Consider the following 56,555-nt stretch of genomic DNA (forward strand, 5'->3'; position numbering starts at 1 on the left):
CCCCCGCAAGGGTGGGGAGCTAAAAACACCGTGTTCTTGGGCAACTCGTAGAGCAAGTTTAGGAACTGTCCGAACCATTGATGACGAGGATTCAATTTAATCTCGTAGAGCACTCTTCCACCCGCCTTGAACTCGGTCTAAACTGTCTGCCATGACCGACAATTCAGCCACGCGGCAAGACCAGCAGGCCGAGCAACGCCAGATGTTGCGGGCTTTTGGGCAAACGCCCGCCGATGTGCAGGCCCGCCTAGAGCGCGAACTCGACGCCTTTGAACGGGCAGTGGCCGCCGTGCAACCGCACTGGCACACCACGTTGCCGCAGCGGGCGTGGACGGCGGCGCAGGAAAGCGATCACATTATTCGGGTGAACGCAGGAACGGCCCGAATTGCGGCCCTGCTGCTGTCCGACAAGCCGCTGCGCCCCACCGACCAGACCCCCGGCGTGATGGTAGACGGCAAACGCAAGGCTCCTGCCGGACTGGAACCCGGCCCTGACCAAGCTTGGGACGCCCTGAGCGGCGCACACGCCCAGACCCGCGCTGCTTTGCTTCAGGCCGCCGCCCACGCCCCCGAAACCTCTGACCGCACCTACTTTCACCCGTACATGGGCGAACTGACGGCGCTGGAATGGCTGAAAATGGCCACCCTGCACATGCGCCACCATCGCAAGCAACTGGAACGCCTGGCGCAAGGCTGAGGCTGCATTTTTCCCCTACAAACGGGCTGAGTGCGTGAGCAACGGGGGGTTCGTCTGCCAACTCCGGTTGAGCCGCATGGAAACCCCCCAGTCTGCTTCGCAGTCAGCCCCTCTTAAAGGGGAGCGCAACAGCTGTTTGGTCCTCCCCTCTAAAGGGGGGCGTTGCAAAGCAACGGGGGGTTCACCTACAAACTCAGCCTAAACTCACCCCCCAACCACTTCCGCCCCCAGCGCGGGCAAATAGCCTTCGACTTCTGCCATCAGGTCGCGGGCGGTGAGGTCTAGACGCACGGGCGTCACGCTGATAAACCCGGCCTGAACTGCGCCGTAATCGGTGGTCAGGTCGGCGGCGTCGGCGGCGCGGCTGGTTCCGGCTACCCAGTGGTACTCGCGGCCTTCGGGGTCGGCGCGGGTCACGATGCTGTCTTCCCAGCGGTGATCGCCTACCCGCGTCACGCGCACGCCCTCGAAGGCGCGGGCCGGGAAATTCACGTTCAGTAGTGTGCGGGGCGGCAGGCCGCGTGCCAACACTTCGCGGGCAATGCGGGCGGCGTAGGCGGCGCTGGCCCCAAAATCGTACTCGCCCTGCGGTGTGGCCTGCTGGCTAAACGCTATGGCAGGCAGGCCGAGTCCCATCGCTTCTATGGCCGCCGCCACCGTGCCGGAATGGGTCAGGTCGTCGCCTAAGTTGGGGCCGAGGTTGATCCCGCTGACCACCAGATCGAACCTGCCGCGCAGATGCACGCCCAACACCACGCAGTCGGCGGGGGTGCCGTCTACGCGGTAGGCCGGGATTTCTCCAAAGCCCGCCGAAGCCGTGTGCTTGAACCGTAGCGGGCGGCGAATGGTGATGCCGTGCCCCACCGCCGACTGCTCCACATCGGGGGCCACCACCGTGACATCACCGATTTCAGCCATTGCTAATGCCAACGCCTTGATGCCCGGAGAAAAAATACCGTCGTCGTTGGCGACCAGAATAGAGTTGCGTGCGGAAGTCATGGCAGGCAGTCTAGCCGCCGGGGGTGGTGGGGGAGTCAGTGTTGGCAGAGTCGGCGGCGTGGTCAGGGCAGGCGGACGCAGAGGCAGGCAACGTTTGGCTTGACTGCATCCATCGAGACGGTCAATACCATCTACTGACAAGCACAATTCCCGCCCCTAAAAGATGAGAAATTCTCGACATTTATAAATGTGGTTTCCGTTGGTGCTTAATGAATGTCGGCCCAGACTGCGTTTTAGCGTTTATTTTACGCCGGGCCAGTTAAACTCCCTCTATTCGAGTGCTGGACAGTCGTGCTCTGGAGGAGTTATGAACCGATGGTGGTGCTGCTGGCGGCCCCCGCTGATGCTGTTGACCCTTGCCCTTGCCGCCTGTGGGCAACTGCCCAGTTCCGGTTCAGAAACCTCCGGTTTAGAAGCATCCGACTCGGAGGCAGAAGCCAGAACAGAGGCCAACGCCGATGCAGATCAAGGCAACTGGATTTCAACCTCCCGACTCTCGCCCCAAACCCTGATGCCCGACGGCCTAAATTCGCTGACCTATGAGCGGGCGCTGACCGCCAGCAACGGCTGGGGGCCGATAGAACCAGACCGCAGCAACGGCCAGCAAGCGGGCGGCGACGGCAAACCGCTGACCCTCAACGGCGCGGTGTACCCCAAAGGCTACGGCGTGCATGCGCCCAGCGAACTGAAATACAGCCTCGCAGGCAGCGACAATGCCAAATGCGTGCGCTTCAAGGCCCAAATCGGCCTAGACGATGAAGTGGGGACGCAGGGCAGCGCGGTGTTTCAGGTGTGGGGCGACACGGGCAAGCTGTACGACAGCGGCCTGATGACCGGGGCCAGCGCCACCCAGCAGGTCAGCGTGGACGTGCGCCGGCAAGCCTCTGTGCGCCTCGTGGTCACCGATGGCGGCAACGGCAAAAGCTTTGATCACGCCGACTGGGTCAATCCGGCGCTGGTGTGCGTGCCCGACATCAGCGTCAGTGTGCCCAGCGAGACCCGGATGTATCAGGACACGCACGGCAGCTTGCCCCTGACCATCACCAACAAGAGCAGGGCGTTTCGGGGCGACGTGACCTACAGCGTGAAGGCTTACTACGACACTGCCAACTATTTTCAGTTGGTCAGCACAGGTACACGCCTGACCGGAGCTGCCCAGCAAGTCCACGCGCTGCGAGTGTTTATGGGCCGCCGCTACACCGACGACACCTTTCCCGCCGATCTGGTGGTGCAGTACGCCGGAGAAGAAGTGGCCCGCACCCCGCTGAATCTGGGCACGCTGGAGCAGCAGGCCGTGATGCAGTTTCCGGACGCGCTGCCTGATTTGCAGGTGGGCAAACCGGTGGTGATCAGCGTGCCCGTATCGGTGCTGCCGGGAGGAGAAACCACAGGCCTTCATATTTCGGTGCGCCCCAATGTGGGGCAGGCCCCCGATTGGCTAGACGCCAGTGTGGTGGGCAGCGGCAACATCCCCAAAGAAGGCGGCGTGTTGCAGATCAAACTGACGGCCACCCGTGCCGCTTTCCCCGACGAACCGACAGAAGCCGAGGCCCAGTTGCGCCTTTACGAAGACAACTTTGACTACGCCTACCCGGTGCAAATCGGCATTTTGCCTGTGCGGTTGGCTCCGCCGGAGGTGTGGGTGAAGGCGGGCCACTAGCGCCAGTACTACCAAAGCGCCCGCCCTCAGCCGATATGAGGGCGGGCGTCTGCTGGAGGAGTTGTCAGCTAGAGCGCGATATTTCGGAGTTGCCTGCGGGCTGATCGTTGCCCTCCTGCACATGCTCCTCTATGTATTCATCCGAGGCGTGTGCGCCCGGCTCGCTTCTGGCTCCGCGCCCTGCACGTGCCCCCATCTGCTGCGCTTCCTCGCTGCTGAGGCTTTCGGCGTCTGCGTTCATGTCGCCCGTATTGCCATTGCTCGTGTTGGCTTGATCGTCGCTGTCATTGCTGCGGTCAGTCATGGTTTCGTCCTTTCGGTGCTGAGGGAATGCCCGCTTTGGCCGTTCCAAGGGGCGCATCCCACTTTGGCTGAGGCCTGAAGCATACGCGCCGGGTGATGGCCCGCTCCCACTGGTTACGAAACACTCAAGTCCGGCTCCGTGTTTTCTGAAGGCTGGCGCGTGCTTCAGCCGGAATGTAAGAAGTTCGGCAGAGGACGGCGTGGGGTGTCAAGTCCTTCACACCCACAGGCGCACCCAGTTCATGAACGCCCGTCAGATGCGCTTAATGAGCGCCGAGACGTTGTTTCTCACGCCTGTGCCGTTAAAGTGGGTGAATCCATGAAGAAGCCTGCCATCTTCCTCTCATTTGCCCTAGCATGCGGTGGAGCGGCGGCCCAAGGGGTGAGGCCTGCCGATCCCTTTTTGCGGCAGGCTCCGGCCCAAGCCTCCCCCACGTTGCGCGGCGTCACTCCCTCGCCCCCAGCCGCCCCCAGCCGCACAGCCGCCCCCAGCGGCAGCCTGAACCTGACCGGGGTGCAAAACGCCACCTTCGGCAATCCGCGCACCAGCAATAACGGCTCTCAGACCCGCGTGGTGTTCGATTTGGCTCCTGGCGTCAGCTATACGCTGCTGCCCACTTTTACTGGCCTCAGAATAGATGTGCAGGGCGCACGGGTGTTGCCAGCCGTCACGGCGGCTCTGGGCGGCAGCGTCAGCGAATACCGGGCAGGCGGCGGACAGGCCACCCTGATCACGCCGTTTCCGCTGTCGTTTACCGATGGATGGCGGGCCAGCGAAGCGACGTTGGCGACAGGGGGCCGCGTGCTGATTCTCGAATTCGGCGCGGTGGTGTCGGGTGGGGCCAGCGAAAGCCTGCGGGCGTTTGTGCGGAACTCTGCGCCCCCCGCGACAGCCTCTACTGCCGAGGCCACCGCTGTCCTGAATACTCCTTTGGGTCTGAAAGCGGCGGCAGGCAGCGCCGCACCAGTGAGCGCCGCGCCTGTGCCCGCTCCGGTCATGTCCGGTGCTCCCAGCCGCACCACGCAGACGCCTAGTCCTGCCCAATCCAGTAGCACCCAAGCCAGCGCCGCCAACCCTGACCAACTGCCCCCCGGCGACAGCGTGTTGCCCGGCAAACAGTACCCGCCCGCCCCCGCGCTGCCCGATGCCAACGCCGCCCGCCCCAGCGCACTGACAGGCCGCGTCCCGGGGCCAGCACAGTTCGGCGCACTCCTCACTACCCCCCGCATCGGCAAAAACCCCGGCCTGACCCGCATCGTGCTGGATTTGCCGCCCGGCAGCACCTACCTGATTCAGCCCACCGCGTTGGGCCTGCGCATAGCCCTGACCGGCCTCAGCGTGATGCCCCAAAATGCCCAAAACGTCAGTCCAGAAGTGCGGACGTGGCGGTTTGAACCCACCGACGCGGGCGTGGAAATCACGTTGGTTACGGCCACGCCTACCACCGCCCGCAGTGGGTGGCGGGCGCAGTTGTTGGCTCCTACGCCCGGCAGCGACCGCGCAAGGCTGGCTATCGATCTCTCGCCCGCGCTGGCTAACCTGACGCCTCTGGCCCCCAATGAGCGCCTGATCGCCACCGTGCCGCCTGTTCCGGCCACGCGTGGCACAGCAATGTTGGCCCTCAGTGCCAATTTTGTTCAGCCGCGAGTGGTACTCGATCCCGGTCATGGTGGGCGCGATCCGGGGGCCGTGGGCAGCGTTACCGAAAAAGAAGTGACGCTGGATGTGGCCTTGCGCGTGCGCGATCTGTTGCGGGCAGCGGGCGTAGACGTCGTGCTGACCCGTGACCGTGACCGTGAACTGAATTCCGTGAAGAACGTGGATTTGCAGATGCGTGCCCAGATGGGAACCCCCGGCACGCAACTGTTTGTCAGCATCCACGTGAACGCGATGGAAGCGCCCGTTGCCCTGCGCGGCTACGGCGTAGAGACGTGGTGGAATCCCAACCACCCGATGTCCAGTAGCCTTGCCACCATCTTGCAGGAGCAGATCGTAGAAACCACCGGGGCGTTCTCGCGTGGCCTGAAATCCAACCAATCCTTGTCTGTCCTCAGAAACAGCCGGATTCCCGCCGCTCTCGTCGAAATCGGCTATGCCAGCCACCCGGTAGACGGCCTGAATTTGCAAGACGCCAACTACCTAGACCGCGTAGCTGTAGGCATCGCGCAGGGCATCCGCGAGGCGCTGACTTCGGGCGTCACGGCGGGCAATGCGGTGGGTGGCGGGGGCAAATAGCGTCAGAGGGATTTAATCGGCGTTGGCTATGGCGTTGTCTAAGGGTCGAGGGTCTAAGGTGCTGGGGCGGTGGTGTTTTCGGGGAAAGTAGAGCCTGAAAATGACCCGCCCCCCGCTTTTCTTAGTCCCTTGACTCTTAGACGCTTTTACTTGCCGAAGCTAGGAACCCGGTTCCCGTAGATTGCATGTGCGTCGCACTTCTCTCGCAAAATGCACACCGGACATTTAGGCGCTGTCCAGTGACAGACTTTTTGCCCGTGCCGCAGCAGATTCACATGCAGTTCGTACAGGTGCGGCGCGTCGGGCGGCAGGAGGGCCAACAGCGCACGGTGGGCCGCCTGCTCGCCCATTCGCGGAATTGCGCCCACGCGGGTGGTGACGCGGTGAACGTGGGTATCTACCGGAAACACAGGCCGCGCAAAGTTGAACAACAGCACCAACGACCCTGTTTTTACGCCCACTCCGGGCAAGTTGGTCAGCCATTTCAGGGCGTCGGGCACCGGCAATTCGGCCAAGAAGTCTAGGTCGTAGCCGCCGCGCTCGGCCTTGATGGCACTCAGGGTGGCCTGAATACGCGGCGCTTTGCTTTCCGGGTAGTTGCTGCGGCGAATGGCGTGGGCCACCGCTTCTACTGGGGCTGCAATAATCTCGTCCCAGTCACCTAGCAAGCACAGTTCGCCATACGCAGCTTCCTCGTCGGCATGCGTGGTGCGCTGAGACAAGATCGTGCTGATCAGTTCGTGCATAGGCGCACGCCGGGGAGTTAGGGGGCGCTCGCCATACTCGGCCCGCAGCAGATCAGCCATCCACACCAAAAGTTCAGCCCGCTCTGGGGCGGGTTGGGCGGCGTTCAGGGCGTCGGCGGGTGCGGGCGTCTGGGGAAACAGGGAGCCGTCGGTCATGCGGAGGCGCTTAGCCTTTGGTGGTATTCAGGCCCGGTTGCACGCCCGTGTCTGCGCCGCCGCCCTCTACCTCATCCCTGCCACCCTCAGCGGGTTCTTTTTTGGCCGCTGGGTCGGCGTTCGGCGCTTTCCCTTTTTCTTCCGGCGAAATCTCTTTGCTCTGGCCCTCGGCAGGAGAGGTGTTGGCGGGATCGTAACCGGGATTGAGTTGGTCGTGGTCGGTCATGGCCTCAGCCTGCGCGGGCTGATGCAGCTTTGGGCAAGTGGCGTGTAAAGGAGTGTTTAGACCCTGTTACTCGGCACAGAGCGGGTGTCTAGCTGAGCCTTGAGCTTTTCATTACTTACTAGTTTACAAAACAGGTCAACAGGTTTAGACTCTGGGGCCGCGCGCGTGAACTGGCCGTTCAGTTGCCGCGCCTCCATCCCAACTCTCCAGCCACATTCCCCCGGAGGAAGTCCTGATGAACCGTACCCTGATCTTATCTGCTTTGGCCCTGAGCCTTGCCACCACCGCCGCTGCCCAGCGTCCCACTACCCTCACGCCCGGCGTACTGAAAATCGGCATGGAAGGCACCTACGCGCCGTTTACGTTTAAGGATGAAAAGGGCCAACTGGTGGGCTTCGACGTCGATATTGCCAAAGCTGTGGCCGCCCGCCTCGGCCTGAAGCCTGAGTTTGTGCTGACCGAGTGGAGCGGCATTCTGGCCGGACTGCAAGCCCGCAAATACGACGTGATCGTGAATCAGGTGGGCATTACCGCCGAGCGCCAAAAAGCCATCGGGTTCAGCAACGCTTATGCCTACAGCAGCCCGCAGATCATCGTCCGCAAGAACGCCACCACCGCCTTCAAAAACTTGGCTGACCTGAAGGGCAAGCGCGTAGGCGTGGGCCTCGGCAGCAACTTCGAGCAGCAGTTGCGGGGCGCGGGCGGCATCAATGTCGTCACGTACCCCGGCGCTCCCGAGTACCTCAGCGACCTGATTTCGGGCCGAATCGACGCCGCCTTCAATGACCGTTTGTTGGTAGGCTACCTGATTAAAAAGGACGGCCTTCCGGTCAAGGGTGCGGGCGTGATCGGCGCGGCGGAACCCGTTGGAATTGCCTTCCGCAAAGACAACACCAGCCTCAAAACAGCTATTGACCGCGCACTCCTGCAAATCAAGGCCAACGGCACGTATGCCAAGATCAGCCGCCAGTGGTTTGGTCAGGATGTCAGCAAGCCCTGAAGTTGGGAAGTAGAACGTGGGCTGTGGAAAGTAGGAGAGGCGTGGTGGACGCTCACTTCACGATCTGAACAAGGCTGGACGCTTTTAGAACTCTTCTCCCAGTTTGCCCCTTCACCGGGCAAACTTTTTTCTCGGCTCCAGTGGCCCAGACTGCGAGATACTGACCTTATGACGGTGACGATATGGACATAACCTTGATCCTGAACAGCGCCGTGCAGTCGCTGCCTGTGCTGGCGCAGGGGGCCGGAATTACGCTGGGATTTGCGCTGGCCGCGATGGTGCTGGGGCTGCCGTTGGGTTTCGCCGTCGCGTTGGCCCGCCTGTCCCGCTTTACGGCACTGCGCTGGATCACGGGCATTTACGTGTCGTTTATTCGCGGTACGCCGCTGCTGGTGCAAATTTTTGTCATTTATTACGGCCTGCCCAGCTTTGGCGTCACGCTAAATCCGGTGGTGGGCGGCGTGCTGGCCCTCACGCTTAACGCGGGCGCGTACCTCTCGGAGACCATTCGCGGGGCGATTCAGAGTGTGCCGCGTGGTCAGCGCGAGGCGGCCACCAGCTTGGGCCTGAACGGGGCACAAACCATGCGCCTGATCGTGCTGCCGCAGGCCTTACGGGTGGCTGCACCTAGCCTTGGCAACAGCCTGATCGGGCTGGTCAAAGATACGTCTCTGGTCAGCGTCATTACGGTGGTAGAACTGCTCAGAAGCGCCCAACTCGTCATTGCCCGTACCTTCGAACCGTTTGGCCCTTACCTGATGGCGGCCCTGCTGTACTGGATCATGAGCCTGTTGCTGGAAGGCGTGCAGCGCGGCGTGGAACGGCGGTTGTCGCGGGGCGTGGCTTAAGTTTACTTGGAAGGTGAACCCCCCCCGTTCTTCGCAACGCCCCCCTTAGAGGTGGGGACAAAAGCCTTTGCGCTCCCCTTGAGGGGGGCTGGCTGTGAAGCAGACTGGGGGGTTTGCCCTACCGCCCGCCTACCGTATCCAGTCCCTCTTCCATCAATTCCCCCTCAAGCGGCAACCCATTGAACTCCAGAGTAAACGCTGTCACATCCAACGCTTCCCGCTTGGTTACGGGGGCAAGTGGCCGTGCAAACCGCCAATCAGTGCATAGATGGCACGCGGCGGAAGTGACCGGTAGGTGGCCCGGAAACTCGCCCCGGCTAAGGCTTCGGCGCTGCCTCCCTCCAACTTATCGCCGTGACATATGGCGCAGGCGAGGCGGTACAGCACGGCTCCGCGCCCGATTTGGGAAGTGACAGCTTGGGCCGTAGCTTGAGCAGCGGTGGGGGAGAGGATGACAGTTGTTTCTTGTGCTGCGGCTTGTGGCAAGGTTGCTCCCCACAGGAAGGCCAGAACAGGCAGACTGAAGGCAAGCAGTGAAGGACAGTGAAACACAGGCGGGCGAAACATCGGGCGTCAATCTAGCGCCGCGTCTACCCGCCAACCGTGTTCAAGACATTCTCAAGGTGTGCTGCAGCTTGCAACCGCTTACAACCTTAAGCGTTGTATACATCGTCGCCGTGTCCGTGTAGGCTGGACGGGTGCTGTCATTGCAAAAGGCCGCGAGCATCTTGGGGGCGTTTAGTGCCGAGCAACCGGAGTGGGGCGTGCGCGCGTTGGCGCTTCACCTGACGTTGCCCCGCGCCACCGCCCATGCCTACCTTGCGGGCCTCACCGACGCCGGATTTTTGCGCCGCACGCCCGCCGGAAAGTACCGGTTGTCTTGGCATCTGGCCGAAATGGGCGGGCAACTGACCGCCGCGCTGCCGTGGTTTCCCGATGCTCGCAGCCTGATTACCCGCTTGGCTCTGGAGGTTCGGGCAGTGGCTTTTCTGTGCATCTTGGAGGGCGAAGAAGTGGTGTGCGCCATCCGCGAACGCCACCCCGACGCCGATATAGACCTGCCGCTGGACATTTATTTGCCTGCCACCGCCACTGCCAGCGGCAAGATTTTGTATGCCCACGCCGATATTTCCCCGCGCACCTTTAGCGCCTGCACCGACAGCAGCATCACCACGCCCGATGAGTGGCGAACCGAAGTAGCCCGCGTGCGCCGCCGGGGCTACGCCTATTCCATAGAAGAATGGATTCCGAATCAGTGTACGTTGGGCGTGCCGTACCACTACGCGGAGGGCGTGGTGGCGGCCATCGGCGTGCAAATGAGCGCCGAACGCTACTTGCAGGGCGAACGCAGCATTCGGGAGCGGGTGCTGAGCATCGTGCATGAGGCCGAGGCACTGGGTTAAGCGGATTGAGGTAAGCAGGCCGGGGTAAGACTTGCGTTTCATTCACACTCTTACGCTGATGGCGGAGGCTTTCCCTTATGCCCAAGATTCGAGCCGCGTTTCTCCTGACTTTGGTGTTGATTTCCGGCGTTGCTGCCGCCGCGCCGCCGCTGGCCCTCTCCACGCAAAACGGCGTCACGACCCTCAGTGGGAAAGCTGTGGGCTGGAAACTAGGCGCACGCAGCCTCGCTTTTTCTAACTTTTCTACCCCCGCCAGCGAACTGACACGCGGCAAAATTGATGATGGGGGTACGTTCCAAATTGCGCTGCCTTCTGCGGCCCAACTGAAACCGCTGACCCGAAACGTGGGCGATATGTACGATGTGGTGGGCTGCGACGATCAGCCGTCCGACTTCGACATCGGGAGACGTGACGCCGATCTGTACTGGCTGCCGCGACTTTCGGTGCTGAAAGCCCAGCCCAGCCCCAAAGCGCCCGCTCCCAAACTGCCCTACGAGAGCGGCGACGTGTACAACCTGACCACCACAGGCAAAGACGAACTGCGGCTGCTGTATTCCACCGACTACACCACCATTCGCGTGGACATCTCCTGCACTGCATGGGGCGATGACAAAAGCGTGTACTACAACCTAAATGTAGCCCCCGGTTGGAACATGGTGCTTGACCGGGTAGGCTCCGAAACGTTCATTGAGGACGCGCCGGAGAGCTTGGAAACGCGCTGGTTGTATGGGGTTCGGTAGGAAGGTCTAAGGGTAGAAGGGTTTAGGGTCTAAGGAAGGGCAATCGCTGGCGCTCAGTTCCCCCTCCCGCTGCTGTGCAGCGCCCTCCCCCGCAAGGGGGGAGGGAAAAAGCAGGGACATATATTTCCGCCCAATTCCGTGTGAGGCCGTCGTGCGTGCAACGCGCGGGCCAATTCCAGTTCCAAGACGACTGGCGATTCCGCTTCAAATGGACGGAGTAAGCGAGTCTGGACGCGACAAGATCAATCCTGCCTAGTGCAACGACTACTCCCCTGACCCCTGTGGGGTCAGGGGAGAACGTGGGAGCAGACCAAGACGCTCAGCCAAACACAACTGCACCACGCCGAAGCCTCGCACCCAAAAAGAAAAAACCCCACAGGGGGCCTTTTCAATCTAACTTGGAATCAATTCAGGGCGTCTTCAGGGCGTATCCGATCCCGCGCACCGTGCGAATGATGCCGTAGCCGTCGAGGTCTCGCAGTTTGGCCCGCATGTTCGCCATATGTACGTCTACCACGTTGGAATTGCTGGGCAGTTCGCCGTTCCACACTTCGCGCTCTATTTCTTGGCGGGAATACACACGCCCCGGCTGACGCGCCAAAAAGGTCAGCAGGTCAAACTCTTTGGGCGAGAGCCGGACTTCGTGGCCGTTGTAGTGACACAGCCGCTTTTGTGGGTGAATTTCCAACGACCCGATTTGAATGACTTCGCCGTGTTGCTGATGCCGCAACTGCACTTTCACGCGGGCCACGAGTTCTTCGGGATGAAAAGGCTTGGTCATGTAATCGTCCGCGCCCGCTTCCAGCAAGTTTACTTTACGGTCTACCGCGTCCATTGCCGTGAGGATAATGATCGGCACAGAACTGGTTTTGCGGAGGCGGCGGGCGATCTCTGCGCCGTCGAAGTCGGGCAGGCCCAAGTCCAAAATCACCAAGTCTGGGGCGTTTTCGCGGGCGCTGGTGAGGCCGGTGACGCCGTCTGGGGCGGTCAGCACACGGTAGCCTGCTTGCTCCAGTTCGTACTGGACGACGCGGGTGATGTCGGGGTTGTCTTCTATAAGCAAAATGCGTTGATCCATGAGGTTCGCGTGTCTCCCCGTTGTGGTGCGTGATTAGATTGGAGCCGATGTGTCTGAATCCAGTTCTTTCCGGCTGACTAACGTTCTCGCCATCGTAGGGGCGCAGATAGACCGTGCGGGGCAGGACACGGTTTATAGACTCTTAACAGCGTGCAAGTTCAGCTCTCTGCTTCGCCCGGAACCACGATGCTGTCTACCTGAACGCTGTACCGCAGCAGCAAGGTTTTGAGGCGCTGCATGGCGTTGACCGCCAGTTCCCGGTCTGTGGGCAAAAAAGCCAGCGTCAGGCGGGCGCTGCGGCTTGGGCGGGGTTCTTCGGCCTGTACTTGCAGCGGGCGGCGAAAGGCCGGGTCGTGCATGACATCTCGCAGAATCCGGGTAAAGGTCAGTTCGTCCACGCCCGCCAGCGCAAAGGCGATGCCCAGCCGCTGCTGTTCAGGGCGCTCGTTGGGAAGATCGGCAGAGGTCATGCTACACAGCCTAAAGCGCGAAGGATACCCGCAGCAGCGGGAGTTTTTTAATCTGCAGGTGAGGGCGGCAAGGCACGCTGCAACTCCTGACCCAGCGGCGCGGCAAACAGCCCGGCCACCTGCTCAGACGGCACAGCGCGGGCGTACAAATACCTCTGTGCATGATCGCAGCCCAGCCGCTTCAGCACGTCGGCCTGCCACCCCTGCTCTACACCCTCGGCCACCACATTCAAATTCAGGTGGTGCGCCAGCGTCACAATCGTTTCGATGATGCGCTCGGCTTCGGGGCCGTTCCGCAGGCCCATCACAAACGAGCGGTCTACCTTGACGGCGTGAATGGGCAAGCGGTGCAGGTAGCTGAGGCTGCTGTAGCCGGTGCCGAAATCGTCGACCCACACGCGCACGCCGTGTGTGCTGAGCTGCATCAGGTGGGTGTGCGCCGCCGAACCGGGCGTGCCGTCCATCAGCAGCGATTCGGTCACTTCGAGGGTCAGGGCGTGGGGCGGCAGGCCGTTGTCTTCGAGGGCCGCCTTGACCTGCACCACAAAATCGGGCGTCAGCAGTTGCACCGCGCTCACGTTCACGGCCACATGGGTGTCTATGCCCTGACTGCGCCACACGGCCAGTTGCGCGGTGGCCTCGCGCAGCACCCAAGTGCCCAGCGTGCCGATAAGTCCAGCGTCTTCGGCAATAGGAATAAATACGCTGGGCGGCACTGGCCCGCGTACCGGGTGTGTCCAGCGCAACAGGGCTTCCAGTCCTTCTACGCGCCCCGTACTCAGGCTCACGAGGGGCTGATAGGCCAGTGTCAGGCCGCCTGTGCGCAGCGTTTCGCGCAGGTCGTTTTCAATTTGCACGCGGTCTATCAGTGCGTCTTCTAGGTCAGGCGTAAAGAAGGCCACCCGCCCCGGCCCCTGCGCTTTGGCCTGCACCATCGCCAAATCGGCCAAGCGCAGCAGTTGTTCGGGGTCGTGGCCGTCGCGGGGGGCCAGCGCCACGCCAATACTGGCGGTGGGCTGGAAGGCATGCCCGAATACTTCAAATGGGGTTTCTAGCGTGGTCACGAGGCGCTGGGCAATCTGCGCCACTTCCGCTTCGGTGCCCGCACGCGGCAGCACGATCACAAATTCGTCTCCGCCCAAGCGGGCCGCCTGATCGTTCGGGCCGCACGCCCGCCCAATTCTGGCCGCCACTTGCCGCAACAATTCGTCTCCGGCGGCGTGGCCCAACGTGTCGTTCAGGCGCTTAAACCGGTCTAAATCTAGGTACAGCACCGCGACGGGTGTGCCGCGTTCCAGCGCGTCGGGAACGGTGCGGGCCAGCGTTCTCAGCAGGCCCCGGTGGTTGGGCAGACCGGTCAGTTCATCGTTGTAGGCATGAAAAGACAGTTGCCCGCGCAGCCGCTCCTGCTCGGCGGCTACGCCCAACAGTTCGGCCATCCACGCGGCTTCGCTGGCAATATTGTCGGGCAGCACATGGGGGTAGGTCAGGCGCAGTTGCCCGTAGCGGTCTCCGGCGCGGCCCCGTACCGACACGGCCCATATGGTTGGCCCCCGTCAGGGTGGGTGCCCCGAAGCTCTGCAATTCGGCCAACGCTCCGGGCGATTTGCGCTCCAGTGCGCCCTGAATCACGCGCATCACGTCGTCTACGTTGCCGTTTTCGGCAATCAGTCTCAGCGCCTCGCCCTGCGCCCGCATGATGTCGTGGTCGCCAGTCACGCGGTCTAGCGTGAGATTCAGGGCGCGGGCCACCAGATGCAGTTCGTCTTCACCTCTCCCCAAATGCAGGCGGGCCGCCGTATCCGGTTCGGTTTCTATACGCTGCACAAATCGCCGCAAACGGGTGAGCCGTGTAAATACCTGCAAATCCAGCAAGCGCATAGCCAGCAGAATGCACGCCACCACCAACAGCATCACCGTAAAACTGGCTGTCCTGACTGCACTGACGCCCTGATCGTGCAGCGTGCGCGGCTGCGAGACCCACACCTCTAGGTTGCGCCCGCTCTGCCCTGTGACGAAGGTGCGGACGCTCTGAACGACGTTCTTCCCCTGAGTGCTGTTCTGATCGGTACTGCTGTTCTGCACACCGCCTGCTTCTTCTGAGTCTTGATTCAGTTCGTCCGGCCCGCTCACTTCCGCCTGTCCGGGCAACAGCGCCGCCTGTTATGGGGCCGCCTTGACCTGTGTGACAAACGGTGAAGGAGACAGCCTCCCGGCGTCTATAACACGCATCAGCAGCAGTTCGGTGCCGCTGGGCTGGGAGGCGCGGGCCAGCATCCAGACCTTGCCCCCCTGAACTGCAAAGCGTTGGCGCGGGGCCAGCGTGCCGGGTTGCCAGTCGGCGGGCCGCAGCCCAGAAGCGATCAGGGCAGTGGTGATGCGCCCGTTGCTCAGGAGGGCGATGGCCTGCACGTCTCCGGCACTCAGCAGGTCTGCGCCCACCAGCAGCGGGTCGGGCAGTTCGGCCCACGAGCGGGTGCGGGCGCTCAGTTGTCCCTGCTGGTCTTGCAGCCAGTTCACCACTGCACCGGCTTGTTGGTGCGTCATGCGGCGTTCTTGGCGGTCTAAGGGCCACACGATCAGCAATACCAGCAGCCCTACAGCAAACAGCACCGCCGAGAGTCCCAACCCTAGGAATGACCACACCACCCGTGTTCTCAGGGGCGTGGAAGAAAGGCGGCTGACCAGTGCCAAATTGGGCGGTGACGAATCGGTCAGCGCCGAATTTAGCCGCACTGTGGCCCGCCTCCCCTAAGGGCGGGGCTGGGGAAAGAGCAAGCGGGCCTCCACATCTGGATCAGGCGGCGAGGCGGGTTCGCAGAAGATAGCGGATCAGGCTGCTGGTACTGGGGTCGCGCAGAAGGCAGGCGATGACGTGTGGGCCGTGCCGAGCCAACAGCAACGTGCGGTGCTGATATTCCAGTTGCGCCGTGTGCAGGGGGCCGCCGTGCAGTACGTCCCCAAAAGACTGCGTGGCTTCTAGCGCAGCAATCAGGGGCAGCCCCAGTTGCGGCGGCAGGGTTTCCCCTTGCTGGGCCACACTCTGGCCGCTGGCGTCTAGCAGCGTCACGCCCAACACGCCGGGCTTGGCCATCAGGTCGGTCAGCAGGAGGCGCTGCTCCTGTCCGGGTTCAGCGTATCTGGGCAGGGCCGCCAACGGATGATTTGGCAGTAGGGGCGCAAGAGCTTCTCTGAGCGCCTCCGAACTGACCGGAGCAATGAGGGCCAAGCTGCCGCCGAATGCAGGACTGCTTGCAGCCGAAACCGCGTCGCTTAAAACTGTGTCCCCCAAAACCGTGCTGCCTGCAACCGCGCCCAAAGTGAGCAGCGGCGGCGCGTGTCCGGCGGGCAATCCACCCAACAGATCCTCGGCGGTCTGGAGGCCTGAGATCGGGAAATTGACGAGGGCGGCGGCGTGCGGCGTGGCGTGCAGGGCGGTGCGGGCCGCCCGCAAGGTGGCGGTCACCCGCACCGATAAGCCCAACCCCTCCAGCATCCTCTCCAGCGAGGCGCGGTTGCCTACGCTGGCGCTCAGCAGCAGCACGGGTGCGCCGTGCAGAGCTAGGTCACTCGGAGCCGGAGCAGCAGTTGGCAAGGCGTCGCGGAGGTCAGGCGTCGCCTGTTGTTCTGACACAGTCTGCACCTGCTCACTGTGCACCTGTTCACTGCGCATACTCTCTGCCTCTATGACTTTACGGGGTGCTTCCAAAAGGGCTGCTTCTCCTTGATCTGCTCTGGGAATTACTTTAGGGTGATACGGTTATCTAGAATTCAAGCCGGTATTTGTGGAGGTCTGATTGCCCTTTTCCGGTGTGGCCCTGCTGCCTACACTGTTGAGAGGAATTGACTTGTTTTAAGGCGGCGCTTTACAAAGACGACGCTGTTCTGAGTGGTAGAGGTCTGGTGTGGTACGAACTCTGGCAAAGTGACTGCCCCATTCTATCTGACACCCTAGGCAGTATATCCTATGGCCCGAACGGATCTCTGAACGCAGTCAATCCCTCTGCGCCTTACATCAGCCTTACAGCCGAGATTGCTCTGCCTGCGCCCGAACGATGCCCCCAATTGGCTGCATAGGGTGTGGTAACGCGGCTGGGAACAGCTTTGCCACATGGTCAGGGCAAAATGGGGGGCTGGTCACTGCCTCCCGCCCAGAGCGCGGGGGTATGCTAGGGGGCGTTATGACACTGTCGCAGACCATCATGTCGGGCGGGAACGCAGCCTTTATAGAAGGGCTGTACGAGGCGTATTTGGCCGACCCGCAGAGTGTGGACGCCGAGTGGCGCGTTTACTTTGACCAATTGCGGGACGGGGCCACCGAAACGGCCCATTCGCCCGTACAACGTGCGTTTTATGAACTTGGCACTCAGCGGCGTGGCAACGCAGCAGCGGCGGCCCTTGCCACGCCGCAGGGCGTCAGCGGCGCGGCGCAGGCGGCGGGCGCACTGATTACGGCCTTCCGCGTGTACGGCCACATCAGCGCCCACACCAATCCCCTGAAGATGCGCGGCCTGCCGGTGGTGCCGGAACTGACCCCCGAATACTACGGCCTCAGCGCCGCCGACCTGAACGAAACGGTACGCGACGGCGCGTTCGATGCGCCTCTCAAGCAGGTCATTACCCAACTGCACGAAACGTATTGCGGCTCTATCGGCTTCGAATTCAACTACTTGCCCTCCAACGAGCGGGCGTGGTTTCAGGAGCGTGTGGAGGCCGGACGTGGGCGCGGCACCTACAGCGCCGAGGAACGCCGCCGCCTGATGGTCAAGCTGAACGCCGCCGAAGGGCTGGAGTTGTACCTCAAAAACCGCTACCCCGGCGTGAAGCGGTTCGGGCTAGAGGGCGGTGAGAGCTTTATCCCGCTCGTCGACCGGATTATTCAGCAGGCGGGCAAGCACGGCGTCAAAGAAACCGTGTTGGGCATGGCCCACCGGGGCCGCCTCAATATGTTGGTCAACATTTTCGGCAAGAAGCCCCAGTCGCTCTTTGACGAATTTGACGGCAAAAAGAAGATCAGCGACAACCCGGACGTGGCAGGCGACGTGAAATACCACATGGGCTATTCCAGCGATGTGCGGACGCCCGGCGGCCCGATGCACCTCGCGCTGGCCTTCAATCCGTCGCACCTAGAGATCGTGTCGCCTGTGGTTCACGGCAGCGTCCGTGCCCGCCAAGACCGCCGGGGCGACGCCGAGCGCAAAACGGTCTTGCCCATCACCATCCACGGCGACGCCGCTGTAAGCGGGCAAGGCGTGGTCATGGAAACGCTGAACCTGTCGCGGTTGCGCGGCTTCAGCACAGGCGGCGCAGTCCGGATCGTCATCAACAACCAAGTCGGCTTTACCATCTCCGACCCACGCGATACCCGCAGCAGCCGCTACTGCACCGACGTGGCGAAAATTGCCAACGCGCCCGTGCTGCACGTGAACGGCGACGATCCCGAAGCGGTAGCCTACTGCGGTGATTTGGCGCTGGAATACCGTCAGACCTTCGGCAAAGACGTGTTTATCGACCTGATCTGCTTCCGGCGCAACGGGCACAACGAGGGCGACGAGCCGCGTATGACCCAGCCGATCATGTACCGCGAAATCGATACGCACCCCGGCACCCGCGCCCTGTACGCCAAAAAATTGGAAGAAGCGGGCGTGCTGACGACAGGCGAGGGCGACGCGCTGGTGAGCCACTTCCGTGATCTGCTGGATGCGGGCAACGAAGTCGTTGAGGAAATGGAAAACTTGGAGCAGAGCAAGTTGGCCGTGGACTGGAGCGAGTACCTGCACACCAACTGGAAAGACGAAGTGTCTACCGCCGTGCCGCAGGCCAAACTGACCGAACTCGGCCTCGGCCTGAACGAAGTACCGGAAGGCTTCGTGGTTCACCGCACCGTGCAGCGCGTCCTGAACACCCGCAAGGCCATGTCTCGCGGCGAGCAACCGCTGGACTGGGGCATGGGCGAAATGCTGGCCTACGCCAGTTTGCTGGATGAAGGCTACGGCGTGCGCCTCGTGGGTCAGGATTCGGGGCGCGGCACCTTTGTTCACCGTCACGCTGTGCTGCACGACCAAAACGCCGCCGACCCGATGCTGGAAGAATACTTGGGGTTGGCCCACTTGGGCGAGCATCAGGGCCGCGTGGAAGTTATCGACTCCACCCTCTCCGAAGAGGCGGTGATGGCGTTCGAGTACGGCTACAGCACCTCTGAACCCAAAGCCCTGATTGCGTGGGAAGGCCAGTTTGGGGACTTTGCCAACGGCGCTCAGGCCGTTATTGACCAATTCCTCAGCGCGGGCGAAAGCAAGTGGCAGCGCCTGAGTGGACTCACCTTGCTGCTGCCGCACGGTTACGAAGGCGCAGGCCCGGAACACAGCAGCGCCCGCTTGGAGCGGTATTTGCAGTTGTGCGCCCAGAAGAACATGCAAGTGGTGGTGCCTAGCAGCGCCGCCCAGATGTTCCATTTGCTGCGCCGTCAGGTCTTGCGCCCGTACCGCAAACCCCTGATCGTGATGACGCCCAAAAGCCTGCTGCGAAATAAACAGGCCATGAATCCCCTGAGCGACTTCACCGATGGCCGGTTCTGCGAAGTCATTGGTGACGACACCGTAGAGAAGGCCCGCCGTGTGGTCATCAGCAGCGGCAAACTGCACTGGGAACTGGTGGAGGCCCGCAACGCCGACGCCGAAGGCTACGCAGGCACGGCGCTGATTCGCCTAGAGCAGCTCTACCCCTTTCCCGCCGCTGCCCTGAGTGCCGAACTGAGCAAGCACCCCGGCGCACAGGTCGTCTGGGCGCAGGAAGAACCCGAAAATCAGGGCGCGTGGCTGATGATCTGGGAAGACCTAGAGGCCAACCTCGCCCCCGGCCAAGTGCTGCTGCACGCCAGCCGCGCCCGCAGCGCCAGCACCGCCGCTGGATACGCCAGTGTGCATGCCCTAGAGCAGGCCGCTGTGATCGCCGCCGCATTGGGCGAGAAAATCAGCCGCGACGTAGTGAACGACCAGCGCGAATTGGCGCAGGAAGCCAAGGCGCAAGGCTGAGGCTCAGCACAACACACTCACAACGAAAGGGGCGCTTCGGCGTCCTTTTTCGGTTTGGATTGTTGTGGGCTTTTGCCGCCGCAAGCACAAAAATAGACGGAAGACATATCCGGTCTTCCGCCTCGGTTGTACCGCCCAATTGCACAGGCCCACACGTTTAAGCTCTGGGTTCATTTCTTATCAGCTGCGCGCTTCCACTGCGCCACCGCTCCAAGTTGGAGGAGCGGAACGGATTCGAACCATTGACCTCGGCTGGCTTCGACCCAAAGCGTGCGATTGAACCTTGAGCGGAGAATACTCAGTCTGGAGCAAGAATCTGAGTTTGTGTCTTGGGGCAGGGCCGCCTCTGCCATTGGGCTACCTCGCCGCACTCCGGAACCTGTAGCCCGAAAAAACTCTGGTGGCGAGGGCAGGAATCGAACCTGCACTGGAACCTTGACCCCGTTTAATCTGAAGCTGAGCCTCAGTGTGGTACTCCGCTAGATAGAGTAGGCGTGTGGGGCGGGTGGGGCAATGCGCCGGGTGGCTTAGGCAAGGTGGGCGGGGAATTGGAAGAGGGCGGGGCCGGAAGTGAACGTGACTTCCGGCCCCGCTTCGTCTTTTTGTCCTCCCCTTCAAGGGGGGGGCGTTGCGCTAGCAACGGGGGGGTTCACCTTCCACCTTAGTCAACGCTCTCTCAGCTTTCCAGCAAGTACGCAAACACCTGCTCGCCCACTTTGCGGTCAGTCACTTCTACGCCGTTGGCTTCCTCGCGGGCAAATTTCACGGCCTGCTGCAATTTCTGTAAGCGGGTCAAGAGGTCGTTGACGCGCATGGCGGGCAATGCGCCCGAAAACTTGAGGGTGCGCCAGTAGCCCACCGTCACGTCTTCGTAGTACACCTCCACCTGCGCGGGGTGCTTATCTGTGGCCTCGGCCTTCACGTGGTTGCGCGGAATCTTTTTGGTGCGTACCGTCTGCACGGGGTCGGTGGCGTAAGTGTCGGTGCTGGGGTCGAAAGTCCAGCTTTCGCTGGCGTCCAATACGGGCAGTTTGCGAATAAAAGTGTGCAAGTCGGTCAGTTGTTTTTCCAAAAACAGCAGATAAGTCACGGGCACCTGCCGCAGCAACACGCGCTCGCCTACCACCACGTCGGCTTTGGCTTCGTTGTTGGCCCAGTCTTTGGTGGCGGTCACGTCAAACAGGTTGCCCATAATCTGGGCCGTCTGCCGAATAATTTCCTCGGCTTTGGCCTGCACGCGGGTCGATTCGGGCGGCAGCGTCTCGCCTTCTTCGTCTTTGGGGCGGTAAGTGCGCGAGATGCCCGACAGCAGCGCAGGCTTTTGCAGCGCGTGGTGCGCCTCGGTCAATTCCTGAAAGGCGCGGCTTTTGACGCTCTTTTCGACGGCAATAATCTGGTTCAATTTAGGCATGATGGATTCTCCTCGTTGGGTGTTCCTGACTGCCTGAGGGGGAGCCGGGAAAGTAAGGTCAATCTAGGCCGCCACCTTGTACGCCGCACAGCGCAAAGTGGCCTAAGCCAGTGGCGCAGATGTTCACACAATCAGACCCCGAGATTCCCGCCCCAGCCGCCGCTTTTGCCATTGCGTGCATTGTGTGCCCTGCCGTTCCCGCCTCAGAGACGCCCTGTGAGGGGTATAAAGGGTGAGATTATGGCAGACATCAAGGTTCCTGTTTTTAGTGAGTCGGTCAGTGAAGGTACGCTGCTGACGTGGCACAAGAAACCCGGCGACGCCCTGAGGCGCGGCGAGGTCATCGCGGAGATCGAAACCGACAAGGTGGTGCTGGAAGTCACCGCCCAGCAAGACGGCGTGCTGCAAAGCGTGCTGAAAAATGAGGGCGATACCGTACTCAGCGAGGAAGTGCTGGGTACGGTGGGCGAGGCAGGCAGCGCTCCGGCAGCAACTCCGGCCCCCGCCGCAGATCAGGCGGCTGGCCCGGTAGCCAACGAAACCAGCGCGGGCGGCACGGCCAGTCAGCCCGACAGCCAGAGCAGCATGCCCGAGCGTCGCGAAGATCTCTCGCCCGCCGTGCGGAAGGTTGTCGTCGAAAATAACCTGAACCCGGCCCAAATTCCCGCTACTGGCCCCAAAGGCAATATCACCAAGGCTGACGCTGTAGGCGCGATTGGCACTGCCAACGTTGCTCCCGCTGCTGCTGCAAGCGCCCCCGCTGCATCTGCGCCTACGCCCGCCCCTGCCGCCCCCATTCCCAGCGGCCCCCGCACCGAACAGCGCGTGCCCATGACCCGCATCCGCCAGCGCATTTCCGAGCGCCTGAAGGAAGTGCAGAACACGGCAGCGATCCTGACCACGTTCAACGAAGTGAACATGCAGCCCGCGATGGACTTGCGGAAAAAGTATCAGGATCAGTTTGTGGCCAAGCACGGCACCAAGCTGGGCTTTATGAGCCTGTTCGTGCGGGCCGCCACCGAAGCCCTGAAAGCCTTCCCGGTGGTCAATGCCAGCGTGGACGGCAAAGACATCATCTATCACGGCTTTTATGACATCGGCATCGCGGTGGCCTCCGAGCGCGGTCTGGTTGTGCCGATCCTGCGCGACACCGACACCATGAGCCTCGCCGGAATTGAAAAGGAAATCGCGGGCTACGCCCAAAAAGCCAAGAACGGGAAGCTGACCATGGACGATATGAGCGGCGGCACCTTTTCCATCACCAACGGCGGCACCTTCGGCTCCATGATGAGTACGCCCATCATCAACTCGCCCCAAAGCGCCATTTTGGGCATGCACAACATCATCGAGCGGCCTATCGCCCAGAACGGTCAAGTGGTCATCGCGCCCATGATGTACCTCGCGCTCAGCTACGATCACCGCATCATCGACGGCAAGGAAGCCGTGCAGTTTTTGGTCATGATCAAAAATCTGCTTGAAGACCCGGCCCGGATGCTGCTGGAACTCTAATCTCAAGATTGAAACAGGCGCTCTGGCTTCGGCTGGGGCGCTTTTTTTGGTGTTCTGGGGAGGTTAAATTGAATCCTTGCCATAGGCAGGTTCGCCGCTGGGTGGCCCCCTCACCCCGCTGCTTCGCAGCGCCCCTCTCCCACAGGTGGAGAGGGCAACAGCAGATCTTCGGGACTCACTTTATTCCGTGTCAGACGTGCGAATTCCCTTTCCTTAAGTTGACTGATTCCCGCCTGATGGGTGTACCCCTTCCGATCATGGGTTGATCATGAGGCCCAGTGTGTAATGCTTGCACTGAACCGCGCATCCACAACTTTACAAGTGTCACGGTGTCAGATGGAGGGGTTTACATGAAAGGGAATACGAACCGTCCGGTCTATTCATTCGCCCAGCACACCCGCCTGACCGCTAGAACAACGCTGTTGGCCGCCCTCACGGTGGCGCTGGCCTGCACCGCTTCGGCCCAAAACAACACCGTGAACACGTTGCAACTGAACCGCCTGCAACTGCAACCCATCACCATTCAGAATCAGCAATTGTCGCGGCTGCAACTCGATCCCGCCTTGTTTCAAAAGACTTTGCAGGCTCCCAACGTGTTCCAGTTCAATCTGGACGAGTTGCCCGCCCGGATTCAGGCCCGCGACGCCAACATTCGCAGCAGCCTCGCGCTGACCAACCAGTTGGCAAACGTGGCCGACTTGCGCTCCGATATTGCCCGGATGACCCTCAAACTGCCCGCCGGACTGACCGTGCCCGCCATCGTGAATCTGCGCGACGGCCAGCAACAGGAAGTCATGTTGTTTGGCCGCGATACAGTGGCCCGCAGCGTGGCCGACGCCGAAGCCAAAGCCGCCGTGAACCGCTCCGAGATTCTGCGTTCGTTTGGGCTGGACGAGGGGACGCTGAGCCAGACTGCTGCGCCCGGAACTGCCGCTGTGCTGACGAATCCCGCTACGGCGCGTGTGGCTGTTACCAGCGGGGCCGCTACCCGGATCACTGCCACCACACAGCTCCAGACGACGCAGCTTCAAACCGCACAGATTCAAACTGCTCAAACCCAGATTCAGCGCCTCAACCCGGCTGGCCTGTCCTCGGCGCAACTGAAAGTCGCCACCAGCATCACCGACTTGCTGAAATTCGACAACCTCGTGCAGCCCAGCCAGCCACCCTCTCAGCCGGGGGGCGAACTCGGAGACGGCTTCACCAAAACCCCTACCGATGGCGCGTGCCGTTTTACGCCCACCAACGCGCTGTTTGGGCAGATGCGCGGCGGCAATCTGGGTTCTATCACCACCATCAAGAATCAGGGACGGCGCGGCACCTGCATGGCCTTCGGGTTCGTGAGTGCACTGGAAAGCCAGATCGCGCGGCGCATCAAGACCCGCTTTAATCTGTCGGAGCAGTACGCCTACTACTGGCTGCGCGGCGACGATGGCGTGCTGGGCGACGGCGCGGGCTGGGGCGACTACGACGACGCCGTGAATCGTAGCCGCATGATTCCCACCGAAATTCGCTGGAAGTACAACCCCAGCTACAGCCGCCAAACGCTGCCGGGGGGCGACAAACCCATCACGCAGTTCAAGAACTCCTGTACCAATTACGCCGATCAGGCGTGCAGCGACACCACCGCGCAGGCGCAACTGGTCTGTCAGGGCAGCACCAACAACTGTGCATGGAAGCCCGAATGGGAAATTCAGGAAAACGCCGCCTTCAATTTCCGGCCCACCAAAGGCAACGAAGTCTGGCACTCGCTGGGCACGCTGCCCTTTAATTCCACGCAAGTCACCCGCGAATACCGCCGCCTGATGATGAAAAAGATGCTGGATAGGGGAGACCAACTCGTTCTGGGCTTCGGCGTAGACGCGGCCTTCGACTCCATCGGCGCGGCGGGCACGCCCAACATGAACCTGATCGGCCAAAACTACCGGGGCGGCCACGCGGTTCACTTGGTGGGCTACGTGAACACGGGCAGCGTGACCATCAATAACGTCAAGCTCGCCAATTTCATCAACCTCGGCAACATGACCTTTCCCACCGGCGTCTGGATCATCAAGAACTCTTGGGGCTGCGGCTTCGGCGACGGCGGCTACGCCTACCTGCCCGATTCGTTCCTAGACCAAGAAACCAACGGCGTGTACAACCTGCCCAACAACGCCGTGACTTCGGATATGAGCAGCTTCTAGTTTCAGCAAGGGTTTTGCTCGGCAGCCGGAAACGTATGGGAAGCGTTTCCGGCTGGCTTTGTTGGGGGTGGGAGGGCGGTTTAAAGGTCTAGGGTCTAAGGAAGGTCAAGGGCAACCCGGTGCTCCCGAATTGCTATGCCTGCCCGCCCAATTCTCGCACCACCGTCGCCGCGTGCGTGACCCGCACATGGGCGAGGGTGTTTTCGAGCCTCAGCAGGCCGCCCGCCTCGTGAATCAGCAGTTCTTGGCTGCCGAGTTGCACGGTGTAGCTGGCATCGCGGCCCCGAAATTCGCGGGAAAGAATCCGCACTTCTACGCCTTCCGTGTCGCTGCAAAAGGCCAGATGTTCGGCCCGGATGCTGAGCAGCACGGAGCCGGAAGCGGTCTGCATCAGTGGCAGCACGCCCAGCGCGGTACGGGCACTTGTTCCCGAGGCCATACCCGACACGAGGTTGCTGCGCCCCAAAAAGTTGGCGACGAACGCAGTCCGGGGGGCCGCGTACACGTCCTGCGGCGTACCGATTTGCTCTATTTGGCCGGCGCGCATCAGCACAAGGCGGTCACTGAAGGCCAGCGCCTCTTCCTGATCGTGCGTGACCAGAATGGCGGTGGTATTGCTCTGGCGCAAAATGGCCCGGACTTCTTGGCGGGTAGAGTGACGCAGTTGGGCGTCCAGATTGGAAAAGGGCTCATCCAGCAACAGCAGGGCGGGGCGGGGAGCCAGTGCACGGGCCAAGGCTACCCGCTGTTGCTGCCCGCCGCTCAGTTGATGCGGCATCCGCGAGGCGAACACGGTGAGGCCCACCAAAGCCAGCGTCTCCTGAGCGCGGGACAGGCGTTGGGTGCGTGGCAAGTGGCGCAGGCCGAACAGCACGTTGCCCAACACGTTCAGGTGAGGAAACAGCGCGTAATCCTGGAACACGAGGCCCACGCCCCGGCGCTCGGGCGGCACGAACGGCGTGGTCATAGAGCGGCCCAGAATTTGAATGCTGCCGCTGTCGGGCTGCTCCAGTCCGGCGATCAGGCGCAGGGTGGTGGTTTTGCCGCAGCCGCTTGGCCCCAGCAGCGTCAGCAGTTCTCCGGCCCGCACCTCCAGCGACAAGCCGCCCACCACCGGGGGCAGTCCCGGCGCGTATCGTTTGGTCAGATCGGTGAGGGTGAGGGGGCCGTGCTGCGCGGCGGGCATGGGCCGAACGGGTTCCAGGGTGGCAGTCATAGCGGGGTTCCTTGCGTGGTGTCAGTTTGAGGGGCAGGGGCAACTTGAGGCAGGCGGCGCGGCGAAGTCTGTTCGCCCTGCGGCTCTGCCTTGCCTGTTTCTGCCCTGCCTGTTTCGCGGCGCAAAATGAGCAAGGTCAGCAGCGCCCCACTGAGCGCCAACGCCAGCGCGTAGGGAGCGGCGGCGGCGTACTGGGCCTCTTCGGTGTACGTCCAGACATTGCGGGCCAACGTATCGAACCCGGTGGGCGAGAGCAGCAGCGTCAGCGGCAATTCCTTGAGGACACTCAGGAACACGAAGGCCGCGCTGACCCACAGCCCCGGACGAATCAGCGGCAGCGTGACCCGCGTCAGCGCCCGCAGCGGCGACAGCCCCAGCACCCGCGCCGCTTCCTCCAGCCGGGGGGTGGCTTTGGTCAGGCTGGTGCGAATCGGGCCGACCGCCTCGGCCACAAAATGCAGCGTGTAGGCCGCAATGAGGAGCGGAAGGGTTTGGTACAGGCTGGGCGTGACCTGCAACGAAAAGAACACGAGGGCCAGCGCAAACGCCAGCGGCGGCGTGGCATACCCCAAATACGCGGCCCGCTCGGTCAGGCGTGCCCAGCGGCTGTGCTGCCCATAGCGGCTGCCGATGTAGGCCAGCGGAAAGGCCAGCAGCGTGGTGGTCACGGCGGCCAACGCTGCGGCTCCCAGCGCGGTCTGGGCGGCCACCCATAAGTCGGCCAAAGCTGCGGGATTAAAGTCGCGGGTGAGCCAAAACAGCACCGTGCCCAGCGGCACCACCAACGCCGCGCCCGCCAGTGTCAGCGCAAACGCCCACGCCGGAACAACCGCCCAGCCCAGCCGCACCGTACCGGGTTGCCGGGCCCCGCCCGGAGACACCCGCGACAAGGACACGCCGCGCATCAGGCGGGCTTCCAGCCACAGCACGAAGGCGGTAAGCAGCAGCAGCAGCAGCGCCAGCCACGCCGAATACACGCGGTCATAGGCGGCGGTGTACTGCTGATAAATGGCCGCGCTGAACGTGGGATAGCGCATCAGGCTGACCACGCTGAAGTCGCCCAGCACGTGCAGCCCGGTCAGGAGTGCCCCCGACAGCCACGCGGGGCGCAGGTGCGGCACGGTCACGGCCCAAAAAGTTTGCCACGGCGTGCGCCCCAGCAGCCGCGCCGCTTCTTCCAGCGCCGGGTCTTGTGCCCGCAGCGCCGCATGCAGGTTCAAAAACAGGTACGGAAAGGTAAACAGCGTCAGCACGCCCAGTACCCCCCAAAATCCGCTCGGCCCCGGCCAGTTGATGCCGGTCAGGGCCTGAATCGTGCCGCCGAATCCGCTGGCAGCAATCAGAGCGTATGCACCCACGTACCCCGGAATTGCCAGCGGCAGCACACCCAGCAGCAACAGCAAGCGCCGGGGCCGAAAATCAGTGCGGGTGGCGAGGAAGGCCAATGGCAAGGCGACGGCTGTAGTGCAGGCCAGCACCGCCGCCGTAAGGCCCAATGTATTGCCCGCCAGTTCCAGATTGCGCGTGCGGAACACGATTTCGCGCAGTTCGCTTGCCTCTGCCCCAAACGCCCGCAGCACCAAGTAGGCCAGCGGCAACAATACGCCCAGCACCGTAAATACGGCGGGCAGCAGCAGCAACAAGGGCGGGCGGCGGGAAGTCACAGGGATTTAAGCTATCAGAGCGGGTTAGTCGGGAATGGGGGCGGGATGTCCCGCTGAACCGGGGAATACGGAGGGCGGCCCTGTCCTTAAAAGAAGACAGAGCCGCGCGTAATTTATTGATCCCTACTTGGCTCAGCAACGTTCAAGAGGAACGCGAAAGCACTTGTCCTCCCCTTGAGGGGGGGCGTTGCGGCAGCAACGGGGGGGTTGAGCCAGCGAGCATTGAAGGTGTCGCCAATCTAGGCACGAATCAATAAAGGATGGGGTGGCAGTCTTTCCTACAAACCACCACCCACAACCTTTACAGCAGTCCGGCGTCGCGCAACAGTTTTTGCGCCTTCTCGATGTTCTTGGGCAGCACGGTAGGATCAATCCGGGGGCTGCGCTTGATGATGTCGGCGTAGGGCAGCATGGTGGTGGGCTGCAAAATGTTGCCGATCACGGGGTATTCGAAGTTCACGCTCAGGAAGAAGGTCTGGGCATCTTTGGCCACCAGTGCTTGAAGCAGGCGCACGGCGGCCCGCTGGTTCTTGCTGGTCTTCAGGATGGCCGCGCCCGTCGCGTTGCCGAGGTTACCGATATCACCGTTCTTGAAGAAGTAGGTTTCGATGGGGTAGCTCAGGCGGTTGACGCGCTGGATGTAGTAGTGGTTGGTGAGGGCCACGTCGATTTCTCCGGCCCGCATCGCTTCCAGCATGCCCACGTTGCTGGTTTTGTAGTCTTTGGGTTGCAGCGCCTTCATGCCCTCGATCCACGTTTTGGTCGTCGCTTCGCCGTATTTGGAAATCATGGCCGCCAAAAAGTCCTGAAAGCTGGGGTAGCTGACCGTCCAGCCGATGCGTCCCTTGAGGCTGGTCATCTTGGGCAAGTCCAGCACACTGTCGGGGAGGTCGGCGGGCTTGATTTTAGCCGTGTTGTAGGCCAGTGTCCGGAAGCGGACGGTGGTGGGCAGCCAAGTGCGCGTGTCGGGCAAGTAGTCGTCCGATACGTTGCGGGTCAGCGCCGTGCCCAGTTTCACAAACTTTCCGTCTTCGGCCAACTCGCCCAGTGCGCCCACCGAGTTGCCCCAGTACACGTCGGCGGGGCTGCGTGCGCCCTCTTCCCGAATGGCGGCTACCAGTTGCGCGTCGGTGCCGTAGCGCACATTCACCTTGATGCCTGTCTGCTTCTCAAACTGCTGCACGACTGGGTCGACAAAGGTTTTGGCGCGGCCCGAGTACACGGTCAGGCTGGTGTTGGTCTGGGCAACGCTGGTTCCGGCCAGCAGCAGGGCGGTGGTGGCAATCAGGGCAAGCTTCATGGCCTAATCCTAAGTAAAACAGTCGGATTAATAAGGGATGAATGTCCCGAACAGGGAATGTGGGATTTGGGGACGGCAAATCTGGTGTGGCTTCTCTCTTTCCTATATGCCCATTTACCGCTTTTCCAACGCCAGCCCTACTAGTCGCGTCACCAATTCGCTGTAGCTGATGCCCCCTGCCTCGAACAATTTGGGATACATGGACGTGGTGGTAAATCCGGGCATGGTGTTCACTTCGTTCAGCAACAACTCGCCCGTTTCCTCCACATAGAAGAAGTCCACACGGGCCAATCCTGCACAGTCCAGCGCCCGGAATGCAGTCAGGGCGATCTCACGCACCCGCTCCGATACAGCCCCCGGCAGCGGTGCAGGAATGTGCATGGTGGCGCGGCCCTCGGTGTATTTGGTGTCGTAGTCGTAAAAATCGGCGTCGAATTGCAGTTCTCCCACTGGGCTAGCAATCGGCGTATCGTTGCCCAAAATGCCCACTTCTACCTCACGCGGCTTGTGGGTGGTCATGGCTTCCAAAATCACGCGGCGGTCTAGGCCAAAGGCCAAATCCAGCGCCGCAGCCAGCTCTCCCGCACTGCTCACTTTGCTGATGCCCACGCTGGAGCCGAGATTGGCGGGCTTGACGAACAGGGGAAAGCCGAGATTGGAGGCCCGCACCCGCACCGCGTCAGGCGTGCTGCGCCATTCGTGCCGCAGGGCCAGTGCCCACGCTACTTGCGGCACTCCCGCCGAGGCCAGCACCTGTTTGGTCATCACTTTGTCCATGCTCACCGCCGACCCCAGTACGCCGCTGCCCACAAACGGAATTCCGGCCAGAGTCAGCAACCCCTGAATCGTGCCGTCTTCGCCCATCGGGCCGTGCAGCAGCGGAAATACGGCGTCGTAGCCTTCGGCACTGGCGGCGCGGTGCAAGACCAGATCGCCGCCGTGAGCGCTGACGCCCGATTCGAGGGCGCGGGCCGTGTCGGTGGGAGGCAGCCAGCGCCCCTGCTTGCTGATCACCACAGGCGTCACGTCGAATTGATCGCGGGGCAGCGCGGCCAGTACGCTTTTCGCACTCATCAAGCTCACTTCATGTTCCCCGGATTGACCGCCTGCCAGCAGCAAAATGCGCTTTTTCACGGGTCGCAGTATGACACGGCGCGTTCCCGATGAGTGGATGGCGGCAGATGTGCAACTTACACACGGCACTCCCCGAAAAAAGCTGTGCGGCACGCCAAGATTTACTTTTCCTTCAGATGAAACATCCTGTAAGACCTCACACATCCGCCACTTGGCCTACGCTATGATGCCGCACGACATACCCCCACACCGGTGTTTGGAACAGATCGTTTGACCGCTCCTACTGGAGTTGTTCTGTACCAACCCACTGCCTTTCAGGAGGCCCAATGAAGAAACTAGCAATCCTTAGCACCCTGCTCATTGCCAGCACCGCTTTCGCCGCTGCCCCCAAGGACACCTTCGTGTACCAGAGCAGCTCCGACATCCCCACCCTCGATCCCGGCGTCACCTACGACACGGCTTCCGGTGCCATCGTCGAAAACCTCTACGAAACCTTGCTGACCTACAAAGGGGCCAGCCTGACCCAACTGGAGCCTTTGCTGTCTACCAAGTGGACGATCAGCAACGGCGGCAAAACCTACGCCTTCGACCTCCGCAAGAACGTGAAGTTCCATAGCGGCAACGCGATGGTCTGCGCCGATGCCGAGTACTCCTTCGAGCGCAACTTGGTCACCAACAGCGCCGAGTCCGGCAACTGGTTCATCAGCGAGTCGCTGCTGGGCACGCAGGCCAACGCCAACGACGACAAGACCATCACTTGGGCACGCATCGACAAGGCCGTGGAGTGCAACAGCGCCGGACAACTGGTGTTCACGTTGCCCAACGTCGATCCTGCCTTCCTTGCCAAGCTGGCCTACACGGGCCAGAGCATCGTGGACAGCAAGCAGGCCGTGAAGCTGGGCGAGTGGAGCGGCAAGGAAGCCGACTGGAAGACTTGGGTCGGCAAAGACCTGACCGACAGCGCCCTGAACAAAGCCCCGAGCGGCACCGGCGCGTACAAGTTCGTGCGCCGCGACGCCAACACCTTCCTTGCTGTGGCCTTCGACGGCTACTGGGGCAAGAAGCCTGCCATCAAGAACATCATCATCCAGAAGGTGCCTGAGCTTGCGGCCCGTCAGCAGGCCTTCCTGCGCGGCGACGCCGACCTGATCGACGGCGCTGGACGTGCCGTGGACGAAGTGCAGCTGAAAGGCAAGTCCGGCGTGGTGTGGGTCGACGACCTGCCCAACACGGCTGCGGGCGCTTTGTTCCTGAACCAGAAAATCGGTGATCCCAAGTTGCTGGGCAGCGGCAAGCTGGACGGCAAGGGCATTCCTGCCAACTTCTTCAGCGACGTGAACGTGCGCCGCGCCTTCAGCTACGCTTTCAACTACCAGCAGTACATTACCGACGTGCAGAAGGGCAAGGGCAAACAGCGCACCATGTTGCTTCCCGACACCTTCCCCGGCTACAACGCCAAAGTGAAGACCTACAAGTACGACGCGGCGCAGGCCAAAGCGTACTTCCAGAAGGCCTTCGGCGGACAGGTCTGGAAGAACGGCTTCACCCTGACGGCCAACTACCGCGCTTCCAGCGTGCCCGGACAGACCCAGATGGAAATCCTGAAGCGCAACGTCGAAGCCCTGAACCCCAAGTTCAAGATCAACATTCAGGAAAAGCAGTGGAGCGAAATGCTGGCCGACTCCAAGAGCGGCAAGGAAGCCCTGATCTCGCTGGCATGGGCACCTGACTACGCCGATCCTGATAACTTCATGTACACCTTCTACGCCAGCGACGGCTTTTACAGCCCCCGCGTGAACTGGAACAACGCCCAAGCCGACAAGTGGCTGAAGGCTGCCCGCCAGACCGTGAACCCCGCCGAGCGCAACCGCCTCTACAGCCTCGTCGGCAACCTCGCCTACGAGCAGGCTCCCTTCGTCCTGATTCCTGCGGGCGTGAACTACAGCTTCTTCCGCGATAACCTCGTGGGCGCAAGCAAGGCCAACTACAACCCGATGGTCTCGTTCCTGCTGGGCACTGCTTGGAAGGACTTGAGCAAGAAATAACCCTCTGAGGTGAGGGCGGGGCGGCCCCAGTGCGTGGGCCGCCCTGCCTCTTTTGTTTCGGAGTGGGCTATCCCTGCACCTAACTCCTGTGCCTGCTTTGGGGAACTCACATCCGCTTTGGGGCGCTGAGGAGTAAAGATTCTCAGATCAGGCCACGTTTGTCTCTGAGGCTGTATCGGCCTGTGCTTGGCGAGTTGTTGTAGATTCGCTGTCGATTTGCGCGACTTGGCCTGCGTGACCGGTTCCGGCTGTGTGGCCGAACTGTCCGCTCCATCTTTCCTCCACCTTCCTTCCACCCTATCTTCCCTCCATACAGAGGCCCCCGCTATGCTGAAGCTTCCATGTTGACTTTCATCATCCGCCGTCTCCTTCAGGTTCCAGTGGTCATGCTGGTGCTGTCTATCCTGATCGTGGGCCTGACCCAACTGCTGACCCCACAGCAGCGGGCCGCCCCCTATATCCGCAGTGACCAACAATCGGCCCGCTTAGAACAGATCATCCGGGAACGCGGCCTAGACCAACCCTTCCCGATTCAGTACGCCAAGTGGCTCGGCAAGACCCTTCAGGGTGATTTGGGTTATTCCACGGCCAGCAGTAAAGACGTGATTCCCACCATTCAGGAGCGCCTACCCAACACCATCGAACTGACCCTCGTGACCGCGCTGCCCATCTTGCTGATCGGGATTTGGCTGGGCACACTCAGCGCCCTGAACAAAGATAAAGCCATCGACCAGATTTTGCGGGTGCTGACTATCGTGGGCTACAGCCTGCCTACATTTGTGCTGGGCATCGTACTTCTGGCGGTGTTTTACGGTTATCTGGGCTGGCTGCCGGGCGCAGGACAACTCAATATCATCAACGAAATCAGCAAGGGCGACCTCACGCGCTACACCGGGCTACTGAGCCTAGACGCCGCCCTCAATGGCCGCTGGGATGTGGCGTGGGACGTGTTGCAGCATATGTTCCTGCCCGCTCTGACGCTTACTATCGTCAGCGTGACCACCATCATCAAGGTGATGAGAAACAACATGCTGGAAGCTCTGACCAGCGATTACGTGCGGACGGCCCGTGCCAAAGGCCTCTCTAGCCGCGTGGTCAACAACAAGCACGCCCGCCGCAACGCCCTGCTCAGTATCGTCACGCTGGGCGGCTTTCTCATCATCGGCCTGATGTCGGGGTCTCTGATCACCGAAACCATCTTCGCCTACCCCGGTGTGGGCCAGTGGGTTGTGCAGGCCGCCCTACGCTTTGACCTGTCGGCGGTGCTGGGCTTCGCGCTGCTGTCGGCGCTCATCGTGGTTCTGGTCAGCACCGTTGTCGATATTTTGTACGGCGTGGTCGATCCCCGCGTGAGGTTTGACTGATATGACGACCATTCCTACCCTGACCAACCCCACCGCTGGCCGCAGCAAATGGCAACTGTTCTGGACGGGGCCAGCCGTTCGCAAGCTACGCCGTAACCCGCTAGCCATCACAGGCCTCGTCATCACCCTGATGTTTAGCCTGATCGCCTTGTTTGCACCCCTGATCGCCAAACCCAGCGGCGACTGCCTGCGTGACCTGAACATCACCAGTGCCAATCAGGTGTACAACCCGGCGAGCGGGGCCTTCTGGCGCTCTATTTTCGTTCCGCCCAAAACCTGCTACAAAACCGAGCGCCTGTCGTTTGCCCAGCAACCTACCGTTCCGGATGCAGCGGCCCCCTTTGGAACCGTCAACGGCTACAACATCTTCTACGGCCTGATCTGGGGCACGCGCACGGCGCTGAAAATGTCGTTCATCATCGTGGCGATCACATTGACGGTGGGCATCGTCATCGGGGCCATCAGCGGCTATTACGGCGGCTGGGTCGACAATCTGATTCAGCGGTTTATCGACGTACTGTTTGCGCTGCCGTCCTTGATTCTGACGGTGGTCATCTTGACCATCTTGCGGGCCGGAAATCCGGGCGGCGATCCGACGGTCCCCATTATCGTGTCGTTCTGTATCGCGGGCTGGGCCGGGTACGCCCGTGTGGTACGCGGCGACGTGCTGCGAACCCGTCAACTGGAATACGTAGACGCCGCCCGCAGCATGGGCGCACGCGATATGCGCCTGATTTTGCAACATGTGGTGCCCAACAGCGTCGCCAGCGTCCTCACATTGGCGGTGCTGGACTTGGCAACGGTGCCCCTCAGTGTCGCGGCGCTGTCGTTCCTCGGCCTCGGCTTCGAGAGCGGCTACGCAGAATGGGGCCAGCTCGTGGAATTTTCCCGCGCTTGGTTGAAGCCTGAATACTGGTACGTGCTGGCGTATCCCGCCGCGTTCATCATCACCTTCAGCCTCGCCTTCAACCTCTTTGGTGACGGCCTGCGCGACGCCCTTGATCCCAAGAGCCGCTGAGTCGTTCCTCGTCTGAACACCAGACAAATCCGCCCCCGCTTGTCATGTTGACGGCGGGGGCGTTGTGTTGGTACGGGGTTTATTGCTCAGAGTTTGATTGCCCATCCGCAGCCGATCCCATCCACCCCGCGATGAGTCGCCACGCCAACGCGTACAGCACGGCGGCCAGCACCCACAGGCCCGCCGTAACAGCAGGTTGCGAGAAGGTGGCACAGCCGATCAGAAACGGTACGGCGGGGGCAGTTCCGGCCTGCATTGCGGCGCTGAGGGCGGTACGGCGCGGGGGCAGCAAAGGATCACGGGCGGCGCGGCGGGCCAGATACAGCGCGGCGCAGGCCAGCAGCAGCGCCACTGCCACCATGCCCACGATTCCGGCAGGCGGGGTGGCAGTGGGCCGCGTGAGCAGATACAGCGCCCCCAGTGGCAGCCCCGGCGCGGCCAACACCGCAAAGGCCAACGCATAAGCGCGGCGGGCGGCCCGCAGCATGTCGGCCCCTTGCCCGCTGCTGAGGTCTTGGGCCAAAGCTTTCAGCATCAGGGTGTGTGCGGTACGGGGTTGAGGAGCTGCACGGTGGCGGGCAGGCCGTCCACTTCCACCTCTATGCCGTCTGCCACTTCCTTACGCAGCCGCACCAAGCTGAAACCGCCTGCATTCAGGCCCGTTTGCCCCACCACCTTGCCGCTGTGCAGAATGTCTGCGCCGCGTGGCAAGCTTTCGCCCTCTAGTCTTGCCAAGTGGTAGCGCGTGTTGCCGCGAGCTTCCAGCCTCGCCATAATTTCTTGGCCCACATAACAGCCTTTGCGGTAGCTGATGGCAGGCAGCGGGCCGCCCACATCCAGCCCGACTTCTTGCGGCAGCGTGCCCGAAAAACCGTCGCGGGCAATATCGGGAATGCCAGCGGCGATCCGGGCGGCGTCCAGTCCGGCCAACGGGGTTTCCTCGCCGTCCAGTGCGGCCAGCACCGCCGCCTCATGCCGGGTGAGGTAATGCAAATCGAGGCCCGCCGCGCCTGTGCGGTTCACGCGGCCTATCAGCACCACGCCGCCTCCCAGTTCAAAGGTTTGCACGTCCGGGCCTACCGCATTCCAACCGTCTACAGCTGCCCCCGGCCACACATGCACGCACCGCAAGTCCTCCGACACGTCCTTCACTTCCACCTGATCGAAAATAATGTAGCGCTTTAAGCGGGCGGCCAAGGCTTCCGCCTGTTCTGTATCCACGTGCAAATACACGTCGTCGGTGCGGCGGTAGGCCCGCGCAAAGGTTTCGATTTGGCCGCGCACATTCAGAAAGGTGCAGGCCACCAGCCCCGGCGTAGGTGCGCCGCGCAGGTCGCCCGTCATCTGGCCCTGCACAAAATCAACCCGGTCTGCCCCGGTAATCCGCAGTCCGCCAGAAGGAATCTTTGTCCACATGGGAGTTAGGGTAGGGCAAAAAGGGGAAGTGGATAGTGGTGGGTGGGTGTGCTGTTATTGAATCCTGCAGAGCTCATCACCGTCTGATGGTTTTTGATCTTGGTCAGGCTTCAGAGTTGACGATTCTGGGCGAACCCCCCAGTCTGCTCTCCTTCGGAGCTGTGCCAGTTCGTAGCCAGCCCCCTCAAGGGGAGCGCAACAGCACTTGTCCTCCCCTTTAAGGGGGGGCGTTGCGCCAGCAACGGGGGGGTTCACCTTTCACCTCAGTCGCCTCAAAGTCTTGCCAAGCGAGTCAAAAATCAATAACGCCGCACGCCCTTAGACCCTAGACTTTTAGACCAGTCTTCTCAGTCGCTGGCAACAGCCAATTCCTGCCCCGCCCGTTGCCGCCCTGCCAATTCCCGCTGCGCTTCCCGCGTCAGGTGCCAGCGGTACAGATCGGCGCTGGCTTCGCGTAGCAGGGCGTCGGCGTAGGGCAAGGCGGCGCGGCGGCCCTCTAGGTTGCGGTTCACCACTGCTGTCAAGTCGTCAAGATTACTCAGGTGTGCGCCCGGCACGTCGGCAATATCGGGCGACAGGATGCGCGGCACGCTGATGTCTATGAGGAGCATGGGGCGGCCCTGCCGGTCTTGCAATGCCTCGCGCACGCCGCTGCCGTGCAGCACATAATGCGGGGCGCTGCTGGAGGCAATGACCACATCGGCCTCGGGCAAGACTTCGTGTAGGTATTCGGCGGCACAGGCCCGGCCCCCCACCCGCTCAGCCAGTGCGCGGGCGCGTTCGGCGGTGCGGTTCACCACGATCACGTCTTTTACTCCGGCGGCCCGCAGGTGCGTCAGGGTCAGCTCGGCGGTTTCGCCTGCACCCAAGATCAGGGCGGTGCGGTGCGTCAAGTCGCCCAGCGTGGCTTCGGCCAGTTCTACAGCGGCGCTCGACACGCTTACCACACGGTCAGACAAGCCCGTATCGGTACGGACGCGCTTGCCTGCGGCCAAAGCTCCCTGCGCCACTTTGTTCATCAGCGTTCCGGCCAAGCCCTGCGCATGGGCGGCCTGCCAAGCCCGTTTCACTTGGCCCTGAATCTGGGTTTCTCCGATGACCAAGCTGTCGAGGCCCGCCGCCACCCGGTACAGATGGGCCACCGCTTCTTCGCCCCGGTACACGTACAAATGAGAGGCCAGCGCATGTCCCCAAGCGCCCTCGAAGGCGGCCACCGGGTCGCCCAGCACTCCGGCAAGGTAGACCTCGGTGCGGTTGCAGGTCGCCAGCAACATCACTTCGCGGGCGTGCAGCGACAAGTGGCCCAGAATTGCCTCTTCCTCGGAGGCCCGCACCGCTGCCCGTTCACGCACTTCTATGGGCGCAGTCTGGTGATTCAGGCCTACCACTGCAAAATCCAGCGGCGTGGGGTGCGGCGCGTGTGGCTGCGCCAACAATGCGCGGGCGGTGGGGCAAGCCAGCGTCATGCGGCTCCCCGATCTTGCAAACCCACGCCAGCCCGAATCTCGGCCCGCAACTCGGCCAACGCTGCGGCTTTGGCGTCGGGCTTCAACGTCACGGCTTCTTCGCGCCGCGCCGTCCAGCCGTCAAGCTGTGCCTGTGTGGGCAACAGTTCCGCGATTCGTTCCGTCAAGGCTTGCGTCAGCATCGGCAATTCGCGCCCGCTGGACACCGCCACCTGCACACCTGCCCGCGTGGTGGTGGCCGCAAACCTCAGCGAGCCTTGCCCCGCGTTGCCTGCGTGGTTGACCAGTGCGCCTGCGTCCCGCGCATCGGCTGTTACGGCGTCGTTCACGGCTGGGCTATCGGTGGCGGCCACCACGACTCGCTGCCCCGCCGAGTCGCTGGCGTGATAAGCGCGTTGCGCGGTCTGCACGCTCATCTTGGCAAAGTCGGGGTGAAGTTCGGGCGCAACTACCGTCACGTTCAGGCCCGCTTCGAGCAACGTTGCTACCCGGCGCAGGGCCACCGCGCCGCCACCCACCACCAAAGCAGATTCTCCTTGCAGGTCTAGAAACACAGGCAGCAGCACACTCACGCTGTGCAGAATAGCGCCTGTGGCCGGGGCAGGCGTCCCCTACCGAGCGGTAAGCCTGTGCCGGAATAGAGTCGATCTGGACAGCATTCGAGTCTCATTCGTCGTCCCGCGTCAGCAACCTTTTCCGCCGCCTCCGCGTAGTGGCCTCTATGAGAGTCCTGTCTTTGATCTTCGGCATTCTGGCCGCGCTGGGTTTACTTTTAGGTTTATTGCCCTTTTTCGGCTGGCTAAACTGGCTATTCGTGTTGCCGCCCGCCGTGCTGGGTCTGATCTTCGGGGCGCTGGGCCGAGACCGGGGAGCCGTGACCCTCAGTGCAGTGGTGGCCGCCATCGGCGTACTGCGCCTGATGCTGGGCGGCGGGGTGCTGTAACCGCGCAGTAGGCCAATCGGCAGAGCAGTTCTACCCTTGCACGTCCGGCCTTCCTCTGGTACTCTGCGTGGGCCTGTTTGCGCCCCTGCGTAAGCGGCAGCACGCTTGATGGGTTCTTAGCTCAGTTGGTAGAGCATCGGTCTCCAAAACCGAGGGTCGTAGGTTCAAGTCCTGCAGGGCCCGCCATCACAGAAGTTTCACAGCAAACACCCCCCGCCTTCAGCACAGGGCGGGGGGTGTTTGCTGCCGATCTCCTAACTATGCGACGGCTCCAGCGCGTCCCTCAGCCACATCTGAAATTCGGGCAGGGCGCGGTCAAAGGGCAGAGCGATGATTTCCGGCACTTCGTAGGGGTGCAGCGACTTGATGCGGGCTTCGAGTTCGGGGTACCTCTCCCCAGTGGTTTTGATCATCAGCAGGGTCTCGGGGTCTTCCACCACGTCGCCCTGCCAGCGGTACACGCTATGAAGGCCGCCCACCACGTTGACGCACCCGGCGAGGCGCTCGGCAACCAAGGTGCGGGCCAGTTCATGTGCGCGTTCGGGGGGAACAGTTACCAGAACGACAAGTGACATACGCCGGTCAGCATACGCCGCCGTTAGGGGGGAGGCAGTGAGGAAATGCACCGAGGTGTGCAGTTTCTTACAGTTTCATGACCTATGGTTCAGCTTAAGCAGCAATTTGCAGGTTTCTGCAGACAGTCCGGTTAGGGTAAACGGCGTGCGGTGCAGTTGTCACTGTAGGTTCCCGCGGCGGTGGGGGAAACCACGACGGTTTCTTTGGCCCCCACGAAGCCCTGACAGCGGGCCAACTGCTCTAGGTAACTGGGATCGCTGGCCGAGCGTGCGGCGTCTTGCAGCACCTTCACGTCACTTTCTAGGCCGCGCACCCGGCTCTGGGTGGCGTTGGTTTCCTGCGTCCAAGTGGTGGTGCGGTAGGCGATCAGACCCAACTGGAAGCTCAGTTGCACGATGCCGAGGCCCGCCAGCAGGCTTGCCAGCATCAGTGTGACGGGCAAACGCTGTACAGAGCGCCAACGGGACGCGAGTGTGCGGCGGCGCGGCGGGACAGGGATGGTATCGGTCTCCAGCGCCGTGCTGTCGTCGTCAGGCAGGGTGGGCACAAACTGCTCAGGCTCCACCTGTTCCGGCGCGGGTGTGGGGGGCGTGGGGGGCGGCGCGGCGTCCATATCTTGCCCGCCAGCATAGCGTGCCAGCAGTGAGAAACAGCAGCAAGAAACAGAGGCTTATGCGGCGGTAGAGCAGGCCCCGTGCCCCAATCCCCGGCCTGCCTGTCAGACTAGGGGGCATGACGGCACACCAGACCACGCAGCACAGCCAGACCGGGCGCGGTGATCCCTTTTCGCGGCCCAGTGGCATAGCCCCCGATTGGGCGCGGGCGCACCGAGCCGGAATCCAGATGCGCTACGGCGACATAGACACGATGGGCCACCTCAACAACGCTGTATACGTACAGTATCTAGAGACCTCGCGCATTTTGCTGATGCGGGATCTGGGCGTGCCCGACGATGAAGACCGTTCGGTGATTGCGCGGCTGGAACTGGACTACCAACGCGAAATTCGGCTGGGCCAAGACGTGTTCGTAGAAACGCTGGTAGAACGGCTGGGCAATACGTCGTGGACGCTGCTGTCCCGCGTGACCGCCGACGGCGTGCCCTGCACCTACGCCCGCACAGTGCAGGTGCGGGTAGACACGGCGCTGAAGCCTACGCCGCTGCCCGCCGTGCTGCGCGAACAGTTGGGCAAGTTGCTGGCCTTCCCCGCACAGACTCAGCCCCCAGAGATGCAGCCATGACCGCTGCCAGCTATGAGGACCGCGTGATGTATCAGGGCGACGTGTGGGTGCGCCTCGACACCCTGCCGCGCCTGTTGGCCGAAGGGTGGCGGCGTACTTTATCGGACGGTGGCGTGGTCAGCGTGATTCGCACGCCGTTTCAGTGGGCGATGGTCAGCCCGGTCATAGAAATCGAAACGGGAGGCTATATGGGCGACGTGGGCCTGTACGTGCCCGAAGTGATGCTGGAAGAGGCGCTGGAGTTGCTGGGCGCGAATTCGGAAGACGGAGAAGACGTGCAGGAATAGACGGGGAGTTCATGTCACTCGGGAAGCCGGGATACAGTGCTGACCGATCTTCTCAAGCGTTTCCCAACCCCTATTCCTAGTCTTCCGGAGGCACCCCCATGACCACAGAACAAGTCAGTATCGGCGTAGATGTCGGCGGCACCAAAATTGCGACGGGCGTGCTGCGCGGCGACCAACTCCTCAGCCGCCACGTGCAGCCCACGCCCGAAACTGGCTGGGAAGCCGTACTGGACGCTATTGCTACCCAAGTGCAGGATTTGCAGACGGCGCACCCCGACGCCCGCTTGGTCGGCGTGGGCATTCCCGGCCCGCTGAATGCTGACCGCACCCGCGTCAAGTTCGCGCCCAACATCTACGGCTTTACCGATGTGCCGATGGTAGATGGCCTGCGAGACCGCCTCGGCCAGCGCATTATTTTGGAAAACGACGCCAAAGCTGCCGCCTTAGCCGAAGCCCACATGGGCGCGGCACGCGGCACCGAAAGCAGCATCTACGTGACCGTCAGCACGGGCATCGGCGCGGGCATCGTCCTGAACGGCCGGATTTGGCGTGGGCGGCACGGCATCGCGGGCGAAATCGGGCATATTACGGCCTTGCCGGGTGGCCCAGTCAGCGGTGCGGGCCTAGACGGAGCGCTGGAAGCTGTCGCCAGCGGCACCGCCATTGCTCGCGACGCCAGTTACGCCCTGAACCGCGACGTATCCACCGCCGAGGCCTTTACACTGGCCGAACAGGGCCACCCCGCCGCCCGCCGCATCATCGCGCAGGCGCTCCGGCACATCGGCATCGCGCTGGCCGATCTGCAAAAAACCATAGACCCGGAAGTGTTCGTGGTGGGCGGCGGCGTCGCCAGCGTCGGAGATTATTTCTTTCAGGGCGTGCAGCGGGCCGCCGACGAGTACGCCGCCGGATTTGCACCCGTGACCATTCGCCGCGCCCAATTGGGAACAGATGCCGGGGTCATCGGGGCAGCGTTGGCAGCGCGGCATGGGTGAAAAACTGTAAGTGGTAAGTGGTGAGTAGTCAGTAGGAGAAGATAAGAGAGCGGGCCTTCAACAAGATTCTGTTGACAGGCCCGCTCTTTTCCCACTCACCCCTTACGGTTTTTAGATCACAAATTCGCCCGCCCGCATCACCGCTTCCCGCTCGCCCGACGCCCTCAGGCCGTCCACATCCATATCCGCGCTGCCGATCATCCAGTCCACATGCACGAGGCTGTCGTTGCCGCCTGCGGCGTTGAACTCCTCCAAGCTCATCTCCACGCCGCCCGCCACGTTGAAGCGGTAGGCCGTACCGATGGCAATGTGCGAGGCGGCGTTTTCGTCGTACAGGGTGTTGAAGAAAAACAGTCCTGAGCGGCTGATCGGGCTGGAATGCGGCACCAGCGCGACTTCTCCGAGGCGGTGGCTGCCCTCGTCGGTGGCGATCATTTGGGTCAGGGCGTCTTGGCCCTGCGTGGCGGTGGCCTCCACGACACGCCCGCCCTCGAAGCGAATCCGGATGCCGTCTACCAGCACGCCGTTATAAGACAGGGCTTTGGTGCTGACCACCACGCCGTCTACCCGGTTCCGGTGCGGCGCTGTCCAGACTTCCTCGGTGGGAATGTTCGCGGTAAAGGTGATGCCGCCGGGAGTTTGGGCTGAGCCGCCGCCCCAGATGTGACTGTCTGCGAGGCCCACCGTGAGGTCAGTTTCGCCACTCTTGAAATGGAGGGCGTGGTACTGCTTGGCCGTCAGGGTGTCGCGGCGGCGTTTCAGGTCGGCCAGATGCGTGTGCCACAGCGCCACCGGGTCAGGCTGATCGGCACGGGTGGCCGCAAAAATGGCGTCCCACTGCTGAGAAATGGCTTCTTCGGTACTCGCGTCGGGGAACATGACCTGTGCCCAGCCCGCAACGGGGGCGCTGATCAGGTTCCAGTTCAGGCGGTTGGTCATGACCTGCGCCGTGTAGGGCTTGCGGTAGGCGGCCAACGCCCGTGCATGGGCCGTCACGCGGGCCGCATCTACACCCGCCAGCAGCCCCGGATTGGCCGCCCGAATCGCAATGACCGCGCCGCCCGCCTCGGCCACTTCTGTTTCGGCATTCACGCGCCACTGGCTGATGGTCTCGAATGTGCCTTCGGGGGCCAGTTCGAAGCGGGCCAGCACCACGTCATCATCGTCCCAGCGCACGTCGACAAAGCTTGCGCCCGCCGCATAGGCCTCGCGTACCAACAGGCGGGCCAGCGGAGCCGTGTCTACCGGAGCCTGCACCAGCACACGCTGGCCGGGGCGAATGCCCAGCCCGACGTTGACCGCCAACCGGGCGTAGTTCTGCAACTTCTGTTCAAAGGTCAGGCCGCTGCTTGAAGGAGTCATGGGGTGTAAGATAGCGTGCTAGGCGCGTTGCAGTGAGGCGGGTGGGCAGCAAAGGGGAGGCCCGGACACCCCCCCACTAGACCCATCACTTGACCGCACCGCCGATAGCGTCTATATTCCTGTGGCTGGCAGCGAGGCGTAGCGCAGCCTGGTAGCGCACTACCTTGGGGTGGTAGGGGTCGCAAGTTCAAATCTTGTCGCCTCGACCAGCAGAACCCGCTCTAAGAGCGGGTTTTTTCGTATCGTGATTTGCTGGAATGAACCAAAATCGAGCCCATGTGCTACGCGTGTGCTACGCGCCAGAAAGACTTCAGTCTGATCTCGGCAACATAGAATACGCAGAGCCGATGAAGCGTTGTAGCTACACTTCTGCCAAAATCAATAAGTGCGTCCCACCATCTTCAGTACTCACTTCGCTCGGTCAAGCTAAAGCTTTACGGCGAGGTACTTAGGTCAAGAGCTGTGCAGGACATTCATGATGTCGCCGTCTTTCATCACGTACTCTTTGCTTTCGGTTCTGACCCAACCCTTGCTTTTGGCATTGGCCCACTGGACGCCGGACAACCCGGAATTCCGGGCAATTCAGGCATGGCGGAGGCCGACGGCGGGTTTGCCGCCACCTGAGCCAGCGGACGGGTGTCACGGCTGCCGATCGCCTGCTGTCCGCAGAGGCCGCCACATCTGCCTGCGGCCTTAGCTACTATGATGACAATGGGGTACTCACTCGATTCACTGCACTGGATGCAAGCGCTTCTTGACGGTGAACCTCCAGCCGTCTCCGCACTGAACACCCTCACGCATTCCTACCGCATCGTCGCCTTTGTGCTGCATGACCCTGACGTCAATACGGAATTTCATCAGGTCATGCGGGAGCGCTTCAGCGCTTTACACCGCATTACAGGCCGGCAGGTCCTCTTCTTCGTGGCAGGGCTTGAAGACCGGGTTAATGACCCGAAGATGGAAACCGTTAGGGCGGTGATCAACGATCTTGCTGAAAGGTACAGCAACAGCGGAGCACGCCAGCAGCCGGGGAATGGTGTGCCACTCGTGGCAGACGCGGTGGGTCTGACCGGCAGGCTGCCCGCGATCGTGGTGGCAGACGCGACCGACGATGACCCTATGCGGCTCCAGTGGTTCTGCACGCCTACAGATGCCGCAAACGTCTGGTGGCAGTTGGAAGGCCTCGTAGCCTATGAGGCTGCTCGTACTGAAGCACGCACATCCCGTTCCTACGGCGGGCCGGACATCCAACTTTACGTGCATGAGGCTGAGCCCCTTAACCTCGGCGGCCGGGAGCGCAAGGTCACAATGTCGGGGCACTACCTGGCTGCTGCAAGTCAACCGCAATCATCGCGGTTGAAGCGGCTATCGACCACCATGACGAATGATCTCGCCGCGGCGAGTCAAAGGCTGGAAGAAGTCGTAAAAGCTGCACGAGAGAAGCCGGATGAGGATGAGGTTCAGACGGTTCAGGAGGTCGCGCACGAGGTCAACATGAGGCTTCGGGTGCTCACGTCAGCCCCCCTTCCCCGGCTGGCCTTTCTTGATGCAGACATCAATGAGGAAAGCCGGGTCAATGTCGTGACAGCGTGGTACTCCAAGCAGGCGCTGGATGCCTGGGCACCCGTCTTTGCAGCCGCTACGGGACCCGTTGGCGTCAGCGCATTTTCCCAACCTTCGTACACGGGACCCGTAGTAGAGCTGGGGAGCGCCGTCGAACGAGAACTGGTGTTGTCGGCGGGGCAGGCGTTGAGGGCGTATGTCGGCGTTCCTTTTCCTCAGGCTTACAACCGGGTGGCTCCGGACGTGCCGGGTCAACCCTTCAAACTTCGCGTGACCGGCGCCGATGGTAGGTCAAAGTCAGTGAAGCTCAACAACGCTCAGCATTCGGGTGACCTGTGGCTTCCGCCGCAAATCGGCGAGCTTCGGTCGGCTTTTCACAGTACTGCCGGTCCGGACGGTGAGGCCCTGACCACCTGGACCTCCCCGCTGTCAATGGAACGGTTCATCGAGGAATGGGACGCCATGTCCAAGATCCGAAATGACGCTGCGCACGCAAACCGGCCCATTACGGGGGCTGACTTTGATTGTCTCCTTGAAAAGATGAATCATCTCAAAATTCGTGGTGACCTCGACTGGATCGTGTCCACGAAACGGCATCTTCAGGACGCCATGTTCGCCAAAGTGCAGCTGTGGAAATCTTAACCCCCGACAGAGGAAACACCAGTGGCGAAACCTTTACAAGCGTGGGTGTTGAAGCAACCCGACGGCGGATTGTCGTTGGACGTCGATCGCCCGTGAAATGATTGCGCCTATATGCTCCCATCACTTTCACCGCTGAGGACACCATGATTGTCAACGCCGAACCGACCCTGTGGACCCTGCTGAGTGAGGGTGAATACAGCGCCGCTGAACAACACCTTCAAAGTCCTACCATCCCGGACGACCAGTGGGGGGCCGTGATCATTCAATTCCTCCAGGGGCACCACGAGCAGGCCAGTGCATTGCGCGGCGCATTGGGGCTGACCGTTCCGCCCGATTCGGTGCTGACCGAAGCTCTCAAAGTGGCCCTGGTGTCGCCGAGGCCGCTGATCGCGCTGAGCACCTTCCTGCGGGAGGAGGACGCGCGCACTTGGCTGGAACGGGCCAAGCCCATCTCCGGGGCGCTGCCGCGGCCGCTGTTCGCGGCGCTGCTGCGCCTCACCATGAGCACCGGGAACCCCACGGCGGTCAATGACCTGTTGGCAAGGTACCCGGCGCCAGCTCAGCCGTCCGCGCTGACCGGCGTGGCGCTGCTCACGACGCTGCACGCCGCCCTGAAGGGCGCCAGTGACCCTGGATCTGTCGTTGCGCTGATCGAAGCGCTCAACGAACCCCACCACAGCAACGAGCCGCTGCTGTGGCTGGCCCTTTCCGCCGCTGCTCACCAGCTTGATCATCAGATACAAGCCGTTCAGTACGCCACCCGGGCGTTTCAGTTACTCGAACCGCAGGCGTTCAGTGCGGACCTGAGCCCCCGCATGCGGCTGCATTTCGGAACACATGACGATCCGCAGAACATGGGTGTCATCGCCCACCCGCCCGCCGCGTGGAAAACGCATCTGGACACCATCGCTAGCAGTGACGCGTACCCACTGGAAATGCAGGCGCACGCGAAACTACTGCGCATCAAAGCGGGCCTGAGCTGCGACGCCACCCAGGACCTGGACGAAGCGCGCGGCGTGCTGGGAGAATCCCTGCTCGTGCTGGCCGTCACGCACGCCCCCACCGGGGAGATCCTCCCGGACCTGCGGCAGTTCAAGGCGGTGATGCAGACGCACCTTTACCAGCACGGCACCGCACCTGTGGACGCCCCGGTCTTCACCTCATCAGCGCCACTCGACCAGGACACCGCCCTGGCCCTGCATCAGGAGCTGCTGCACTGGCCGGAGGAATTTCAGACTGGTGACGGGCAGGGCATCATGCATGCCGCGCAGCGTCAGGCATGGCTTACCGGACCGTGGTGCAGCAGCCTGGAAGCGCACGGCATGACGGAAGAACTCTACGAAGCGGCGCGAACGCTGCTCAGCAGCGACGGCGAGAATCCATCACTGCTGTTTAGCCTGGCGTTCCACGCGGCCAGCCTAAACACTCCTGAAGGCAACGCCGAAGCGACCCACACCTACCGGACGCTCTTGGAGCATCAACCTGCCGACACCAGCGCCATGAACAACCTCGCGTTGCTACTGCAACACGAACAGCAGCTGGATGAAGCGCGCACCCTGTTCGAACAGGTCCTGGCTCTCGCACCGGACCATGCGCAGTACGTCCAGAATTACGTCTCGCTGCTCAAGAGGGTGGCCGAACGGGACCCGAACCCCTTGCAGGGAGCGCGAACCTTCGCGCAGACCCTGCATACCCGGTGGCCGGAACGCCTAACCACCGAGATGCTCGGGGACCTGCTGCGCGTTCAGGTGCAGGCCGGGGACCTTGAGGGGGCTGAGCAGACTCTTGCCCGACCTGACCTGAAGGTTGAGGATGACGCACGCCAGCGGATTCTGGCGTACATACACCTGAACGCCGCTTTCCGCGGGGAGAACGTAGACCTTCAGGCGCTTACCATCAGTGTCGCCACGCTGGACAAGACGGTGGAGCTGCACCTCGCCGTGGCGCACTTGGCGGCGCAACGCGACGAATGGGACACCGTCAATACCGCTGTGCGTCACGCCGCAGCCCTCACGGAATCGGCCGCGCCGCGGTTCTACTTCGGGGACCTGCCGGTGATGGAAACCATCCATGGCAACACCCCGGCGGACCGCACCTACATCCTGATGGGACCGCCCAGCGCCTGGACGGACGTGTTCGCCCTGCGTGAGCGTCAGGATCTCCCATCTGATGTCCGCGGCGCCCTGTGCCTGCTGACGGTGGCCCTCCTGCCAGAGGAAGCGGTGCAGCTCAGCGCGCTGGTTGAGCAGGCCCGAACGCTCCTGGGGAACACCCGCTGGGTGCAGTTCTATGAACCCGCCCCGGAAGACCGAACCGCGGCGCTTGAACATCAGAAAAGGTGGGTGGCGGCGTACTTGAACGAACCGGACGCCTTGAAGTACCAGGATGAACTGGACGTCCCGGCCGATGAAACCATGACCATCGAGCAGACGCGGGCGCTGCACACGGCCCTGATGATCTGGCCGGACGCGTTTGCCGAAGGACGTGGAGAGGACATCCGGGAAACGACGCAACTCACCGCCTGGCACGACGGCTCGTGGCAGACCCTGCTGCGCAAGCATGAGCTGCACCTGGAAGTGTGCGAAGCGGCGAAAGCCATTCTTGACATCGACGTCGACGAGTCCGACACGGAAACGCTGTTCGTGCTCGGCTACCACAGCACCCAGCTCGGCACGCCCGCCGGGCTGAGTGAAGCGGCCGACGCGTACCGGCAGTACCTGACATTAAGCCCGGGCAACGCCGCGGTGCTGAACAACCTCGGCAGTGTCCTTCGCCGTCAGGGGAACCTCACCGCCGCCGCTGAGCATTTCGAGGCGGCCCTGCAAGCAGATCCAAACACCCCGTACGCCGCGCAGAACCTCACCCGTGTGCAGCAAGCGCAGACCCTCGCGCCACTCAAGGCGCGCGGCATTGACCTGCGGTACACCAAAGACAGCACCGCAGGACAGCATGACGTGGCCCGCGCGTACTGGGACCGCACCGACATCGGCTGGATGCACCCTCTGAAAGACCTCCAGCAGCGCTTTGGTCTGAGCGCCACTCAGGTCAAGGACACAGCGGTCAACGCCGCCTGGGCGTACGCCACCAACCGCGCCTGCCAGGATTGCGGCACGCCGTACGAGTACACCAGCCGCAAAGACTTCGACGATCGCCAGCGCTACACCCAGGCTGCGTTTGTCTGCGCAGACTGCACAAAGAAACGCACCCAGCAGAGCAAAGCGCAGTCCGTGCAACTTGAACAGGAGCGCCGCACGCTGCTGAACCGGACCTTTGACCTGAATGAAGTTGCCGCGCTGGATCTGAACGACCTGACCCTCAAAGATGCTGTGTACCTCGCCAGTGTCGCCCGCGCCGGCGCCAGCGAGGACCTGCGGTACATCAACCCCCTGACGGAGCATGACGACGCTATCGGACCTACGCGGACATTCAGCGTGGGGATGCTCAGGCACCTGGATGACCGCCTGGTGCTGCGCGTTCACCCGGCCTCCAACCCAGCCGCGTTCTCCTGGGAAGGTGACAAGGTCAGCAGCTACGACCTGACCAAAGTGCACTGGGGCATCGCTATGGGCGGTCAGCAACTGCCGTTCGGGACGTTCATTGAGCAGCTTGAAGCCCGCCTGGGCGAAGGGCCAGAAGGGTGGCCTGACGCGTGGGTGGCGGAGATGCCGCACCTGTGGCGGGAGATCATCCTCGATGAAGCTCTACGGCAACTGGTGTACTACCTTGCGGAGCATAAACTGGAGTTCAACCCCGGCGAGAAATCCCTGCTGACCATGCGGGCCGTACTGGAGGACTTCACCCTGGCGCAATCCTGGAACCTCTCTTGGCGCATCGCCAGGGACGCCGGCGCGTACTATCAGCGGGGCGGCATCACCCGCGCTCACGCCGCGAACAGTGCCATCACGAAACTCAAGACCTCCGCCGAACACCACAAAGCCAACGGTTGGACACTCAAACCTTACGGGCGGAACTTCAACACGCCCATGCCCGTGGTCAGCCAGGTGCTGTTCATTCACGCGTTGAAGCTGGGCGTCGGCTACCAGGATCAGTTGCCGCCATCCGTTGATGTGCCATGACAGACACCACGTCGCAGTTCGGTGATTCTGAGACCTTCGCTGCTGTCTGGACGATCATCAGTTGAGCGTTAGTGCGGATGGCCTGTCTTGCAACAATTCTCATCCGAGCTCATGAAGTGAAAAACAGGTCGGGTCATGTCATAGGGCTCTTACCGTACGAGTAGGCCTATGCCTACTACCCATACAGGAGCACAGTGACCCGACGCCGACTCACCCCCGAAGACATTCAGGAGGCCATTCATCGGTTCGCAAAGTCCGTTGGTGACGGGGGTGCGGGGCATTCGTGGGGATGGCTCAGGGATTCCAATTGCTAAGCCCATGATGTTCACTCCTCTTTCTCCGCACGCGGCCTGATCAGTGTTTTCACTGGGAGCGGCGCGACAACCCTGCCAGTGTAAAGGATGGCGGTCTAGGGTGAACCGGGGCCTTTCACGTTTTGCCGATCACCTTCTGGGCGGCCTTCTCCTTCCGGAGCGGGTGCGGCATATGCGGCAACGCGCCCCGCCCGTACCACTTACGCTGCCCTCTATATGTTCAGGCCGCCTTCGTGGTTTGGGAACAGCAAAGTCGGCACGGGTGGCGTGTAGACCTTAGGTGGCTACAAACATTCTCAGATGGTTGAGCTTACGCTTGCTGCCTCCTACAGGTAACGCCGCCAGTTCCAAAGCCTAACTTCGCTTATTTTCTCCTCCGTTCAGACGACAACATGGAGCAAAGCGCCGTTTAGGGCGTCCCGGCTTGCTGGAGCCAACTCGGCCTTTTGTCACCCTTCACAGTAGGGTTGCAACGTTTTGAGCAGCGCTAACTGCAAAGGGGGAGGAGCGATCTATCTAGCTCCTTCCCAGTACTTTTACATTTATAGCGGCAAACCGGAGTAGTGTTCTATCTTTCGGCAAAAGCCACCTGGGAAGATAATTGAGCCTTCCTCTGCCATACTGAAGTATAAGAAGTCCATAAAATCGTCAAACGTAGGACAGCAAGTACTCAAAGCTACGTAGAACTCTTCAAGAGAAGCATCTGTCTCGATATGGTGGCTGCCTTTGATGGAGCCAGCATCCAATTGGTCTTCCGAGATATTGTATAGCGTGAGCATGAATTTATCAAAAAAGCTGCGGGGGATACATAAGGACCTGAAGTGCGCTTCAAACTCAATCTCTATGAAGGGAATGCGATTGCTGTCAGAAGATCGCTGGAAGTTTTTTGACTTAAGCAGCCGGTAGACTGTTTTGCGGTCAACATCCAAATAGGCAGCGGTTTCGGTGACCGTGAGACCTGAGTTGAAATCTCTAGTCGGGATGGCTGTGCTGAAGCGATTGGCTAGTGTCATTTGTTGTTCTCCTTGTTAATTTGAATGGGGGCGAGCTGTTCACGAAGGCTAAACACGTCTGTTCGTTTTTCGTCGTCAAAGACGTGGCGGTAAGTGTTGAGCGTGATCTCCGACGAGGCATGGCCTGCGCTGGCGGAGACCACCTCCAGCTTTTCGCCATTGCGGAGGCGTTGACTGATGTGGGTGTGCCGTGCAGAGTGAGAGCTGAAGCGGGCTAGCCCTGCTGCATCACAGATGAGGCAGATAGAGTGATTGACGTTGCGGGGATGAATTGGAGTACCTACCGCCGTCGTGAAGATCAATCCTGTAGCTGTCCAAGCGGGGCCAACCAGAAACTGATCTTCTTGTTGGCGACGGTGCTGAATGTGGAGAAGCGCCAACAAATCGGGACTGGCATACAGGCGACGGCGAGAGCCTGTGGTCTTCAAAGATCCGATGACCGCTTGGTTGCCTTCAATTTTGACCTGCTGTTCTACCCGAATTTCTCCGGTCTGAAGATCCACATCTGTCCAGCGCAGGCCCAAGGCTTCACCCCGCCGTAGACCCAAAGAGAAGAGCGTGTAGAAGAGGACGTAGAGACGGTCTGTCTCAGCAGCTTTAATGAAGGCGTCCAGTTCTTTGAGATCTAACGCCTTGCGCTTGTGACGGCTGCGCTCGGCCAACGTCGAAGTAACACGTACGCCTTGAGCTGGGTTAACGATCAAGAGTTCCTCGTCGATGGCTGCCTCAAATGCTGCCCGAAGATGCGAGAGGATCTTGGATCGGCTGCTGGCGGCTAGGCCTTTCGCCGTCAATTTGCCGTCCAGCTCCCGAATATGGGGCCGTTTGATGGCTTGTAACTGTAGACGTCGTAAGTCGGCTGGCACGTGCTTGAGCCTGAACACATACTGCTCGTAGGTGCCTACGGCGATGTGGGGCTGGCGACGGGCAAGCCACAGATCCAGCCAGTCTCCCAGCGTCGTGGTGCTGGGCAGGCTGATCTTGCCCTGTTGATAGGCGGCTAAAACCTCAGTACGTCTGCGGTTGGCTTCGGTTTTATTTTCGGCTATACCTGTCAGCCGCTTCTGCTTGCCATTGGCATCCCGGCCCACGGTGACCTGCCAGCGGTAACGCCCGTCAGGGAGTCTGTAGACACCTCCGTCGCCATTGCCACGGGTGCGTTGACGAGGCCCTCCGTAGCTCGGTGAAGACTCCTCTTCGGGTATGGAATTGGCTTGCCGTTTGCTCATATGGCCATCTCCTGTTCGATCCAACGCAGGAGGGCGGTGCGGGGAAAACGAAGGCGCTGACCCAACTTGATGTGCGGGAGGCGACCACAGTGGGCCAGTTCGTACACCTGATTGCGGCCGATGTTAAGTAGCTGGGCCGCCTGCTTCGAGTCAAGTAGTTCAGGGACGATGGCCGGACAGGCGGTGGACAAGGGGGGGATGCTCTTCATGGGGGGCTCCTTGTTGAAACACAGAACGCGGAAGGCTTTGGAGACCGTTCTGGGACGTTGCGGTTCAACGAGTGCAAGATCGTGACGGCACCGGGCATCAACCTTTGCTCGGATTTGGCGTTCGCGACTTTTTGGGGGCCGGTGCAAGCAGCAACCGACCCCCTTTGACCTCTTCTTTAGGCCGTTCCGTTCCCCGCAGGGAACAGTCTGGCTAGCCTTTGCGGGAGGGCGGCATGGGCAGACGCCACGTGTTTTCGTCGTCTAGAGCGGCACGAATGGTCGGTAGCCATGACCGGGCGATGGTCAGGGCCACTGCTGCAACCCCCCGACGGGTTGTGTCCTCGCGTTCCACATCAGAGGCCTGGTCATACTCCTGGCGCATCACGTCGATAAAGGTGAACGGCTCCTTCTGCTTACCCTCGCCCAGACTCCGTTCGCGCCGGAGTTCTGCGAAGACCAATTCCACCAAATGAACTTGTACCTGCCGATCATCCTTCCCACCGGAGAGGCCCACCACGACTCGTAAGCCATCGGGCATGTAGCGGCTGAACAGTCGGACATCACCCTCTGAGTTGAGAGTCTTCCAGACCAAGGCCAGAAGTTCACCTGTTTCCAGCAAAAGTTCACTGCACATGCGCGTCCAGATAGCGCGGGTCAAGGGATCGCCTTCATGTGACCATACAGGGAAGGTGCGCTGGAGCAGCCAGTTGGCCTCTTGTTCCATCAGGCGGGCGAAGGCCCAAGGGGTGACGACATGCAGCACTCTGTTCTCGTCCAGGGGTGTAGGTCTAAAGGCCTTGCGGCCAGAGTTATCATTCATGGTGATCCACCTTTGCTTGGATTCTGGAGGGGCCTTGGTTTCCTAGGCTTCAGCCCCTTCAGGATCCCACTTTATCACTAAGCGACAATAAGTCAAGCGATAACAACGTAAGGTGTTGTCTGTACTTGATGCCCATGAGTCAGGGCACAATGCAAGGCATGTCCATTGTCCGCTGGCGGCTCGCTGAATACCTTGAGGAGCGGAACTTTACGACCTATGCCCTGGTACAGGCCATAGGAACGACCCGCATGAACACCATCTACCGAATCGCGCGGCGTGGTGATGAACCCACCCGTGTCGACTTGCCGACTCTTGCCAGTGTGCTGGATGGCCTCCGAAAGTTGACAGGACAGGATGTAGCCATCACAGATGTGCTGGAGTACATTCCCGACCCAGAATCGCCAACAGGCTAAGGCTGGGGGGGAGGGGGGTGAACGTAAACTGGCTTTGCGTTGGAGGGGAGGCCGCCCTCCCTGCCGTCGCTCTTCCCGCTGGCAGCGAAATTTAACGGCCTGCTTGCTGCCCGCCGTCTGCAACATCCTGAGACATGCATCTGACGATCTATGGCCGACGCGGAGGGTTGAACGGGATGCCTGTAGCCGCCGCCCAGATAGACCCACAAGACGGTGAAGTTGCTCGCCGCTTCCGCTGGTATCTGGGGGGCCGCAAAGGCCGCTACGTGATGGCCTGCACGCCTACAGGTACGGTCTTGCTCCACCGGTTGCTGTTGGATGCTCGACCCGGTCAGCGCGTCGGCCACCGCAACGGCGATGCCCTAGACAATCGGCGGGCCAATCTGCTGGTTTTAGACTGACGTTCCCTGCTGGAACAAATTCTCTTTAGCTCGCTCGCTTGGCTGCCTAGCCCCGAACGCGCTTGCCCATCACGCTGCCGATGCGTTCCAGCAGGGCTGTCCGGCGATCAGCGTAAAAGCTGCCGAAGTCGTCATTTCGCATGGCCTCCACGTTGATGACGTGGGTAGCCAAGATTTCGTCCATGCGGTCTATGTCCACCCCGCCCTCCCGCTGGAGCTTGGTGAGGTAGCTGCTGGGGGCCACGCCGCCAATCATGCGGTTGGTCTTGGCGGCCAACGGCGTCTTGTTGATGATGCTGTCGTACTTTTTGCGGTCAATCCCTGCGGTTTCACACCACTTCTGCGGAAAGATGTGGTGGACGTCAATGTTCTGCTCGAAGTAGCTGGTGTCGGTGGCGGCCTGCCCGGTACGGAAGTCTTCGGCCTTGTCGCGCATGAGCAGGGCGTAGACGCCCTTGTAGGCCGCGCTGTTGCGGGTGCGGAGGTCATCCAGCCTCTCGGCATTGAAGGTGGCCTCGCGCACCGTATCCGGCTCGCTGTGGCCTTCCATCCATGTCAGCAGTTCCGGAAAGTCTTTGCCAAAGCGGGTTTCGGTGGCGCTGGCGTACAGTTCTCCGAATACACCACACCAGTACCACTGCGCCAGCTTGTCCTGCACCGCCACGCTGTCGGCCTTGTCGCCCAGTACGGCAAGGGCGGCGGCCAGCGGCACCAGTTGGGTGCGGTAGGGCAGGTCGCGGGCCATGAAAATGTTCTGACGACGGAGAAAGCGGGCCGCCCGCACATAGCCTTGCTCCACGGCTGCGGCGTGTTCTCGGTATTCCTCCAACGAGAGCTTCAGGAGGTCTTTGCGCTTGCAGGACACCGCCGACGCTTCACTTGGTGTTTTGCCTTCGGCCATCTGGGCCAGCCTGCGGGCGCGAGTCACCAGCAAGGTCACCGATTGCAAGAAGTCGGAGCTTTCCACCGATTCCAGCACGGGCCAATGGTGCAGCCGGGCCTGAATGCCGGGAGTGTTGCCCTTGCTTTCTCCGAACCACGCATCCCGCAAGTGGTAGTCCTCGGCGGCAAAGGTAGCGGTCAGCAATTCGAATACGGTCAGGCTCACGCCCCCCGTGTTGACCTTCTCGAACACCTGACATACGGCCTCTTTCGGCGTGCCCTTGTCCATCGTGATGACGGGCACGTGATAGGCCCGGAAAGGCTCCACGACTGCCTTCTTGAAGGCTTTCCACGTCTCTTTTTGAACGCTTGAGAGGTCGCGGTAGCCGTCTACCCAATCCTCGTAGTCATCAAACAGCAGCCCCAGTGGAAACATGCCTGCCTCGCGTTCTTTGTCCCCGGTGCTGTAGTCGGAGATGACGTCGCCTCGGAAATTGCGCAGCTTGCGGTCTTCGGGCACGCCGATAAAGGCTTCTTCGCGGTCGACGTTGGGGTCGCAGGCCTTGACCATATCCACGTAATACCAGCGCTTGATGTCCTTGTCGCGGGCGTCACGGGTTTCCACGGGCTTGCCGCTGGCGATGGCCTGATACAGGCTGGTAATGCGCTGCTGACCGTCTAGAAGCAGGTGGTCGGCAGACTGACTGGCGGGATTCGGCGCACCCTCTAGGGGCCGCAGCTTGAACTTCACGTCCGGGTTGCCCGTCTCCAGCATCATCACCGCGCCAATGGGGTATGACTGAGACACACTGGCAAGCAGGCTGCGGATATGTTCGTCGTTCCAGACCCAGCCGCGCTGAAAGTCGGGCAGTTGAATCTTCCCCACGGCCACGGCACGCAGCATCTCTTGTAGAGCTTTTTTATCGGGGGTGAATGATGTGGTCATGAGTGACTCCGTGGGTGAGGCCAAGAGTGAAGGTGTGGGTGGAAGAGGTGCGGCAGCATGAGCAGGGTCAGAGCCTACGCCCAGCGCGTTTTCTGATACCGGGCCAGCTCCGGGCCACTCGGCAATTCCTCGGCCTTGTTGCCGCTGCGGTGGTAAAACACATGGCGCTTGGCCCCGCTCTTGTCAGCCACCACCACGAAGGCTTCCTGCGCTCCGGCGGGCACCTGCACCCGGCACACGTCCTGCCCGTCCAGTGGCCCCACGCTGATGCTCAGGGCCGCCGCCACGTCCTGCCCCAACGCTTGCCCCAGCAGCCCGCGCAGGTGGCGTTCAAAGCCGTCTGGCCCGCCAATCTTGTCCGACGATGCGTAATCCGCCGCCAGCCCCAGCGCCTTGCCCGCATCATCCACGCCAATGAGCAGCGTCCCGCCCTTGCCGTTCAGGAACGCCGCCACTTCCTTCACCACCACCGCTTCCAGCTTGCCGCGCAGTTCGGGTGTGGCCGGGTCGCCATTGGTGGGCGAGCGCAGCGACGACTTGAATTCCAGCAGCTCCGATTCGGGCTGGCGCACCAGCCGCGCCAGTTCCGGGTCGCCTTTGGGTGGGACCAGCCGCACAAAGGCTGCCAGCGCCGCCGCCTTCACCTCTGCCGACACCAGCGGGAACGTGCCCAGAATGTGGGTGAATTCGGATTCCGAGAGGCCGTACAGGTGGGCCACGCGGCCATCCAGGTCGGCCCGCAGCGCCGCCCGCCCCGCTTCATCGGTCACGCCGTCCACGCCTCCGCGCAGGCCCGCCGCTTGAGCCAACTCATCGAACTCTGGAGCCGTGCAAATCAGCCGCGCCGCCGCTTGAACAATGGGTTGGAATTCGGGGTGGGTAGGAGTGAGCCGGGGAACGGGTAGGCCGTAAACAAAGAAAAAAGAAACATGAGACGTGACTCGCTGCCTAATTAAAGAATCGAGCATAAAGCTATTGAATAGAGCTACCACGTAAAGTCGTGATGCATTAGTCATGCTCTCAATGTTCAACTCAGTCTTTCCAGCATTTACGCGGTCTTCAAAAACGCTTTCAAGGCTCATAGTGTGCGGGCAAAAGGTGCCCGATTGAAGAACAGTTGAAATGAAGGTTCGTTCGTTGGTAGGTGCAGTGATGTCTCGAAAAGCGATTCGGTAGCTTTGATAGTCAAGTTTTAGGCTTGAAACATCCAGATTTGCGGCGACGTTCTGTTTTTTCGCCTCACGTTCAACAGCTTTTACTCTCTCGGCGCGTAGCACTTTGGATGCTTCCGCTTCGTCCAGCCAATATTTAGGTTGGCCCCAATCATGCCGGAATTGATGAATTATCTTGCCCTCGTACAGCGGCAAGCGCCCCGGCCCCGAC

50 protein-coding genes, 2 tRNA genes and 1 pseudogene (1 of these 53 running past the window's edge) are annotated in these 56,555 nt (G+C 61.6%); 23 read left to right on the plus strand and 30 right to left on the minus strand.

Features of this window, described 5'->3' with window-relative positions; all coding sequences use genetic code 11:
- Positions 1-151: 151 nt before the first annotated feature.
- The gene (locus tag E7T06_RS08615; RefSeq protein WP_136365432.1) at positions 152-697 is read left to right on the plus strand and encodes a DinB family protein; all 546 of its coding nucleotides are present in this window, start codon (positions 152-154) and stop codon (positions 695-697) included.
- Between the two features lie 204 nt (positions 698-901).
- Here E7T06_RS08615 and surE read toward each other — a convergent pair whose 3' ends face one another.
- Positions 902-1,696 (minus strand): 5'/3'-nucleotidase SurE, encoded by a 795-nt coding sequence (surE, locus tag E7T06_RS08620; RefSeq protein WP_136365433.1) that lies wholly within the window; start codon positions 1,694-1,696, stop codon positions 902-904.
- A gap of 307 nt (positions 1,697-2,003) precedes the next feature.
- Here surE and E7T06_RS08625 point away from each other — a divergent pair, with 307 nt between their 5' ends.
- A complete protein-coding gene (locus tag E7T06_RS08625) occupies positions 2,004-3,356 on the plus strand; it encodes an NPCBM/NEW2 domain-containing protein (RefSeq protein WP_168733442.1) in 1,353 nt (450 codons plus the stop codon).
- Between the two features lie 64 nt (positions 3,357-3,420).
- On the opposite strand, the gene E7T06_RS08630 is transcribed toward E7T06_RS08625, so the two are convergent.
- The gene (locus E7T06_RS08630; RefSeq protein ID WP_136365435.1) at positions 3,421-3,660 is read right to left on the minus strand and encodes a hypothetical protein; all 240 of its coding nucleotides are present in this window, start codon (positions 3,658-3,660) and stop codon (positions 3,421-3,423) included.
- Between the two features lie 318 nt (positions 3,661-3,978).
- Here E7T06_RS08630 and E7T06_RS08635 point away from each other — a divergent pair, with 318 nt between their 5' ends.
- Complete coding sequence (locus E7T06_RS08635) at positions 3,979-5,895, plus strand: N-acetylmuramoyl-L-alanine amidase (RefSeq protein WP_136365436.1); 1,917 nt, start codon at positions 3,979-3,981, stop codon at positions 5,893-5,895.
- Between the two features lie 146 nt (positions 5,896-6,041).
- On the opposite strand, the gene E7T06_RS08640 is transcribed toward E7T06_RS08635, so the two are convergent.
- A complete protein-coding gene (locus E7T06_RS08640; RefSeq protein WP_136365437.1) occupies positions 6,042-6,797 on the minus strand; it encodes an endonuclease III in 756 nt (251 codons plus the stop codon).
- A gap of 10 nt (positions 6,798-6,807) precedes the next feature.
- Positions 6,808-7,023 (minus strand): hypothetical protein, encoded by a 216-nt coding sequence (locus E7T06_RS08645; protein WP_136365438.1) that lies wholly within the window; start codon positions 7,021-7,023, stop codon positions 6,808-6,810.
- Between the two features lie 235 nt (positions 7,024-7,258).
- Here E7T06_RS08645 and E7T06_RS08650 point away from each other — a divergent pair, with 235 nt between their 5' ends.
- Together E7T06_RS08650 and E7T06_RS08655 are read left to right on the plus strand one after the other, a co-directional pair.
- Positions 7,259-8,023: a transporter substrate-binding domain-containing protein gene (locus E7T06_RS08650; RefSeq protein WP_136365439.1), complete on the plus strand. Its 765-nt coding sequence runs from the start codon at positions 7,259-7,261 to the stop codon at positions 8,021-8,023.
- Between the two features lie 182 nt (positions 8,024-8,205).
- A complete protein-coding gene (locus tag E7T06_RS08655) occupies positions 8,206-8,871 on the plus strand; it encodes an amino acid ABC transporter permease (RefSeq protein WP_136365440.1) in 666 nt (221 codons plus the stop codon).
- A gap of 225 nt (positions 8,872-9,096) precedes the next feature.
- Here E7T06_RS08655 and E7T06_RS08660 read toward each other — a convergent pair whose 3' ends face one another.
- Complete coding sequence (locus E7T06_RS08660; RefSeq protein WP_136365441.1) at positions 9,097-9,438, minus strand: cytochrome c; 342 nt, start codon at positions 9,436-9,438, stop codon at positions 9,097-9,099.
- Positions 9,439-9,569: 131 nt separating this feature from the next.
- Between E7T06_RS08660 and E7T06_RS08665 the strand changes: the two genes are divergently transcribed.
- Positions 9,570-10,274: an IclR family transcriptional regulator gene (locus tag E7T06_RS08665; RefSeq protein ID WP_136365442.1), complete on the plus strand. Its 705-nt coding sequence runs from the start codon at positions 9,570-9,572 to the stop codon at positions 10,272-10,274.
- Positions 10,275-10,351: 77 nt separating this feature from the next.
- A complete protein-coding gene (locus E7T06_RS08670) occupies positions 10,352-11,014 on the plus strand; it encodes a hypothetical protein (protein ID WP_136365443.1) in 663 nt (220 codons plus the stop codon).
- A 409-nt stretch (positions 11,015-11,423) separates the two neighbouring features.
- Here E7T06_RS08670 and E7T06_RS08675 read toward each other — a convergent pair whose 3' ends face one another.
- The 6 genes from E7T06_RS08675 to E7T06_RS08695 form a co-directional block, all read right to left on the minus strand.
- Complete coding sequence (locus E7T06_RS08675) at positions 11,424-12,092, minus strand: response regulator transcription factor (protein ID WP_136365444.1); 669 nt, start codon at positions 12,090-12,092, stop codon at positions 11,424-11,426.
- A 158-nt stretch (positions 12,093-12,250) separates the two neighbouring features.
- Positions 12,251-12,562: a hypothetical protein gene (locus E7T06_RS08680; protein ID WP_136365445.1), complete on the minus strand. Its 312-nt coding sequence runs from the start codon at positions 12,560-12,562 to the stop codon at positions 12,251-12,253.
- Positions 12,563-12,609: 47 nt separating this feature from the next.
- Positions 12,610-14,001, minus strand: coding sequence for an EAL domain-containing protein (locus E7T06_RS08685; protein ID WP_240740927.1), 1,392 nt, complete (start codon positions 13,999-14,001; stop codon positions 12,610-12,612).
- A complete protein-coding gene (locus tag E7T06_RS21710) occupies positions 13,925-14,713 on the minus strand; it encodes a hypothetical protein (protein ID WP_240740925.1) in 789 nt (262 codons plus the stop codon). The genes E7T06_RS08685 and E7T06_RS21710 overlap by 77 nt, the downstream gene beginning before the upstream one ends.
- A gap of 12 nt (positions 14,714-14,725) precedes the next feature.
- Positions 14,726-15,298, minus strand: coding sequence for a hypothetical protein (locus E7T06_RS08690; protein WP_136365447.1), 573 nt, complete (start codon positions 15,296-15,298; stop codon positions 14,726-14,728).
- A gap of 61 nt (positions 15,299-15,359) precedes the next feature.
- On the minus strand, positions 15,360-16,205 hold the full coding sequence (locus E7T06_RS08695; protein ID WP_136365448.1) for a hypothetical protein: 846 nt from the start codon (positions 16,203-16,205) through the stop codon (positions 15,360-15,362).
- A 538-nt stretch (positions 16,206-16,743) separates the two neighbouring features.
- On the opposite strand from E7T06_RS08695, the gene E7T06_RS08700 reads away from it, so the two are divergent.
- Positions 16,744-19,596: a 2-oxoglutarate dehydrogenase E1 component gene (locus E7T06_RS08700; protein WP_168733443.1), complete on the plus strand. Its 2,853-nt coding sequence runs from the start codon at positions 16,744-16,746 to the stop codon at positions 19,594-19,596.
- Positions 19,597-20,272: 676 nt separating this feature from the next.
- On the opposite strand, the gene E7T06_RS08705 is transcribed toward E7T06_RS08700, so the two are convergent.
- Positions 20,273-21,007: a hypothetical protein gene (locus E7T06_RS08705; protein ID WP_136365450.1), complete on the minus strand. Its 735-nt coding sequence runs from the start codon at positions 21,005-21,007 to the stop codon at positions 20,273-20,275.
- A 240-nt stretch (positions 21,008-21,247) separates the two neighbouring features.
- Here E7T06_RS08705 and odhB point away from each other — a divergent pair, with 240 nt between their 5' ends.
- Positions 21,248-22,516: a 2-oxoglutarate dehydrogenase complex dihydrolipoyllysine-residue succinyltransferase gene (odhB, locus tag E7T06_RS08710; protein WP_136365451.1), complete on the plus strand. Its 1,269-nt coding sequence runs from the start codon at positions 21,248-21,250 to the stop codon at positions 22,514-22,516.
- A gap of 350 nt (positions 22,517-22,866) precedes the next feature.
- Positions 22,867-24,699: a C1 family peptidase gene (locus E7T06_RS08715; RefSeq protein ID WP_136365452.1), complete on the plus strand. Its 1,833-nt coding sequence runs from the start codon at positions 22,867-22,869 to the stop codon at positions 24,697-24,699.
- Positions 24,700-24,832: 133 nt separating this feature from the next.
- Here the strand turns inward: E7T06_RS08715 and E7T06_RS08720 are convergent, their stop codons facing one another.
- From E7T06_RS08720 to E7T06_RS08735, 4 genes are all read right to left on the minus strand, one after another.
- Positions 24,833-25,915, minus strand: coding sequence for an ABC transporter ATP-binding protein (locus tag E7T06_RS08720; RefSeq protein ID WP_136365453.1), 1,083 nt, complete (start codon positions 25,913-25,915; stop codon positions 24,833-24,835).
- The gene (locus E7T06_RS08725) at positions 25,912-27,579 is read right to left on the minus strand and encodes an iron ABC transporter permease (RefSeq protein ID WP_136365454.1); all 1,668 of its coding nucleotides are present in this window, start codon (positions 27,577-27,579) and stop codon (positions 25,912-25,914) included. The genes E7T06_RS08720 and E7T06_RS08725 overlap by 4 nt, the downstream gene beginning before the upstream one ends.
- Positions 27,580-27,880: 301 nt before the next feature.
- The gene (locus E7T06_RS08730) at positions 27,881-28,879 is read right to left on the minus strand and encodes an extracellular solute-binding protein (protein ID WP_136365455.1); all 999 of its coding nucleotides are present in this window, start codon (positions 28,877-28,879) and stop codon (positions 27,881-27,883) included.
- Positions 28,880-28,993: 114 nt separating this feature from the next.
- On the minus strand, positions 28,994-30,013 hold the full coding sequence (locus E7T06_RS08735) for a D-alanine--D-alanine ligase family protein (protein ID WP_136365456.1): 1,020 nt from the start codon (positions 30,011-30,013) through the stop codon (positions 28,994-28,996).
- A 266-nt stretch (positions 30,014-30,279) separates the two neighbouring features.
- Between E7T06_RS08735 and E7T06_RS08740 the strand changes: the two genes are divergently transcribed.
- From E7T06_RS08740 to E7T06_RS08750, 3 genes are all read left to right on the plus strand, one after another.
- Positions 30,280-31,998: an ABC transporter substrate-binding protein gene (locus E7T06_RS08740; protein ID WP_136365457.1), complete on the plus strand. Its 1,719-nt coding sequence runs from the start codon at positions 30,280-30,282 to the stop codon at positions 31,996-31,998.
- A gap of 341 nt (positions 31,999-32,339) precedes the next feature.
- Positions 32,340-33,362, plus strand: a complete 1,023-nt coding sequence (locus E7T06_RS08745) for an ABC transporter permease (RefSeq protein WP_136365458.1) — start codon at positions 32,340-32,342, stop codon at positions 33,360-33,362.
- 1 nt (position 33,363) lies between these two features.
- Positions 33,364-34,380 carry an ABC transporter permease gene (locus E7T06_RS08750; protein WP_136365459.1) on the plus strand — a complete coding sequence of 339 codons (1,017 nt, stop codon included), beginning with the start codon at positions 33,364-33,366 and terminating at the stop codon, positions 34,378-34,380.
- Positions 34,381-34,459: 79 nt separating this feature from the next.
- On the opposite strand, the gene E7T06_RS08755 is transcribed toward E7T06_RS08750, so the two are convergent.
- From E7T06_RS08755 to E7T06_RS08770, 4 genes are all read right to left on the minus strand, one after another.
- Positions 34,460-34,915 (minus strand): hypothetical protein, encoded by a 456-nt coding sequence (locus E7T06_RS08755; protein ID WP_136365460.1) that lies wholly within the window; start codon positions 34,913-34,915, stop codon positions 34,460-34,462.
- On the minus strand, positions 34,915-35,796 hold the full coding sequence (locus tag E7T06_RS08760; RefSeq protein ID WP_136365461.1) for a folate-binding protein YgfZ: 882 nt from the start codon (positions 35,794-35,796) through the stop codon (positions 34,915-34,917). The genes E7T06_RS08755 and E7T06_RS08760 overlap by 1 nt, the downstream gene beginning before the upstream one ends.
- Before the next feature lie 347 nt (positions 35,797-36,143).
- Positions 36,144-37,262 carry a glutamyl-tRNA reductase gene (gene hemA, locus E7T06_RS08765; protein ID WP_136365462.1) on the minus strand — a complete coding sequence of 373 codons (1,119 nt, stop codon included), beginning with the start codon at positions 37,260-37,262 and terminating at the stop codon, positions 36,144-36,146.
- Entirely contained in the window at positions 37,259-37,834 is a 576-nt protein-coding gene (locus E7T06_RS08770) for a bifunctional precorrin-2 dehydrogenase/sirohydrochlorin ferrochelatase (protein ID WP_136365463.1), read from the minus strand. The genes hemA and E7T06_RS08770 overlap by 4 nt, the downstream gene beginning before the upstream one ends.
- Before the next feature lie 149 nt (positions 37,835-37,983).
- On the opposite strand from E7T06_RS08770, the gene E7T06_RS08775 reads away from it, so the two are divergent.
- Positions 37,984-38,205: a hypothetical protein gene (locus E7T06_RS08775; RefSeq protein WP_136365464.1), complete on the plus strand. Its 222-nt coding sequence runs from the start codon at positions 37,984-37,986 to the stop codon at positions 38,203-38,205.
- 110 nt (positions 38,206-38,315) lie between these two features.
- A tRNA-Trp gene (locus tag E7T06_RS08780) sits at positions 38,316-38,391 on the plus strand.
- 68 nt (positions 38,392-38,459) lie between these two features.
- Here the strand turns inward: E7T06_RS08780 and cutA are convergent.
- Positions 38,460-38,780: a divalent-cation tolerance protein CutA gene (gene cutA / locus E7T06_RS08785; RefSeq protein ID WP_136365465.1), complete on the minus strand. Its 321-nt coding sequence runs from the start codon at positions 38,778-38,780 to the stop codon at positions 38,460-38,462.
- Between the two features lie 131 nt (positions 38,781-38,911).
- On the minus strand, positions 38,912-39,394 hold the full coding sequence (locus E7T06_RS08790; RefSeq protein WP_240740926.1) for a cell division protein FtsB: 483 nt from the start codon (positions 39,392-39,394) through the stop codon (positions 38,912-38,914).
- 119 nt (positions 39,395-39,513) lie between these two features.
- Here E7T06_RS08790 and E7T06_RS08795 point away from each other — a divergent pair, with 119 nt between their 5' ends.
- The 3 genes from E7T06_RS08795 to E7T06_RS08805 all read left to right on the plus strand — a co-directional run bounded on the left by E7T06_RS08795 (position 39,514) and on the right by E7T06_RS08805 (position 41,302).
- Positions 39,514-40,020 carry a thioesterase family protein gene (locus E7T06_RS08795; protein WP_136365466.1) on the plus strand — a complete coding sequence of 169 codons (507 nt, stop codon included), beginning with the start codon at positions 39,514-39,516 and terminating at the stop codon, positions 40,018-40,020.
- Entirely contained in the window at positions 40,017-40,307 is a 291-nt protein-coding gene (locus E7T06_RS08800; RefSeq protein ID WP_136365467.1) for a hypothetical protein, read from the plus strand. The genes E7T06_RS08795 and E7T06_RS08800 overlap by 4 nt, the downstream gene beginning before the upstream one ends.
- Before the next feature lie 98 nt (positions 40,308-40,405).
- Positions 40,406-41,302 (plus strand): ROK family protein, encoded by an 897-nt coding sequence (locus tag E7T06_RS08805; RefSeq protein WP_136365468.1) that lies wholly within the window; start codon positions 40,406-40,408, stop codon positions 41,300-41,302.
- Positions 41,303-41,413: 111 nt separating this feature from the next.
- On the opposite strand, the gene E7T06_RS08810 is transcribed toward E7T06_RS08805, so the two are convergent.
- Positions 41,414-42,664, minus strand: coding sequence for an aminopeptidase (locus E7T06_RS08810; RefSeq protein WP_168733444.1), 1,251 nt, complete (start codon positions 42,662-42,664; stop codon positions 41,414-41,416).
- Positions 42,665-42,796: 132 nt separating this feature from the next.
- Between E7T06_RS08810 and E7T06_RS08815 the strand changes: the two genes are divergently transcribed.
- Positions 42,797-42,873: transfer RNA gene (locus E7T06_RS08815), tRNA-Pro, on the plus strand.
- Between the two features lie 244 nt (positions 42,874-43,117).
- Here the strand turns inward: E7T06_RS08815 and E7T06_RS08820 are convergent.
- A pseudogene (locus E7T06_RS08820) lies at positions 43,118-43,213 on the minus strand (DUF933 domain-containing protein); the annotation flags it as partial.
- 192 nt (positions 43,214-43,405) lie between these two features.
- Between E7T06_RS08820 and E7T06_RS08825 the strand changes: the two are divergent.
- Complete coding sequence (locus E7T06_RS08825; protein WP_136365470.1) at positions 43,406-44,869, plus strand: hypothetical protein; 1,464 nt, start codon at positions 43,406-43,408, stop codon at positions 44,867-44,869.
- A gap of 143 nt (positions 44,870-45,012) precedes the next feature.
- Positions 45,013-48,945, plus strand: coding sequence for a tetratricopeptide repeat protein (locus tag E7T06_RS08830; protein ID WP_136365471.1), 3,933 nt, complete (start codon positions 45,013-45,015; stop codon positions 48,943-48,945).
- Positions 48,946-49,801: 856 nt separating this feature from the next.
- Here E7T06_RS08830 and E7T06_RS08835 read toward each other — a convergent pair.
- The 4 genes from E7T06_RS08835 to E7T06_RS08850 form a co-directional block, all read right to left on the minus strand.
- Positions 49,802-50,272 (minus strand): helix-turn-helix domain-containing protein, encoded by a 471-nt coding sequence (locus E7T06_RS08835; protein WP_136365472.1) that lies wholly within the window; start codon positions 50,270-50,272, stop codon positions 49,802-49,804.
- Positions 50,269-51,501 (minus strand): tyrosine-type recombinase/integrase, encoded by a 1,233-nt coding sequence (locus E7T06_RS08840; RefSeq protein ID WP_136365473.1) that lies wholly within the window; start codon positions 51,499-51,501, stop codon positions 50,269-50,271. The genes E7T06_RS08835 and E7T06_RS08840 overlap by 4 nt, the downstream gene beginning before the upstream one ends.
- On the minus strand, positions 51,498-51,710 hold the full coding sequence (locus E7T06_RS08845) for a helix-turn-helix domain-containing protein (protein ID WP_136365474.1): 213 nt from the start codon (positions 51,708-51,710) through the stop codon (positions 51,498-51,500). The genes E7T06_RS08840 and E7T06_RS08845 overlap by 4 nt, the downstream gene beginning before the upstream one ends.
- A 211-nt stretch (positions 51,711-51,921) precedes the next feature.
- On the minus strand, positions 51,922-52,530 hold the full coding sequence (locus E7T06_RS08850) for a hypothetical protein (protein ID WP_136365475.1): 609 nt from the start codon (positions 52,528-52,530) through the stop codon (positions 51,922-51,924).
- Between the two features lie 158 nt (positions 52,531-52,688).
- Between E7T06_RS08850 and E7T06_RS08855 the strand changes: the two genes are divergently transcribed.
- Entirely contained in the window at positions 52,689-52,943 is a 255-nt protein-coding gene (locus E7T06_RS08855) for a helix-turn-helix transcriptional regulator (protein ID WP_136365476.1), read from the plus strand.
- A 134-nt stretch (positions 52,944-53,077) separates the two neighbouring features.
- Positions 53,078-53,344: a hypothetical protein gene (locus tag E7T06_RS08860; RefSeq protein WP_136365477.1), complete on the plus strand. Its 267-nt coding sequence runs from the start codon at positions 53,078-53,080 to the stop codon at positions 53,342-53,344.
- A 46-nt stretch (positions 53,345-53,390) separates the two neighbouring features.
- Here the strand turns inward: E7T06_RS08860 and E7T06_RS08865 are convergent, their stop codons facing one another.
- A complete protein-coding gene (locus tag E7T06_RS08865; protein ID WP_136365478.1) occupies positions 53,391-55,172 on the minus strand; it encodes a DUF262 domain-containing protein in 1,782 nt (593 codons plus the stop codon).
- A gap of 74 nt (positions 55,173-55,246) precedes the next feature.
- Positions 55,247-56,555, minus strand: the 3' end of a protein-coding gene (locus tag E7T06_RS08870) for an ATP-binding protein (protein ID WP_136365479.1). It continues 2,849 nt past the right edge of the window; the window shows 1,309 of its 4,158 coding nt (coding positions 2,850-4,158); its start codon lies off the right edge, out of view; the stop codon is at positions 55,247-55,249.

The organism is Deinococcus sp. Arct2-2 (assembly GCF_004801315.1).
GTDB lineage: Bacteria > Deinococcota > Deinococci > Deinococcales > Deinococcaceae > Deinococcus.

Bases quoted from the DNA above. Each gene is read 5' to 3' on its own strand.
- E7T06_RS08715 (WP_136365452.1), top strand. From the start codon at position 22,867: ATGAAAGGGAATACGAACCGTCCGGTCTATTCATTCGCCCAGCACACC.
- E7T06_RS08655 (WP_136365440.1), top strand. From the start codon at position 8,206: ATGGACATAACCTTGATCCTGAACAGCGCCGTGCAGTCGCTGCCTGTG.
- E7T06_RS08670 (WP_136365443.1), top strand. From the start codon at position 10,352: ATGCCCAAGATTCGAGCCGCGTTTCTCCTGACTTTGGTGTTGATTTCC.
- E7T06_RS08675 (WP_136365444.1), bottom strand. From the start codon at position 12,092: ATGGATCAACGCATTTTGCTTATAGAAGACAACCCCGACATCACCCGC.
- E7T06_RS08645 (WP_136365438.1), bottom strand. From the start codon at position 7,023: ATGACCGACCACGACCAACTCAATCCCGGTTACGATCCCGCCAACACC.
- E7T06_RS08835 (WP_136365472.1), bottom strand. From the start codon at position 50,272: ATGACACTAGCCAATCGCTTCAGCACAGCCATCCCGACTAGAGATTTC.
- E7T06_RS08825 (WP_136365470.1), top strand. From the start codon at position 43,406: ATGCAAGCGCTTCTTGACGGTGAACCTCCAGCCGTCTCCGCACTGAAC.
- E7T06_RS08805 (WP_136365468.1), top strand. From the start codon at position 40,406: ATGACCACAGAACAAGTCAGTATCGGCGTAGATGTCGGCGGCACCAAA.
- E7T06_RS08730 (WP_136365455.1), bottom strand. From the start codon at position 28,879: ATGAAGCTTGCCCTGATTGCCACCACCGCCCTGCTGCTGGCCGGAACC.
- E7T06_RS08700 (WP_168733443.1), top strand. From the start codon at position 16,744: ATGACACTGTCGCAGACCATCATGTCGGGCGGGAACGCAGCCTTTATA.
- cutA (WP_136365465.1), bottom strand. From the start codon at position 38,780: ATGTCACTTGTCGTTCTGGTAACTGTTCCCCCCGAACGCGCACATGAA.
- E7T06_RS08625 (WP_168733442.1), top strand. From the start codon at position 2,004: ATGAACCGATGGTGGTGCTGCTGGCGGCCCCCGCTGATGCTGTTGACC.
- E7T06_RS08680 (WP_136365445.1), bottom strand. From the start codon at position 12,562: ATGACCTCTGCCGATCTTCCCAACGAGCGCCCTGAACAGCAGCGGCTG.
- E7T06_RS08615 (WP_136365432.1), top strand. From the start codon at position 152: ATGACCGACAATTCAGCCACGCGGCAAGACCAGCAGGCCGAGCAACGC.
- E7T06_RS08850 (WP_136365475.1), bottom strand. From the start codon at position 52,530: ATGAATGATAACTCTGGCCGCAAGGCCTTTAGACCTACACCCCTGGAC.
- E7T06_RS08740 (WP_136365457.1), top strand. From the start codon at position 30,280: ATGAAGAAACTAGCAATCCTTAGCACCCTGCTCATTGCCAGCACCGCT.
- surE (WP_136365433.1), bottom strand. From the start codon at position 1,696: ATGACTTCCGCACGCAACTCTATTCTGGTCGCCAACGACGACGGTATT.
- E7T06_RS08865 (WP_136365478.1), bottom strand. From the start codon at position 55,172: ATGACCACATCATTCACCCCCGATAAAAAAGCTCTACAAGAGATGCTG.
- E7T06_RS08685 (WP_240740927.1), bottom strand. From the start codon at position 14,001: ATGGCCGAACTGTTGGGCGTAGCCGCCGAGCAGGAGCGGCTGCGCGGG.
- E7T06_RS08750 (WP_136365459.1), top strand. From the start codon at position 33,364: ATGACGACCATTCCTACCCTGACCAACCCCACCGCTGGCCGCAGCAAA.
- E7T06_RS08855 (WP_136365476.1), top strand. From the start codon at position 52,689: ATGTCCATTGTCCGCTGGCGGCTCGCTGAATACCTTGAGGAGCGGAAC.
- E7T06_RS08745 (WP_136365458.1), top strand. From the start codon at position 32,340: ATGTTGACTTTCATCATCCGCCGTCTCCTTCAGGTTCCAGTGGTCATG.
- E7T06_RS08840 (WP_136365473.1), bottom strand. From the start codon at position 51,501: ATGAGCAAACGGCAAGCCAATTCCATACCCGAAGAGGAGTCTTCACCG.
- E7T06_RS08810 (WP_168733444.1), bottom strand. From the start codon at position 42,664: ATGACTCCTTCAAGCAGCGGCCTGACCTTTGAACAGAAGTTGCAGAAC.
- E7T06_RS08800 (WP_136365467.1), top strand. From the start codon at position 40,017: ATGACCGCTGCCAGCTATGAGGACCGCGTGATGTATCAGGGCGACGTG.
- E7T06_RS08705 (WP_136365450.1), bottom strand. From the start codon at position 21,007: ATGCCTAAATTGAACCAGATTATTGCCGTCGAAAAGAGCGTCAAAAGC.
- E7T06_RS08630 (WP_136365435.1), bottom strand. From the start codon at position 3,660: ATGACTGACCGCAGCAATGACAGCGACGATCAAGCCAACACGAGCAAT.
- E7T06_RS08845 (WP_136365474.1), bottom strand. From the start codon at position 51,710: ATGAAGAGCATCCCCCCCTTGTCCACCGCCTGTCCGGCCATCGTCCCT.
- E7T06_RS08755 (WP_136365460.1), bottom strand. From the start codon at position 34,915: ATGCTGAAAGCTTTGGCCCAAGACCTCAGCAGCGGGCAAGGGGCCGAC.
- E7T06_RS08795 (WP_136365466.1), top strand. From the start codon at position 39,514: ATGACGGCACACCAGACCACGCAGCACAGCCAGACCGGGCGCGGTGAT.
- E7T06_RS08635 (WP_136365436.1), top strand. From the start codon at position 3,979: ATGAAGAAGCCTGCCATCTTCCTCTCATTTGCCCTAGCATGCGGTGGA.
- E7T06_RS08860 (WP_136365477.1), top strand. From the start codon at position 53,078: ATGCATCTGACGATCTATGGCCGACGCGGAGGGTTGAACGGGATGCCT.
- odhB (WP_136365451.1), top strand. From the start codon at position 21,248: ATGGCAGACATCAAGGTTCCTGTTTTTAGTGAGTCGGTCAGTGAAGGT.
- E7T06_RS08650 (WP_136365439.1), top strand. From the start codon at position 7,259: ATGAACCGTACCCTGATCTTATCTGCTTTGGCCCTGAGCCTTGCCACC.
- E7T06_RS08775 (WP_136365464.1), top strand. From the start codon at position 37,984: ATGAGAGTCCTGTCTTTGATCTTCGGCATTCTGGCCGCGCTGGGTTTA.
- E7T06_RS08640 (WP_136365437.1), bottom strand. From the start codon at position 6,797: ATGACCGACGGCTCCCTGTTTCCCCAGACGCCCGCACCCGCCGACGCC.
- E7T06_RS08660 (WP_136365441.1), bottom strand. From the start codon at position 9,438: ATGTTTCGCCCGCCTGTGTTTCACTGTCCTTCACTGCTTGCCTTCAGT.
- hemA (WP_136365462.1), bottom strand. From the start codon at position 37,262: ATGACGCTGGCTTGCCCCACCGCCCGCGCATTGTTGGCGCAGCCACAC.
- E7T06_RS08790 (WP_240740926.1), bottom strand. From the start codon at position 39,394: ATGGACGCCGCGCCGCCCCCCACGCCCCCCACACCCGCGCCGGAACAG.
- E7T06_RS08830 (WP_136365471.1), top strand. From the start codon at position 45,013: ATGATTGTCAACGCCGAACCGACCCTGTGGACCCTGCTGAGTGAGGGT.
- E7T06_RS08720 (WP_136365453.1), bottom strand. From the start codon at position 25,915: ATGACTGCCACCCTGGAACCCGTTCGGCCCATGCCCGCCGCGCAGCAC.
- E7T06_RS08760 (WP_136365461.1), bottom strand. From the start codon at position 35,796: ATGTGGACAAAGATTCCTTCTGGCGGACTGCGGATTACCGGGGCAGAC.